Annotated in this window: 56 protein-coding genes and 1 pseudogene (1 of these 57 running past the window's edge); 40 read left to right on the plus strand and 17 right to left on the minus strand. The window is 31.4% G+C overall.

The features are described from left to right. Window positions 1-275: 275 nt before the first annotated feature. The 8 genes and pseudogenes from GGR97_RS04750 to GGR97_RS04780 all read left to right on the plus strand — a co-directional run. Window positions 276-2,315: pseudogene (locus GGR97_RS04750) on the plus strand (glycoside hydrolase family 95 protein); the annotation flags it as partial. A 12-nt stretch (window positions 2,316-2,327) separates the two neighbouring features. Next, window positions 2,328-2,567 carry a glycoside hydrolase family 95-like protein gene (locus tag GGR97_RS15445; RefSeq protein WP_394352676.1) on the plus strand — a complete coding sequence of 80 codons (240 nt, stop codon included), beginning with the start codon at window positions 2,328-2,330 and terminating at the stop codon, window positions 2,565-2,567. A gap of 214 nt (window positions 2,568-2,781) precedes the next feature. Then, entirely contained in the window at window positions 2,782-4,455 is a 1,674-nt protein-coding gene (locus GGR97_RS04755) for a DUF6377 domain-containing protein (protein ID WP_209272321.1), read from the plus strand. Window positions 4,456-4,761: 306 nt separating this feature from the next. Then, complete coding sequence (locus GGR97_RS04760; protein WP_167897378.1) at window positions 4,762-7,878, plus strand: SusC/RagA family TonB-linked outer membrane protein; 3,117 nt, start codon at window positions 4,762-4,764, stop codon at window positions 7,876-7,878. A 15-nt stretch (window positions 7,879-7,893) separates the two neighbouring features. Next, on the plus strand, window positions 7,894-9,408 hold the full coding sequence (locus GGR97_RS04765) for a RagB/SusD family nutrient uptake outer membrane protein (RefSeq protein WP_167897379.1): 1,515 nt from the start codon (window positions 7,894-7,896) through the stop codon (window positions 9,406-9,408). Window positions 9,409-9,427: 19 nt separating this feature from the next. Next, the gene (locus GGR97_RS04770; protein WP_167897380.1) at window positions 9,428-10,315 is read left to right on the plus strand and encodes a hypothetical protein; all 888 of its coding nucleotides are present in this window, start codon (window positions 9,428-9,430) and stop codon (window positions 10,313-10,315) included. A gap of 93 nt (window positions 10,316-10,408) precedes the next feature. Further along, complete coding sequence (locus GGR97_RS04775; protein ID WP_167897381.1) at window positions 10,409-11,851, plus strand: glycoside hydrolase family 30 protein; 1,443 nt, start codon at window positions 10,409-10,411, stop codon at window positions 11,849-11,851. Between the two features lie 15 nt (window positions 11,852-11,866). Continuing rightward, window positions 11,867-13,351, plus strand: a complete 1,485-nt coding sequence (locus GGR97_RS04780; RefSeq protein WP_167897382.1) for a glycoside hydrolase family 30 protein — start codon at window positions 11,867-11,869, stop codon at window positions 13,349-13,351. Window positions 13,352-13,436: 85 nt separating this feature from the next. Here the strand turns inward: GGR97_RS04780 and GGR97_RS04785 are convergent, their stop codons facing one another. Then, the gene (locus GGR97_RS04785) at window positions 13,437-15,089 is read right to left on the minus strand and encodes a SulP family inorganic anion transporter (protein ID WP_167897383.1); all 1,653 of its coding nucleotides are present in this window, start codon (window positions 15,087-15,089) and stop codon (window positions 13,437-13,439) included. 72 nt (window positions 15,090-15,161) lie between these two features. Continuing rightward, the gene (locus GGR97_RS04790) at window positions 15,162-15,806 is read right to left on the minus strand and encodes a rhomboid family intramembrane serine protease (RefSeq protein WP_167897384.1); all 645 of its coding nucleotides are present in this window, start codon (window positions 15,804-15,806) and stop codon (window positions 15,162-15,164) included. A 62-nt stretch (window positions 15,807-15,868) separates the two neighbouring features. Here GGR97_RS04790 and GGR97_RS04795 point away from each other — a divergent pair, with 62 nt between their 5' ends. The 10 genes from GGR97_RS04795 (at window position 15,869) to GGR97_RS04840 (ending at window position 24,499) form a co-directional block, all read left to right on the plus strand. Further along, window positions 15,869-16,783: a lysophospholipid acyltransferase family protein gene (locus GGR97_RS04795; protein ID WP_167897385.1), complete on the plus strand. Its 915-nt coding sequence runs from the start codon at window positions 15,869-15,871 to the stop codon at window positions 16,781-16,783. Window positions 16,784-16,788: 5 nt separating this feature from the next. Continuing rightward, window positions 16,789-17,637, plus strand: a complete 849-nt coding sequence (locus GGR97_RS04800; RefSeq protein ID WP_167897386.1) for a LytR/AlgR family response regulator transcription factor — start codon at window positions 16,789-16,791, stop codon at window positions 17,635-17,637. 149 nt (window positions 17,638-17,786) lie between these two features. Further along, a complete protein-coding gene (locus GGR97_RS04805) occupies window positions 17,787-19,247 on the plus strand; it encodes a phytoene desaturase family protein (protein WP_167897387.1) in 1,461 nt (486 codons plus the stop codon). Between the two features lie 5 nt (window positions 19,248-19,252). Next, window positions 19,253-20,089: a phytoene/squalene synthase family protein gene (locus GGR97_RS04810; RefSeq protein WP_167897388.1), complete on the plus strand. Its 837-nt coding sequence runs from the start codon at window positions 19,253-19,255 to the stop codon at window positions 20,087-20,089. A gap of 40 nt (window positions 20,090-20,129) precedes the next feature. Further along, a complete protein-coding gene (locus GGR97_RS04815; protein ID WP_167897389.1) occupies window positions 20,130-20,555 on the plus strand; it encodes a hypothetical protein in 426 nt (141 codons plus the stop codon). Next, the gene (locus tag GGR97_RS04820; protein WP_167897390.1) at window positions 20,548-21,006 is read left to right on the plus strand and encodes a sterol desaturase family protein; all 459 of its coding nucleotides are present in this window, start codon (window positions 20,548-20,550) and stop codon (window positions 21,004-21,006) included. Before GGR97_RS04815 ends, GGR97_RS04820 begins: the two co-directional genes overlap by 8 nt. Next, window positions 21,006-21,695, plus strand: a complete 690-nt coding sequence (locus tag GGR97_RS04825) for a lycopene cyclase domain-containing protein (RefSeq protein WP_167897391.1) — start codon at window positions 21,006-21,008, stop codon at window positions 21,693-21,695. Before GGR97_RS04820 ends, GGR97_RS04825 begins: the two co-directional genes overlap by 1 nt. Then, a complete protein-coding gene (locus tag GGR97_RS04830; RefSeq protein WP_167897392.1) occupies window positions 21,682-22,968 on the plus strand; it encodes a cryptochrome/photolyase family protein in 1,287 nt (428 codons plus the stop codon). The genes GGR97_RS04825 and GGR97_RS04830 overlap by 14 nt, the downstream gene beginning before the upstream one ends. Window positions 22,969-22,971: 3 nt before the next feature. Continuing rightward, window positions 22,972-23,355 (plus strand): alkyl hydroperoxide reductase, encoded by a 384-nt coding sequence (locus GGR97_RS04835; RefSeq protein WP_167897393.1) that lies wholly within the window; start codon window positions 22,972-22,974, stop codon window positions 23,353-23,355. A 205-nt stretch (window positions 23,356-23,560) separates the two neighbouring features. Beyond that, window positions 23,561-24,499 carry an SGNH/GDSL hydrolase family protein gene (locus GGR97_RS04840; protein WP_167897394.1) on the plus strand — a complete coding sequence of 313 codons (939 nt, stop codon included), beginning with the start codon at window positions 23,561-23,563 and terminating at the stop codon, window positions 24,497-24,499. Between the two features lie 11 nt (window positions 24,500-24,510). Here GGR97_RS04840 and GGR97_RS04845 read toward each other — a convergent pair whose 3' ends face one another. After that, window positions 24,511-24,933 (minus strand): secondary thiamine-phosphate synthase enzyme YjbQ, encoded by a 423-nt coding sequence (locus GGR97_RS04845; protein WP_167897395.1) that lies wholly within the window; start codon window positions 24,931-24,933, stop codon window positions 24,511-24,513. A gap of 159 nt (window positions 24,934-25,092) precedes the next feature. Between GGR97_RS04845 and GGR97_RS04850 the strand changes: the two genes are divergently transcribed. Both GGR97_RS04850 and GGR97_RS04855 read left to right on the plus strand, forming a co-directional pair. Then, window positions 25,093-25,530 carry an Hsp20/alpha crystallin family protein gene (locus GGR97_RS04850; RefSeq protein ID WP_167897396.1) on the plus strand — a complete coding sequence of 146 codons (438 nt, stop codon included), beginning with the start codon at window positions 25,093-25,095 and terminating at the stop codon, window positions 25,528-25,530. 55 nt (window positions 25,531-25,585) lie between these two features. Continuing rightward, complete coding sequence (locus GGR97_RS04855; RefSeq protein WP_167897375.1) at window positions 25,586-25,786, plus strand: hypothetical protein; 201 nt, start codon at window positions 25,586-25,588, stop codon at window positions 25,784-25,786. A 53-nt stretch (window positions 25,787-25,839) separates the two neighbouring features. Here GGR97_RS04855 and GGR97_RS04860 read toward each other — a convergent pair whose 3' ends face one another. The 8 genes from GGR97_RS04860 to GGR97_RS04895 form a co-directional block, all read right to left on the minus strand. Then, on the minus strand, window positions 25,840-26,754 hold the full coding sequence (locus GGR97_RS04860; RefSeq protein WP_167897397.1) for a hypothetical protein: 915 nt from the start codon (window positions 26,752-26,754) through the stop codon (window positions 25,840-25,842). Window positions 26,755-26,776: 22 nt separating this feature from the next. After that, window positions 26,777-27,700, minus strand: a complete 924-nt coding sequence (locus GGR97_RS04865; RefSeq protein WP_167897398.1) for a hypothetical protein — start codon at window positions 27,698-27,700, stop codon at window positions 26,777-26,779. A 16-nt stretch (window positions 27,701-27,716) separates the two neighbouring features. After that, window positions 27,717-28,610, minus strand: coding sequence for a hypothetical protein (locus tag GGR97_RS04870; RefSeq protein ID WP_167897399.1), 894 nt, complete (start codon window positions 28,608-28,610; stop codon window positions 27,717-27,719). Window positions 28,611-28,707: 97 nt separating this feature from the next. Next, on the minus strand, window positions 28,708-29,445 hold the full coding sequence (locus GGR97_RS04875) for a LytR/AlgR family response regulator transcription factor (protein WP_167897400.1): 738 nt from the start codon (window positions 29,443-29,445) through the stop codon (window positions 28,708-28,710). After that, entirely contained in the window at window positions 29,438-30,673 is a 1,236-nt protein-coding gene (locus tag GGR97_RS04880; protein WP_167897401.1) for a sensor histidine kinase, read from the minus strand. The genes GGR97_RS04875 and GGR97_RS04880 overlap by 8 nt, the downstream gene beginning before the upstream one ends. Window positions 30,674-30,678: 5 nt before the next feature. Next, window positions 30,679-31,899, minus strand: a complete 1,221-nt coding sequence (locus GGR97_RS04885) for a sensor histidine kinase (protein WP_167897402.1) — start codon at window positions 31,897-31,899, stop codon at window positions 30,679-30,681. A 187-nt stretch (window positions 31,900-32,086) separates the two neighbouring features. Beyond that, window positions 32,087-33,982, minus strand: a complete 1,896-nt coding sequence (dnaK, locus tag GGR97_RS04890) for a molecular chaperone DnaK (RefSeq protein WP_167897403.1) — start codon at window positions 33,980-33,982, stop codon at window positions 32,087-32,089. 267 nt (window positions 33,983-34,249) lie between these two features. Beyond that, window positions 34,250-35,056 (minus strand): AraC family transcriptional regulator, encoded by an 807-nt coding sequence (locus GGR97_RS04895; protein ID WP_167897404.1) that lies wholly within the window; start codon window positions 35,054-35,056, stop codon window positions 34,250-34,252. 66 nt (window positions 35,057-35,122) lie between these two features. On the opposite strand from GGR97_RS04895, the gene GGR97_RS04900 reads away from it, so the two are divergent. Then, window positions 35,123-36,340 (plus strand): MFS transporter, encoded by a 1,218-nt coding sequence (locus GGR97_RS04900; protein ID WP_167897405.1) that lies wholly within the window; start codon window positions 35,123-35,125, stop codon window positions 36,338-36,340. A gap of 20 nt (window positions 36,341-36,360) precedes the next feature. On the opposite strand, the gene GGR97_RS04905 is transcribed toward GGR97_RS04900, so the two are convergent. From GGR97_RS04905 to GGR97_RS04920, 4 genes are all read right to left on the minus strand, one after another. Further along, on the minus strand, window positions 36,361-37,356 hold the full coding sequence (locus GGR97_RS04905) for an alpha/beta fold hydrolase (RefSeq protein ID WP_167897406.1): 996 nt from the start codon (window positions 37,354-37,356) through the stop codon (window positions 36,361-36,363). A gap of 89 nt (window positions 37,357-37,445) precedes the next feature. Beyond that, window positions 37,446-38,204, minus strand: a complete 759-nt coding sequence (gene yaaA / locus GGR97_RS04910; protein WP_167897407.1) for a peroxide stress protein YaaA — start codon at window positions 38,202-38,204, stop codon at window positions 37,446-37,448. A gap of 63 nt (window positions 38,205-38,267) precedes the next feature. Continuing rightward, on the minus strand, window positions 38,268-39,287 hold the full coding sequence (locus GGR97_RS04915; protein WP_167897408.1) for an RluA family pseudouridine synthase: 1,020 nt from the start codon (window positions 39,285-39,287) through the stop codon (window positions 38,268-38,270). Window positions 39,288-39,289: 2 nt separating this feature from the next. Next, entirely contained in the window at window positions 39,290-39,841 is a 552-nt protein-coding gene (locus tag GGR97_RS04920; RefSeq protein WP_167897409.1) for a PASTA domain-containing protein, read from the minus strand. An 88-nt stretch (window positions 39,842-39,929) separates the two neighbouring features. Between GGR97_RS04920 and GGR97_RS04925 the strand changes: the two genes are divergently transcribed. Together GGR97_RS04925 and coaD are read left to right on the plus strand one after the other, a co-directional pair. Then, window positions 39,930-40,907, plus strand: a complete 978-nt coding sequence (locus GGR97_RS04925; protein ID WP_167897410.1) for a D-alanine--D-alanine ligase — start codon at window positions 39,930-39,932, stop codon at window positions 40,905-40,907. Between the two features lie 15 nt (window positions 40,908-40,922). After that, window positions 40,923-41,384, plus strand: coding sequence for a pantetheine-phosphate adenylyltransferase (coaD, locus tag GGR97_RS04930; RefSeq protein WP_167897411.1), 462 nt, complete (start codon window positions 40,923-40,925; stop codon window positions 41,382-41,384). A 30-nt stretch (window positions 41,385-41,414) separates the two neighbouring features. Here the strand turns inward: coaD and GGR97_RS04935 are convergent, their stop codons facing one another. Next, complete coding sequence (locus GGR97_RS04935) at window positions 41,415-41,666, minus strand: hypothetical protein (protein WP_167897412.1); 252 nt, start codon at window positions 41,664-41,666, stop codon at window positions 41,415-41,417. Window positions 41,667-42,024: 358 nt separating this feature from the next. Between GGR97_RS04935 and GGR97_RS04940 the strand changes: the two genes are divergently transcribed. The 17 genes from GGR97_RS04940 to rlmD all read left to right on the plus strand — a co-directional run bounded on the left by GGR97_RS04940 (window position 42,025) and on the right by rlmD (window position 57,540). Continuing rightward, window positions 42,025-42,681: a TetR/AcrR family transcriptional regulator gene (locus GGR97_RS04940; RefSeq protein ID WP_167897413.1), complete on the plus strand. Its 657-nt coding sequence runs from the start codon at window positions 42,025-42,027 to the stop codon at window positions 42,679-42,681. A gap of 1 nt (window position 42,682) precedes the next feature. After that, on the plus strand, window positions 42,683-43,993 hold the full coding sequence (locus GGR97_RS04945) for an ABC1 kinase family protein (protein ID WP_167897414.1): 1,311 nt from the start codon (window positions 42,683-42,685) through the stop codon (window positions 43,991-43,993). Further along, window positions 43,993-44,610: a flavin reductase family protein gene (locus tag GGR97_RS04950; RefSeq protein WP_167897415.1), complete on the plus strand. Its 618-nt coding sequence runs from the start codon at window positions 43,993-43,995 to the stop codon at window positions 44,608-44,610. The genes GGR97_RS04945 and GGR97_RS04950 overlap by 1 nt, the downstream gene beginning before the upstream one ends. A gap of 147 nt (window positions 44,611-44,757) precedes the next feature. Next, window positions 44,758-46,179 carry an SDR family oxidoreductase gene (locus GGR97_RS04955; RefSeq protein ID WP_167897416.1) on the plus strand — a complete coding sequence of 474 codons (1,422 nt, stop codon included), beginning with the start codon at window positions 44,758-44,760 and terminating at the stop codon, window positions 46,177-46,179. A 12-nt stretch (window positions 46,180-46,191) separates the two neighbouring features. Beyond that, window positions 46,192-47,676, plus strand: a complete 1,485-nt coding sequence (locus tag GGR97_RS04960) for a cryptochrome/deoxyribodipyrimidine photo-lyase family protein (protein ID WP_209272322.1) — start codon at window positions 46,192-46,194, stop codon at window positions 47,674-47,676. Beyond that, on the plus strand, window positions 47,676-47,954 hold the full coding sequence (locus tag GGR97_RS04965) for a TIGR03643 family protein (protein WP_167897417.1): 279 nt from the start codon (window positions 47,676-47,678) through the stop codon (window positions 47,952-47,954). Before GGR97_RS04960 ends, GGR97_RS04965 begins: the two co-directional genes overlap by 1 nt. Before the next feature lie 4 nt (window positions 47,955-47,958). Continuing rightward, window positions 47,959-48,654 (plus strand): SDR family NAD(P)-dependent oxidoreductase, encoded by a 696-nt coding sequence (locus tag GGR97_RS04970; protein ID WP_167897418.1) that lies wholly within the window; start codon window positions 47,959-47,961, stop codon window positions 48,652-48,654. A 5-nt stretch (window positions 48,655-48,659) separates the two neighbouring features. Next, window positions 48,660-48,839 (plus strand): hypothetical protein, encoded by a 180-nt coding sequence (locus tag GGR97_RS04975; RefSeq protein WP_167897419.1) that lies wholly within the window; start codon window positions 48,660-48,662, stop codon window positions 48,837-48,839. A gap of 5 nt (window positions 48,840-48,844) precedes the next feature. After that, window positions 48,845-49,012, plus strand: a complete 168-nt coding sequence (locus GGR97_RS04980; protein WP_167897420.1) for a Lacal_2735 family protein — start codon at window positions 48,845-48,847, stop codon at window positions 49,010-49,012. Between the two features lie 5 nt (window positions 49,013-49,017). Continuing rightward, window positions 49,018-49,476: an SRPBCC family protein gene (locus GGR97_RS04985; protein ID WP_167897421.1), complete on the plus strand. Its 459-nt coding sequence runs from the start codon at window positions 49,018-49,020 to the stop codon at window positions 49,474-49,476. An 83-nt stretch (window positions 49,477-49,559) separates the two neighbouring features. After that, entirely contained in the window at window positions 49,560-51,188 is a 1,629-nt protein-coding gene (locus GGR97_RS04990; RefSeq protein WP_167897422.1) for a peptidase domain-containing ABC transporter, read from the plus strand. Window positions 51,189-51,193: 5 nt separating this feature from the next. Continuing rightward, a complete protein-coding gene (locus GGR97_RS04995; protein ID WP_167897423.1) occupies window positions 51,194-52,582 on the plus strand; it encodes an HlyD family secretion protein in 1,389 nt (462 codons plus the stop codon). After that, window positions 52,582-53,970 (plus strand): TolC family protein, encoded by a 1,389-nt coding sequence (locus tag GGR97_RS05000; RefSeq protein WP_167897424.1) that lies wholly within the window; start codon window positions 52,582-52,584, stop codon window positions 53,968-53,970. Before GGR97_RS04995 ends, GGR97_RS05000 begins: the two co-directional genes overlap by 1 nt. A gap of 32 nt (window positions 53,971-54,002) precedes the next feature. Beyond that, window positions 54,003-54,575 carry a YdeI/OmpD-associated family protein gene (locus GGR97_RS05005; protein ID WP_167897425.1) on the plus strand — a complete coding sequence of 191 codons (573 nt, stop codon included), beginning with the start codon at window positions 54,003-54,005 and terminating at the stop codon, window positions 54,573-54,575. 23 nt (window positions 54,576-54,598) lie between these two features. Beyond that, window positions 54,599-55,054 (plus strand): TspO/MBR family protein, encoded by a 456-nt coding sequence (locus tag GGR97_RS05010; protein ID WP_167897426.1) that lies wholly within the window; start codon window positions 54,599-54,601, stop codon window positions 55,052-55,054. Between the two features lie 47 nt (window positions 55,055-55,101). Then, window positions 55,102-55,995, plus strand: coding sequence for a GTP-binding protein (locus GGR97_RS05015; protein ID WP_167897427.1), 894 nt, complete (start codon window positions 55,102-55,104; stop codon window positions 55,993-55,995). Window positions 55,996-56,088: 93 nt separating this feature from the next. Beyond that, complete coding sequence (gene rlmD / locus GGR97_RS05020) at window positions 56,089-57,540, plus strand: 23S rRNA (uracil(1939)-C(5))-methyltransferase RlmD (RefSeq protein ID WP_167897428.1); 1,452 nt, start codon at window positions 56,089-56,091, stop codon at window positions 57,538-57,540. A gap of 62 nt (window positions 57,541-57,602) precedes the next feature. Here the strand turns inward: rlmD and GGR97_RS05025 are convergent, their stop codons facing one another. Further along, a protein-coding gene (locus GGR97_RS05025; protein WP_167897429.1) for a hypothetical protein crosses the window boundary here: on the minus strand, window positions 57,603-57,671 show its end. It continues 1,158 nt past the right edge of the window; only the last 69 of its 1,227 coding nucleotides appear in the window; its start codon lies beyond the right edge, outside the window; its stop codon occupies window positions 57,603-57,605.

Here is a 57,671-nt window from a genome sequence, read left to right on the forward strand (position 1 = left end):
TTTTAAAAGGTCTAAAGTAAGTTCCAATACGAATAAATTTAAACCTCAAAAATAAAACTATCCTAATTCACACACAACTTTTGTGATTGATCCTAAAAACAGATACCATATCAATAGCTTTATATCAAATTCAACCTAAAAAACTACATTACAACCAACTAACTCATTAAGAAAGTATTTCATGAAACATTTGTGGTCTACAAATGAGAATTTTAAAGTCTTCAAATTAGATAACTTCAGAGAATCATAATTATGTACATCAATAAAAAAAATACATGAAGAATAGTATTCTTATTTTTATCAGCTTATGGAGCTATTTACTTGTTAGTCAATCCAAAGACAAAAACGCATTAAAAATATGGTTCAATCAACCTACTACAAAATGGAACCAAGGATTACCTATTGGAAACGGAAATTTAGGTGCCATGATATACGGAACTCCTAGTAAAGAAATTATTTGCTTAAACGAAGAAACTATTTGGACCGGTGGTAAAGATTACAATCGTGATAAAAAAGATGCTGGTAAATATATAGACACCATACAGCAAATGTTGTTTGAAGGAAAATATATGGATGCTGAAGATATGGTTCAAAAGAGAATTCTAACAGATAGGTTACCTTCTGGAAAAAACACCTATCAAATGTTGGCTAATTTATTTATATAATCTGATGCTTTTAAAAATATTGAGAACTATAAACGTGAATTAGATATTAAAAAGTCTATAGTTACCACCAAGTTTAACAATGAAGACATTCAATATACAAGAACTTACTTTTCTAGCTTTCCAGACAAAGCAATGGTTTACAAATACACTGCTAATAAAAAAGGAAACATCAATATTGCTAGTTGGATAAAACGTAATGAACAAACCAAAATAACGGTTACAAAGAATAATATTGAGTTTTCTGAACACGTAGGTAACGGTTATGGAGTTACATTTAATGCCCTTATTAATTTTGAGACCAAAGGAGGTACTTCTGAGGTTAAAGATGGAAAATTAATTATTAAAAATGCTGATGAAGTACTTATTAAAGTAGTAGCATCAAGCAACTATCGTGGCACTAATCCTAAAGAAGACACAAAAAACACATTAGACAAAATAGCTAATACGTCGTATAAAAAATTACTTAAAAGACATATTGTTGATTATCAATCTTTATTTAATAGACTTTCTTTTCAAATTTCTGACAACAAAATAGATGATATTCCTACAGATATACGTTTAAAGAATGTAAAACTGGGAGCTGAAGATCATTATCTAACACAGTTACAATATCAATTTGGAAGATATCTATTAATCAGTAGTTCTAGACCAGGTAATTTGCCCGCTAACTTACAAGGTATTTGGGCTACAGGGTTTACTCCTCCTTGGAATTCAGACTATCATGTAAACATTAACATTCAAATGAATTATTGGATGGCAGAAATGACAAATTTAGCAGAATGCCACGAACCTTTTTTAGAATACATTGGTAATTTAAGAGAAATGGGACGTATTACAGCTAAAAAAACATACAACTCTAGAGGGTTTGTAGCACACCACACAAGTGATCCTTGGCACACAACTGCTGCCTTTGGAAAAGCAAGATATGGTATGTGGCCCATGGGAGCTGCTTGGGCTTGTCAGCATTTATTTACTCATTATGAATATACCGAGAATTCTAAATATTTAAAAGAACATGCTTATCCTATTATGAAAGAAGCAGCTTTGTTTTTTGTTGATTTTATGGTAAAAGATCCTAAAACAGGACTTTTTGTTACTGGCCCTTCGGTATCTCCAGAAAACAATTTTTTAACCAAAGATGGCGAAAAAGCTACTTTAAACATGGGGCCAACCATGGATCGTGAAATTATATTTGAATTGTTTAGCAATTGCATCAAAGCAGCTGATATTTTAAATATTGACAAAGATTTTAGTAATCTTTTAAAAAGTAGAATTTCTCAAATGCCACCACTTAAAATTGGTCGTGATGGTAGATTATTAGAATGGGTAGAAGAATTAAAAGAAGCTCAACCAGGGCACAGGCATATCTCTCATTTGTATGCTTTACACCCATCTAACCAAATTTCAGAATCAAAAACTCCTGAACTTTTTGAAGCTGCTAAAAAAACAATAGCAGGAAGATTGTCTAAAGGTGGTGGACATACGGGTTGGAGTCGTGCTTGGATTATTAACTTTTATGCTCGTTTGCTAGAAGGAGAAAAAGCTTATGAAAATATTTTAGCCCTGCAAAGAAAATCAACCTTACCCAATTTATTAGATGTACACCCTCCTTTTCAGATTGATGGAAATTTTGGAGTGGTCTCCGGAATTACAGAAATGTTAATGCAAAGTCATAATGATGAAATTCACTTATTACCCGCTTTACCTACTGCATGGGCTACTGGAAGTATTAAAGGGATTGTTGCTAAAAAAGGATTTGAAATTGATATGAAATGGGAACAAGGAAAGTTAAAACACTTAGTTGTTATATCTAAGTTAGGAAATCCTTTAACCATCCGCCACAACAATGTTGTAAAAACTTTAAACACAACTAAAGGACAAGTTTTAAAATTTAATTATTAAATCATTTATAAAGTGTCAGCATAAAAAAAGGAGATATTCTATGTAGAATATCTCCTTTTTTATTAGAATATTAATAAGATTTATATTCTTAAAATATTTATTAAGAACATCCGTAAACAAACATGGTATTAAACAATTCCTAAAATAACAAGATCTTCAATAATTTTATTTGTCATAAACTTCTAAATTTGTATTTCTAACTGGATTTTTTTCTATGTATCTTTTCCCTATGGCTAAAACATCTATCTTTTTTACACTCTTTTTTTTATCTATTTTTTCTAACTCAATATATGCGAATAATGAACTAGATTCATTATTAGTAGTTTTAGAAGAGGAAATGCTAAAACAAAAAAATTATGATCAGCTAAAAGAACAAAGAATTGAAAACTTAAAAAAATTAAAGTCTGATCAAAATATTACTCTCGAAAACAAATACTTTATAAACAACAAAATTATATTGGAATACGAGTATTATAGTTTTGATAATGCTCTCTTTTTTATAGAAGAAAACATATCTATTTCCGAGCAACTAGACAATAACTATTTTATCAAAGAATCATCATTAAAACTAGCTAAGTTATTAGCTATGTCTGGTCGATTTAAAGAATCTATAGATATATTAAATGAAATTCACAGAACCAACATTCCTAAGGAGCTGTTACAAGAGTATTTTTTTAATTACCAAAGATGCTATTCTGAACTCAATTACTATTCTATTGTAAAAAGTACCAAGCAGAGATATATTAATTTATTTCATGCCTACAAAGATTCACTTAATATAGAAATTGCTAAACTCAACCCTAACTCTTTACCTGCCTTAGCGTTGGCAGAAGAAAGTTATAGAGATAAAGGAGAGTATGCAAAAGCTTTAGCATTAAACACCAAAAGACTATCACAAGTAAAATTAGGAACCCGCGAATACTCTATGATTGCTTTTGAAAGGTCTTATACAAGTTATGATTATTTAAAAGAGAAAACGGATCAAAAAAAATATTTAGCATTATCTGCAATTTCAGACATCAAAGCATCCGTAAAAGATAATGCATCACTAACAACTTTAGCTGTTATCCTTTTTGAAGAAGGCTATGTAGATAAAGCACATAAATACATCAGCTTTTCTTTTGATGATGCTAAATTTTACAATTCACAACTTCGTTTTTTAAACATATCTAACATTCTTCCTTTAATTTCTAAATCTTACGAAACACAAAGTACCATCCAAAAAACAAAACTTAAACAATCTCTTATCTTTATTAGTGTATTGTTTGTTATTCTTATAGGAGCTCTGTTTTATATATTTAAGCAATTTAAGAAGTTAGAGTTTGCTCGTAATAAATTAAAATCAGCCAATAATCAACTAAAAGATTTAAACAATCAATTAAGCTACACCAATAAAGATCTAAAAAGACTATATGAAGAGCTGTCTGCTTCTGATAGAATTAAAGAACAATATATTGGTACATTTTTAAACCTGTATTCTGAGTATATAAACAAGCTTGATGTATACCGAAAAATGGTGGTCAAAGATTTAACCACAAATAAAATAAATGCTTTACTTGAGATTACAAAATCAAAACAAGTTATTGAAAGTGAACTGAAACTATTTTACTCTAATTTTGATGAATCTTTTTTACATATCTATCCCAATTTTGTTCAAGACATAAATGCTTTATTAAAAGAAGATAAAAAAATTGTTGTTAAAAAAGGAGAACTCTTAAATACTGAGTTAAGAATTTATGCACTAATAAGATTAGGTATAACCAATAGCACTAAAATTTCTAAAATACTTAGATACTCTGTTAACACTATTTATAACTATCGTGTTAAGAACAGAAACGCTGCCATTAATAGAGATGAATTTGAGAATATGGTTAAAAAAACACCTTAAAACCAAAATATTCCTAAATAAAAAAGTTTTAATTAAAATATCTACATACTTTAAAACAAAAAAAAGAAAAAAAACTTACATTTATATTACACTTCAACTACTATTTTATTTTCACATAAAAATATAAATAACTAAAAAAACAGGTTTTTAAATATTAAAAACCTTAAACACAACTACCAATTTTCTACTTCTAGTTGTACTACGGACTTTTCTTGACTTAGTTTGTATCATGGTTATTGAATCTATCTCACTCCTAAATAAGTTAGGATAGCTTAAATAATCACTGAACTTAAAATCAAACTAAATATGAAAAAACATTTTTCAAACTTTAAGTCGTTAACTATTTTATTTATGATAATATCTTGGTCAGCTTTTGCACAAGAAATGTCTGTAAGTGGAAATGTAATAGACAACGCAGGTTTTCCTATTCCGGGAGTAAACATTATTGAAAAAAACACCAATAAAGGTGTTATGACAGATTTTGATGGTAACTTCATCATTAACAATGTAAAAAAAGGAGCTACTTTAACATTCAGTTACATGGGTTATACTACACAAAATGTAATTATTGGTAGCGATTCAAATTTAAAGATTACTTTAAAACAAGACCTCGCTCAACTAGAAGAAGTAGTGGTGGTTGGTTATGGAACTCAGAAAAAAAGTGTGGTTACTGGAGCCATTTCTGGAGTTAAAGAAAGTGAGTTAGAAGACCTTCCTATTACCAGAGTAGAACAAACTCTACAAGGTAGAGTCTCTGGGGTAACCATTGCTTCAAATTCGGGTCAACCTGGATCTTCTTCTACCGTTAGAGTAAGAGGAATTACTACATTAGGAAGTAATGAACCTCTTTGGGTCGTAGATGGTGTTGTGGTAGATGCTGGAGGAATTGGATATTTAAACCAATCAGATATTGCATCTGTTGAAGTTTTAAAAGATGCTGCCTCTCAAGCTATTTATGGAGCAAGAGCTGCAACAGGAGTAATACTTATTACTACTAAAAAAGGAAAATCAGGAAAGTTAAGCGTTAACTATAACGGATATACTGGTGTTTCTTCTGCAGCAAATAAACTAGATTTATTAAACGCAACAGAATATACCACTTTATTAAATGAAAAATCTGTTAATGGTGGTGGTTCAATTCTATTTTCTAACCCACAATCTTACGGTGAAGGAACAGATTGGCAATCAGAAATTTTTAACAATAGTGCACAAAGAACAAGTCATGAACTAAGCTTAAGTGGTGGTAATGATGTTTCTAAGTACTATGCTTCTTTTGGATATACAGATCAAGAAGGAATTGTGATGAGTGATATTTCTAAATACACTAGAAAAAACATTCGATTAAATTCTACCCACAATATTTCGGACAAACTAAGGTTTGGTCAAACAATAGGATTCTCTAACGAGAAAAACAAAGGTATTGGAAATACCAATAGCGAATTTGGAGGACCATTGGCTTCTGCCATTAACTTAGATCCTTTAACACCTACGGTAGAAACAGACCCTACAAAAGCATCACTTGCCCCTTATACCAATAATGGAGCTTTTAGAGATGCTAACGGAAATCCTTATGGTATTTCTGGTTTAGTAGCACAAGAAATATCTAATCCATTAGCCTATCAACAAACTCTTTTAGGCAACTCTAGCTGGTCTGATAATTTTGTAGGAAACGCTTATGTAGAGTACGAACCAATTAAAGGATTGACTTTTAGATCAACTTTAGGAGCTAAACTAGCTTACTGGGGTTATCAAAATTACACGCCTGTTTCTTATTTAAACGCATCATCTATTGTTACACAAAACAATATTTCTAGAGGAACTAACAAAGGTTTTGGATGGAATATTGAAAACATCGTATCCTATTCAAATAGTATCAACAAACACAACTTTAATATTTTATTAGGTCAAGGTGCATATGTTGATAATATTACAAATGGTGAAACAGTAACCTATTACAACATTCCTGTAGATAGTTACAAAGATGCTTCTTTTAATTATAGTGTGGCAACAGATCAAATTAATGCCTCTGCCTCCACAGGTGTAGAACATAGAGTAACTTCTTTATTCTCAAGGTTAACGTATAATTTTGATGAAAAATATTTATTGACAGCTATTATCAGAAGAGATGGTTCTTCTAGATTTGGAAGCAACAATAAATATGGATATTTCCCTTCTTTTTCAGCAGGTTGGGTACCATCTAAAGAAGGCTTTTGGAAAGATAACGAAGTTATCAATCAATTAAAAATAAGAGGAGGTTATGGAGTTACTGGGAATGATAACATTGGTGATTTTAGATACCTATCAACCGTTGGTGGAGGAAGAGACTACACTATTGGAACCTCAGGTTCTGTAACCATTGGTAACAGCCCTGATGCACCTTCTAACCCAGATTTAAAATGGGAAGAAACTAGTCAACTTAACATTGGTTTTGACAGTAGATTGTTTCAGAGATTTAACATCGCTTTTGATTGGTACAAAAAAGAAACCACAGGTATTTTACAAAGCGTGACTATTCCTGGTTATGTTGGAGCAGTAGGTAACCCTACAGGAAATGTTGCTGATATGAAAAACACAGGAATTGATTTAGAAGTTGGTTATAACAAACAGTTTAACGAAGTTAATTTTTCTTTAAACGGAAATGTTTCTTACTTAGAAAACGAAGTTACCTTTTTAGGAAATGGTGTTGACTTTTTATCGGGTGGAGAAAGCATACAGTCTAGCACCTACCCTATTACAAGAACTCAAGTAGGACAAGCAGTAAATTCATTTTACGGTTTTAAAACTAACGGAATTTTTCAAAACCAAACCGAAATTGATACGTATGTAAATTCATCTGGAACGGTTATTCAACCCAATGCAAGACCGGGAGATTTTAAATGGAAAGATTTAGATGATGATGGAAATATAGATGCTGATGACAGAACCTTTTTAGGAAGTTCTATTCCAAAATTCACCTTTGGTATTACACTAAACATGGATTATAAAAATTTCGATTTAATGGTCTTTGCACAAGGAGCTAGTGGCAATAAAATTTTCCAAGGTTTAAGAAGATTAGATATAGAAAATGCTAACTATCAAACAACTGCACTTAATAGATGGGTAGGTGAAGGAACTTCAAACAGTTTTCCTAGACTAACTTCTAATGACTCTAACAACAACTTCTCTAATCCTTCTGATTTTTATCTTGAAGATGGTGATTATTTAAGATTTAAAACCATACAATTAGGATACACAATCCCTTCAAAAATAGTAAGTAAGTATCATATCGATAAACTACGAATTTATTTCACTGCAGAAAACTTGTTCACTTTTACAAAGTACAGCGGTTACGATCCAGAAATTGGAGGTGGCGTTTTTGGAATTGATCGTGGATATTATCCTCAAGCAAAAACAAATCAAATTGGAATTAACTTACAATTTTAATAAAACTATTGAGATATGAAAAAACTAATAAATATTAAAAACATATACTTTGGGTTAATAGTAACTCTTTTAATTTCATCTTGTGGTAAAGATTTTTTAGAAGTAGAACCTAAAGGTACGTCACTAGAAGACAATTATTACACCAACGAATTTGAAGCTTATTCTGGTTTAGTGGCTGTTTATGATGTGATAGGAAAACAATCTAGAGGATTCGAAAACATGATTATTTTAATGAACTCTGGTTCTGATGATCACTACGCAGGTGGAGGTAGTTCAGCAGATGGTTCACAATTACAAGCATTTTCTAACTACACCATAAGCGAATCTAATATGGCTGTTAGTTATTGGAGCGATTTTTATCAAGGTATTTTTAGAGCCAATACCCTTTTAACAAAACTTCCAGAAGTAGAGATGGATGAAGATACCAAAAAGAGGTTTACGGCAGAAACCAAAGCTTTAAGAGCCATCTATTATTTTGAATTGGTTAGAATGTTTAAAAACATCCCTTTAATTACTTCTCCTTTAGCTACAGACGAAATTTATACCGTACTACAAGCAAACCCTAATGATGTATATGCACAAATAGAAACAGATTTAACAGAGGCTATTCCTGATTTACCTAGTACTTTAAATATAGAAACTGAAGGTGGACGTTTAACACAAGGAGCAGCAAAAGCCTTACTAGGAAAAGTTTATTTGTTTGAAGGAAAAAATGATGAAGCTGCCAATCAACTAGCAGAGGTTAACGGAACTCCAGGAGAAACAAGTCCTTATGGGTATAAATTACTTGACAATTTTTCTGATTTATGGTCAATAAGTAACATTTACAATACAGAATCTATTATAGAAGTAGCGCACACAGACCAGAGCAATGCTGACTGGGGAAACTGGGGCTGGGGTAATGATGAAGGAAATAGCTTAAATGTAATGGTAGGCCCTAGAGGTTTTGTAAGATCCAACGGTTCTTCTTCTCCTGATTATGCAACAGGTTGGGGATTTGGAATTATCACTCAAAGTTTATATGATGCTTTAGATGGAGATCCTAGATTTGATGATACAATAGCAAACATAGGAGCTTTTGCAACTGCTGGAGAAGTAGAATATGATGAAAGCTTCCAAAACACAGGGTATTTTCTAAAAAAATTCATGCCTCTAAATTCTGATGTATCAACAGGTGGTGGTGCAAGCGCTTTAAATTACAAACAACATACCTATATGATTCGTTTGGCCGATACCTATCTTATGGAGGCAGAAGCTTTAGGAGGTACAGGAGCAAGAGCGCAAGCTTTGTTAGATGCTGTACGAGCAAGAGTAGGATTGCCATCAACACCAGTATCTATTGATGCTATTTTAAATGAACGCCGTTTAGAATTAGCCGGAGAAGGTCACCGCTGGTATGATTTAGTAAGAACAGGTAGAGCAGCAACCGTATTAGCAAACAAAGGATTTGTGGCAGGTAAAAACGAAATACTACCTATTCCATTAGTCGAATTAGAGAATACTTTATTAGAGCAAAATCCTGAATATTAATCCCTAAAATTAAAATTTTATGAACCTACATATAAAATTAAAAAACGTAGCCAAGTTTTTCTTTCTAGCTACCATAACGTCAACAATAATTTCTTGTCAGTCAGATGATATTGGAGAAGGAAACGGATTAACAACTACTGATTTAGATGCTGAATTTACCATTACAGAAGTTAGCGATGCAACCAACACTTATTTACTTACAGCAAACCATAGCTATATAAGCTCCAATTGGGATATTGATAACGGAGCGGGCTTTACTGCAGGAGGAGTCACAAAAGAAGTTTTTTTCCCAGATGCTAGTACCTATACCATTCAACATAAAGTTTTTGGAATTGGTGGGGCTTCGGCAATAACTTCTCAAACTATTAATATTGGAACCTCTGATCCACTAGTTGGAAACATTGTTAAAGGAGGAAAATTAAAAGATACTAACGATCACAATGAGTGGACAATATTAAACATAAGTGATAACGGTGCTCAATGGATTTTTAACCAAGGAAGCGCTACAATTCTAAGCACTCAAGAATGGGCTCAACAAGGTTTGTTTCAAGCTATTGAAGTTGTTAAAGATAGAAAGTACAGTATTGATATGCTGGTGGCTGCTGAAGGTAGCTTTACAAACACATGGTTTGAAGTATACGCAGGTACAACTCCCCCTGTTCAAGGTCAAGAATATTCAGACAATAGAATTATGGGGTTAAGTACTTGGGATGGTTGCGCTACATCAGCTTTTTCAGGATGGCTATCAGAAGTAGGTTGTGTTAAAAACGCTAACACAGATACTATTGATAATACAGTAACATTTTCCGAATCTGGAACCATTTATTTAGTCATAAGAAGTGGTGGTCAAGATTTTAATGCTGCCGGAATCACCATCAAAAATATTGAAATGCGAGGTGTAAAATAATCATTTAACAAATAATTGTGTTTGCTTTTGTCAAATGTTATTTATCATTTGACAAAAGTAAACATACCTAACCTCTTTTATAAAAAATCACATATGAAAATATATTATAGTTTATTATTCTATTTATTATTACTGTTAAACTATTCTTGTTCTAGTACAAATATTAATGAACAAGACAAAGAAGAAGATAATACTCCCGAAATTAGCTACAGTAATGTAAATCTTTATCTTACCAAGGCTGACAAATCTGAGTCATTTAAATTACAGCCTAACAATCCTCCATCGTACACAGAAAACATTAATTTTTCCATAACTGTAGATCCTGAGACTACTTATCAAGAAATTGATGGTTTTGGCTTTTCTTTAACAGGTGGAAGTGCACGGTTGTTGAACAATATGTTGGCTTCAGAAAGAACCAAAATATTAAATGAATTGTTTGGACAATCTACTAACAACATTGGGGTTAGCTATTTAAGAATAAGTATTGGTGCCTCAGATTTAGATGCTGAAGTTTTTTCTTACAATGATTTAAATGAAGGAGAAACAGATGTTGACTTATCAATGTTTACAATAGAAAAAGACAAAACAAACCTTATCCCTATTCTAAAAGAAATTTTAGCCATCAACCCTAATATTAAAATTTTAAGTTCTCCTTGGTCTGCCCCTACTTGGATGAAAACAAACAATGCAGCTATTGGAGGAAGCTTAAAACCTGAATACTATTCTGTTTATGCAGACTACTTTGTAAAATACATTAAAGCTTATGAAGCAGAAGGGATTACAATTGATGCAATTACCATACAGAACGAACCTTTACATGATGGAAATAATCCAAGTATGTATATGGAAGCTGTTGATCAAGCTAATTTTATTAAAAATCATTTAGGTCCTACTTTTGAAACTGAAAACATCAATGCTAAAATTATTGTTTGGGATCACAATGCTGACAATCCTAGTTATCCTATAGAAATTTACAATGATGCTTTAGCAAACAAATATGTTGATGGAGCTGCCTTTCATTTGTATGCTGGTACAATCAACAACCTTAGTATTGTGCACAATGCCTACCCTGATAAAAACCTATACTTTACTGAACAATGGGTAGGTGCAAATGGAGAGTTTAAAGATAATTTACTGTGGCATACTAGAGAAATTATTGTGGGAGCTACTAGAAACTGGAGTAAAATTGCTTTGGAATGGAATTTAGCTGCAAATTCACAATTAGAACCACACACTCCTGGTGGATGTACAGAATGTTTAGGAGCCCTAACCATTGATGGTAACAATGTAAAACGCAACGTAGCGTATTACATTATTGCACATGCCTCTAAATTTGTAGTACCCGGATCCTATAGAATTGAATCAAACTACTCTTCTGACCTGCCTAACGTAGCTTTTAAAACTCCTACAGGTCAAATTGTAGTCATTGTAGTTAACAACACTGCTATAAACAAACTATTCAACATTAAAACACCTACAGAAAACATAACAACCTCTTTAGATGCAGGGTCTGTTGGAACTTTTGTTTGGAAATAAAAAAAAAATTATATTATGAACCGTAAACATCACTTTTTAATACTTTTTGCCATTGTAATGATGTCTTGTGGAAAGGCACGTCAAAAAGAAAATTTAGTTAACAACACACAACCCAACACAGAAAAAGCAAAAACTTTTTTAAACAAAAACCTTACAGTATACACTACTGCTAAGGACACAGATTTAAAGCTTTCTAAAACCAATAATTTGGTTTTTACACCTTCTGAACAACCCAAAGAAACTGATATTACGGTCTTTGTAAACCCTAAAAAAACATTTCAATCATTTTTAGGTATTGGAGGAGCAATTACAGATGCTTCTGCTGAAGTATTTGCTACGCTAAGCAAAGAAAAACAACGTCAATTATTAAACTCTTACTATGGAGAAAATGGTATTGGTTATAATATAATCAGAACAAATATTCATAGCTGCGACTTTAGTACAGGAAGCTATACCTACATAGAAGAAGGAGATGCCGAATTAAAAACTTTTTCTATAGAAAAGGATAAGGAATATAGAATTCCAATGATTAAACAAGCTGCTAATTTAATTAAAGATGATCTTGTTTTTTACGCAAGTCCATGGAGCCCACCTGCGTTTATGAAAACAAACAACAACATGCTACATGGTGGTAAATTACTACCTAAATACAACCAAGCTTGGGCAAATTATTTTGTAAAATTCATAAAAGCCTACGAAGCCGAAGGTTTACCTGTTTGGGGAGTTACTATTCAAAATGAACCTATGGCTGTTCAAATTTGGGAATCTTGTATTTATACAGCTGAAGAAGAACGTGATTTCTTAAAAAACTATTTAGGACCTACTTTTGAAAAAGCTGGTTTAGGAGATAAAAACATTGTGGTATGGGATCATAACAGAGATTTAGTGTCGCAAAGAGCAAACACTATTTTTGAAGATAAAGAAGCAGCTAAATATGCTTGGGGTACAGGATTTCATTGGTACGAAACTTGGGCCGGAGGAGATCCTAAGTATGATAACCTAAAAAATATTAAAGAATCTTTTCCTGATAAAAACTTACTTTTTACAGAAGGATGTAACGAAAAATTTGATCCTAAAAAATATCAGTATTGGCCAAATGCAGAACGTTACGGAAATTCTATGATTAATGATTTTAACAATGGAACTGTAGGTTGGACAGACTGGAACATTTTATTAAATGAAAAAGGAGGTCCAAATCACGTTGGGAACTTATGTTTTGCTCCTGTTCATGCAGATACTCAAACGGGGGAATTAATTTACACTCCTTCTTATTACTACATTGGTCATTTTTCAAAATTCATTAAAAAAGGAGCTGTAAGAGTGAGTACTACAACCAGTAGAAGCACTATTGAGAGTACAACTTTTAAAAATCCTGACAATACCATGGTAACTGTTGTGATGAATAAAACAGAAACTAAAATAAACTATAGTTTAATGATTAATAACAGTAAGGTTACTCTAGAAATTGAACCACATGCAATTCAGTCTTTAACTTATTAACCTTAAAAAAATAAGTTCCAATAATTTAACACAAAAAAGAGGTTAACATTTTATGTTAACCTCTTTTTTAATTTATATACAAAGCTTAAATCTCATTTAATCCTTTTTTAAAAGATTCAGGATCCTCTACCAAATGATAACGAGGATCTTCTATATCTTCTATAATCATAGCTGCAAACTTAGGATCTGCTTTCTTTAATAAGATTTTACAATCTGCACTTAAGTGTCTTAATTTTACTTCTTTTCCTAATTCATTGTATTTATTCACAATATTCTTTATCGCTTCTAAACCTGAATGATCACTTACACGAGATTCAATAAAATCAATCTCAACATATTTAGGATCGTTTTTAGGGTCAAATTTTTCGTTAAATACATTTACAGAACCAAAGAATAAAGGTCCCCAAATTTCATAAGTAGGAACTCCATCTTTTACTCTTTTTCTTGCTCTAATTCTAACTGCATTTTCCCATGCAAAAACCAAAGCAGCAATAATAACTCCTGCAAATACTGCAATTGCTAAATCAAAAACTACGGTAATGGCAGATACTGCAATTAAAATAAAAGCATCCGCTTTAGGTATTTTTCTTAAAATACGAATACTAGACCATGCAAATGTTTCTATCACCATAACAAACATTACTCCTACTAAAGCAGCAATTGGTACTTGTTCTATATACTTATCAGCAAATAAAATAAAAGATAATAAAGTTAATGCCATCATAACTCCAGACAAACGTCCTCTACCCTTTGCATTGATGTTAATAACTGTTTGACCAATCATTCCACAACCACCAGTACCACCAAGTAAACCACTTGTAATGTTTCCTACTCCTTGTGCAATACATTCACGGTTACCATCTCCTCTAGTATCTGTTAATTCATCTACTAAGTTCATGGTCATTAAAGATTCTATCAACCCAACAGAGGCTGCTAAAAACGCATAGGGTAATAAGAAAGAAAATGTATCAAAGTTGATAGGTAAATTTTGCCATAACTCCATATTTGGTGTTGGAAATTCTCCTTTTAGTCCTTCTCCTCCACCTTCTCTAATATAAGATCCAACGGTAGAAACATCCATTCCAGAAATTACTACAATTAAAGTAACTACTACAATAGCAGTTAAAGATGCTGGTATTTTTTTAGTTAGTTTAGGTAGTAAAAAGATAATTGCCATAGTAAACCCTACCAAACCAATCATGGTATACAATTCTGCTCCAGACATAAAAGTAGTCAGGTAATGCTTTACTCCATCTGTAGAAACTTGTAATGTTTTGTGACTAAACATTTTTACTTGTGCCCAAAAAATGACAATGGCCAAACCGTTTACAAACCCTAACATTACAGGGTGTGGAATTAAACGTACAAAACGACCTAATTTAAAGACTCCCGCAAAAATTTGAATAAGTCCCATTAGGATAACTGCTCCTAATAAATAGAAATACCCCATATTTTCTATAGGATTGTCAAACAACATTCCTTTTTGGTGTCCTTCTTGAATCATATGAACAAAAATAACAGCTACTGCACCTGCAGCTCCAGAAATTAATCCGGGCCTACCACCAAAAACAGCTGTAATAATTCCAATAATAAATGCTCCTGATAGCGCTACTAATGGATCTATTTGTGCCACAAAGGCAAAGGCAACAACCTCAGGTATCATGGCTAATGACACCGTCATTCCTGCTAAAATATCGTCTTTTGGATTTGTAGTGAATCCTTTTAAAAACTTACTCATGCTTCTTTATTTTTTGAGGTGCAAAAATAGGTTTTAAAAGTGACCTAAACCAATAATTGAGTTCTGAATTACCTATTGAAATAGGTTCTTTTTCTGTAAAACTAACAAAACTACAATAGGAACTGCTAATAACAATGTTTGTAATGGATGCACTTGCAATACATTAGGCATCAACAAAATAGTTAATACGTAACCTGCTACGGCTCCACCAATATGTGCAGTATGACCTACATTTCCTACCTGATTTTTCATTCCATAAATAGAATAGAACAGGTATCCTATTCCAAAAACATAACCTTTAATAGCTATAGGTAATGGAAAAATGTATAATTCCATGTCTGGAAACAACACAATACTTGCATATACAATTCCAGTAACCGCACCAGAAGCTCCCACAGCAGAGTAGTACCCTTCTGATTTATGAATTACTAAAGACAATAAGTTACCTGCCAACAAACTTAATCCGTAAATTAAAAGATATTTAAATTCGTTAAAATACATTAAAACAGTACCCGAAAACAAATACAAAGCATACATATTAAACCCTAAATGCATATAATCTGCATGCAAAAAACCAGAAGAAAATAACCTGATTTTTTCACCACGTTGAACTGCTAATACATTGAACTTATATTTGTTAAAAAACATCCTATCTTTAAAACCTTGTAGGCTACACAAAACATTGGCTGCAATTAAAGCTATTACTATGAATTTCATTTTGATTGATTTAGTTTTATCCGATATATATCCGATATTTGTGTTTCCTTATTTTTATACAAATGAATAAAGACAAAATATCTTTTTGGATTTTATATCCTCTTATTTTTCTAATATCAAAATTACCACTTTGGATTTTATACGGAGTGTCAAATGCGTTATATTATTTAATCTATTATATAATTGGTTACAGAAAAAAGGTTGTTAAAAAAAACCTAAAGCTTTGTTTCCCTAATAAGTCTGAAAAAGAAAGGTTACAAATAGAGAAAAAATCTTACCGTCATTTTGTAGACATTTTTATAGAAATGTTAAAAGGATTTGGAATTCCACAAAAAGAATTAGATCGTAGATATAAATACATGAACCCTGAAATTTTTAGGGAGCTAGAAAAACTAGATAAAAGTGTTATTTTGTTAGGAGCACATCAAGGTAATTGGGAATGGTTGTTTAATATTAACAATCATACTAGTTTAAAATGTTATGGTGCTTATACAGAAGTAGAAAATCCGTACTTTGATAAATACGTAAAAGAAAATAGAGGAAGATTTGGTTCGCACTTTATTCCTACTTATGAAACCATTCCTACCATTATTTCTAATCATAAAAAAGGAGTAAAGGCTATGTATGGCTTGTTAAGTGACCAATCTCCTAGACCTAGTAAAACTCATTATTGGGCTCCCCTATTTGGAAATGTAGTTCCTATACATACAGGTGCAGAAATGTTAGCTTCTCGTTTTAATTTTGCCGTTATTTATATGCATGTAGAAATGCCTAAGCGTGGACATTACGAAATTACTTTTGAGTTGATTTCTGAAGCTCCTGAAAGAACAGATACGTATCCATTAACAGATTTGTATTGGGAAAAGTTAGAAAGAGATATTGTTGCAAATCCTGGAATTTATTTTTGGACACACAACAGGTTTAAACACATGAGAAAAGACCTTAAAAACGAAAAAATTTACGTTAAGAAAAAATAAACATTATGTGGGAACAATTTAAAGATTGGTGTAATAAGCCTTACTTTTTAATAGACAACTTAAAGATTAAATTGTCTATGGTTTTAGGAGTGGGAATATTCACATATTTGTTCTTACTTATTTTTCAACCCTACGGAATTGACAATGTAATTGCTGCCAATCCTTTTTTAATTGTTGGTTATGCTTTTTTGGTAAGCTTTAGTTTGTTTATTAGCTATTTTATTTTGCCTAAATATTTTCCATATTACTTTAGTGTTAGAAGTTGGACCATTCAAAAAGAAGCTAGCTTTCTATTGGTATCGTTTCTAATTATAAGCACGCTTAATTACTTTTATCACATTAATTTTGTTGCTGTTTATTTACCTAAATTTTCTTTTTTCAGATTTTTAGTTTCTGTATTATCTATTGGAATTTTTCCTGTGTTCTTTATCATTTTTATGGTAGAACGTTACTTGTATAAAAAGCACAATGCTCCACCAACAGATATTATTCAAAAAATAAGAAAAGAAAAAAAAGAGGTAGTAACCATTCCATCAGACAATATAAAAGTAGAGCCCTTAACTTTAGAAATTGATGATATTCTGTTTGCGCAATCTAACAATAATTACACAACTATTGTTTTTATAGAAGACAACAAGGTAAGACAAGAATTGATTAGAATTACCCTAAAAAAGGTAAACGAAATTTTAGAAAAGTATCCACAATTTGTTCGCTGTCACAGATCCTTTTTAGTAAACAAAAATGAAATTTTAGAAGTGGAAGGAAATGCACGTTCGCTACAAGTATCTTTAAAATACGTTAAAGATGTAATTCCTGTTTCTCGTTCTTTTCCTAAAGAAAAGTTGGTTTCCTAAACGTCCCAAAACTCCCATTAGTTCTATATTTAGACCTAAACCTCCCATTAATCACAAATAATTCCAAATCACACCTTATTTTACTAGGTTAACTTTTCTATTTGTATTATTGTTCTAGTTGTTGATTAAAATAACAGCTAAAACAATTTATGAAACAAGAAAAAGTAATCATTATAGGAGCTGGTTTTTCATCATTATCTGCAAGTTGTTACTTGGCAAAAAACGGATATGATGTTACTATTTTAGAAAAAAACAGTCATGTTGGAGGAAGAGCACAGCAACTAAAAAAAGAAGATTTTGTATTTGATATGGGACCTACTTTTTATTGGATGCCCGATGTGTTTGATAAATTTTTTAACGATTTTGGAAAACAAACTTCAGACTATTATCAAATAACGCAACTAGATCCAGGATACCAAGTGTATTCTGATATTGAAAACTCTATTTGTATTGCTGCTAATTTTGATACCATTGTTGCCACTTTTGAAGCAAAAGAAAAAGGAGCAGGTAAAGCTTTGCAAAAGTTTATTGCCGATGCCGAAGAAAACTACAATCTGGCTATTAAAGATTTGGTATATCAACCTGGAGAAAATGTTTTTGAAATTATTACTCCTAAAACTGCTTTAAAAGTAGGTGCCTTTTTTAGCAATATTAAATCTCAAGTAGCCAAGCATCTTAAAAACCCTGAACTAAAACAAATATTGGAATTTCCTGTATTGTTCTTGGGGGCTAAACCTGAAACAACTCCGGGGTTTTACAATTTTATGAATTATGCCGATTTTAAATTAGGTACCTGGCATCCTAACAAAGGAATGCATCAAGTAGCTGTAGGAATGGCCAACTTAGCAAAAGAATTGGGTGTAAAAATTTTATGCAATGAAAACATTAATTACATCAATCTAAAACGTAACAAAGTAAAATCTGTAATTGCCAACAACAATATTTATGAGTGTGATATTTTATTAAGTGGTGCCGATTATCATTTTACAGAATCTTTATTACCTATAAAGTTTAGACAGTATTCAGAAAAGTATTGGGATCAAAAAACCTTTGCTCCTTCTGCCCTATTGTTTTTTGTCGCTTTTGATAAAAAAATAGAAAATGTAGCACATCACACTTTATTTTTTGATACTGATTTTACCGCCCATTCAAAATCTATTTACGATACTCCTGAGTGGCCAGAAAAACCTTTATTCTATGCTAGTTTTCCTAGTATTACGGATGCCTATTTTGCTCCGGAAGGGAAAGAAGCAGGAACCTTTTTAATTCCCATTGCTCCTGGAATAGAAGATACACCAGAAATTAGAGAACAATATTTTAAAATTATTGTAGAAAGATTAGAAAAAATAACAAACCAAAGTATTGCTCCTTTCGTACGTTTTAAAGAGAGCTATTGTGTAAACGATTTTAAAGAACAATTTAACTCTTACAAAGGAAATGCATACGGTTTGGCAAACACCTTATTACAAACACATATTTTAAGACCAAAACTAAAGAGCAAAAAAATTAGTAACTTATACTTTACTGGACAGTTAACCGTACCTGGACCTGGTGTACCACCAGCCATCATTTCAGGAGAAATTGTGAGTAAATTAATCTACAAAAATTAGGAACTATGAAAGCATTATTTGATTCTACGAGTTATGAATGTAGCCAATTGGTAACCAAAAGATATAGTACCTCTTTTTCCATGGGGATACTCCTTTTTAAACCAAGCATAAGACCTGCCATTTATGCTATTTACGGTTTTGTTCGCTATGCGGATGAAATTGTAGATACTTTTACAGACTATCAACAAAAAGAATTGTTAGATGAGTTTGAAGAAGATTATTACAAAGCATTAGATAGAAAAATTAGTTTAAACCCAATTTTAAATGCTTTTCAAGAGGTTGTACTCCGTTATGACTTACAGCCTTTTGTAAAAGACTTTTTAAAAAGTATGAGACGAGATTTATCTCAAACCACCTACCAAACTCAACAAGAATACGAAGCCTATATTTATGGTTCTGCCGATGTAGTAGGATTAATGTGTTTACGTGTTTTTGTAAATAATAATGAAGAAAAATATCAGGAATTAAAACCATATGCCATGAAATTAGGTTCTGCATTCCAAAAGGTAAATTTCTTAAGAGACTTAAAAGATGATTTAGAAGGTTTAGAAAGATCTTACTTTCCAAATCTAACATCATTACCTATGGATGCACAAACCAAACACGATATTATTCTTGATATTGAAAACGATTTTAAAGAAGCATTTATAGGTGTTAAAAAATTACCTATAGAAAGTAAAATGGGAGTTTATTTGGCCTACAAGTATTATTTAAAGCTACTTACCAAACTAAAAAAGACCCATAGTGAGCAAATAATGAACGAAAGAATAAGAGTGTCTAATTCAACAAAAATATTAATTTTAATGAGAGCTTACACAAAGTACTCTTTAAGGCTAGTTTAGTATGAGAATTGTTTTAATTGCATTTTTTTTTACATTGACTATGTCCGCTCAGAATTGTGAGAAACTAACAGAAATTAGACAAATATTCCAAGCAGGAGTTCACAACCAACAACAATTAGAGGATATGATTGCTGTTTGTAAAGCATCTAACTGCACTAAAATAACTCCGTACCATGCAGCTGCTAACATGAGAAAAGCTGAATTTGTTTGGTCTCCTTTTCAGAAGTTGAGTAACTTTAATAAAGGAAAAAAAATGTTAGAAACATTTATTAGCAACAACCCTAAAAATATTGAAGCTAGATACATTAGATGGTTAACTCAAAAAATGGCTCCAAAATTTCTAGGTTATCACAATAATATTGATAAAGATTACACATACATAGTAACTAACATTTCTAAAAGTGATATTGAAAAATCGTATCAAAAAATAATGTTAGCACACTTACAAAAAATAAAAAATGAATAGTATTATTATTTATATAGCCACCACATTAGGGATCTTTTTATTTATGGAATGCATTACTTGGTGTACCCATAAATTTGTAATGCATGGTTTTTTATGGTATTTACACGAAGATCATCACCAGCCTAAATACCAAGGAGTGTTTGAAAAAAACGATGCTTTTTTTGTAATTTTTGCCATGCCAAGCATTGCTTTGTTTTATTACGGAATTAGACCCCAACTCAACTTTTTATTCTTTATTGGTTTGGGAATTCTATTTTATGGAATGGCCTATTTTTTAGTACATGACATTATTATTCACCAACGTTTTAATTGGTTTAAAAACATTAAAAATCCTTACATAAAATCTTTGCGTAAAGCACACAAAGTACATCACAAACACTTAGGTAAAGAAGAAGGAGAATGTTTTGGAATGTTATACGTTCCTATTAAATATTTTAAACAATATTTTTAATGCAATACACCTATTTAATTATAGATTTAGGCTGTTTATTAATCCCTTTTCTATGTAGTTTTTATCCCAAACATGCTTTTTACAAAGAGTGGAAACCTTTTTTTATAAGCTGTATTAGTATTGCTATTTTCTTTTTAATTTGGGATGAAATTTTTACACAACAAGCTTTTTGGGGGTTTAATCCAGATTACTTAACAGGTATTTATGTAGGTAATTTACCCATAGAAGAAATTTTGTTTTTTATATGTATTCCCTACGCTTGTTCGTTTACGTTTTTTGCTTTTCAATATTTACTTCCCCATAAAAAGAACAATCAAAAACTAATTAGAGTCAACAATGTTTTAGCCTTGTTTTTACTTGGCTTAAGTATTTTAAACTATCACAAGTGGTACACGTTTGTAACCTTTTTACTTTTAGGTGTTTTCTTACTGTATTTACAAAAAGTAAAAATCAATTTGTTCTACTATTACCTAACGTTTGTAACCATTCTTCCGTTTTTCTTTGTGAGTAACGGAATTTTAACGGGTAGTTTTTTAGAAGCTCCTATTGTATGGTATAACAATGCAGAAAATCTTGGTATTAGAATGTTTACCATTCCTGTAGAAGATATCTTTTATGGAATGTTATTAATTTTTAGCAACCTTTATGTACATCAAAAAATTAAACAAAAATTACATGCAAAAAGTTAACGTTTTTTGGTTTAGAAGAGATTTACGTTTAATGGACAATACTGCGTTAAACAAAGCTTTAGCTGATAATCTTCCGGTACTTCCTATTTTTATTTTTGATACTTCAATTTTAGAGTTTTTAGATAAAAATGATGCTCGTGTAAACTTTATCTACAATTGTTTAACTAAAATAGATGAACAATTAAAAAAGCAACATAGTAGTTTATGCATTTTAAAAGGAAAACCTATGGAGGTTTGGGAACAACTGTTTAAAGACTATCAAATTCATGCTATTTATACCAATAAGGATTACGAGCCTTATGCTTTGGAAAGAGATAGAAATGTTTACAAATTAGCCCAAGAACACAAAGCTGAATTTTATCGTTTTAAAGATCAGGTGATTTTTGAAGAAAATGAAATTGTTAAAGCTGATGGTAAACCTTACACCGTTTACACTCCCTACAAAAACAAATGGATGGCTGCTTTTAAAGAAATTAATTTAGAAACAGAAAATGGTTCTTTTGATCATTTTATCAAACAAGAAAAAGAAATTCCATCGCTTGCCCAAATAGGTTTTGAAACCTCAACTATACAAGTTGCTGAATTCAACCCAAAAAAAATTAAAGATTATGGAGATCATCGAGATTATCCTGCCATAGATCATACCACACATATTGGTCCACATTTACGATTTGGAACTTTAAGCATTCGACAAGTTATTTTAGACCTACCCGAGCAAAGCGATGTATATTTAAGTGAATTGGTGTGGAGAGAATTTTTTATGCAAATTCTGTTTCATTTTCCACAGGTTAAAAACAGAAACTTTAAACCTAAATATGATGCCATTCCTTGGCGAAATAACGAAGAAGAGTTTGCCAAATGGTGCAACGGACAAACCGGATATCCAATGGTAGATGCAGGAATGCGAGAATTGAATGCTACTGGACATATGCACAACAGAGTGCGTATGATTACGGCTGGTTTTTTATGCAAACATTTACTGATAGATTGGCAATGGGGAGAAGCCTATTTTGCCGAAAAATTATTGGATTACGAATTGGCTGCCAACAACGGAAATTGGCAATGGGCTGCTGGAACCGGTTGCGATGCGGCTCCGTACTTTAGAGTTTTTAATCCTACCACACAAATTCAACGGTTTGACAAAGATTTGGTATACATTAAAAAATGGATTCCAGAACTAGAAGAGTTAAGCTATCCTAAACCTATGGTAGATCATAAATTTGCTAGAGAACGTGCTATTGATACTTATAAACAAGCTTTACAAAACACCTAACTTATGAAAACAATTTTAAAATTAGCAGCCGTTTACAATATTTTGTGGGGAGCTTGGGTGGTTTTATTTCCCAATCATTTTTTTGATTTGGTAGGCATGCAACGTTTAAACCTACCTATGATTTGGCAAGGTGTGGGAATGATTGTAGGAGTTTACGGAATTGGTTATTGGCTAGCTTCTTACAACCCTATGAGACATTGGCCTATTGTAGCCGTTGGATTTTTAGGTAAAATTTTTGGTCCTATTGGTTTTGTTGGGAATTATATAGAGGGAATTGTTCCTTTTGAATTCTTTTACACCCTTATTTTTAATGATCTTATGTGGTGGATTCCTTTTGGTTATATTATGTATCATGTACACTATAGCTACCGTTGGAAATTAACATAAATATGTAAGTTTTTAGCTATTTACAGACTTTATTACAAAAAGATGAGTCGAAAACAGAAAGCTATAGTTATTTTAATATCAATCTTAAATCTATATATGATGATCCATCAATAATCAATATTTATTTCTATAAAAAACTCATAACACCCCATAGAACAATTTATAATTTCTCATTTTTGTTTTGATTAAAAATCATAATATATCTATGTCACTTATTACTTTTTTACAAAAGAGTTTTCTATTATTTACTGTTGTTTTCACCTCTAATAGTTTTGCTCAAACTACTTATAAAATCCCTAGCAATGTTAAGAAAATTGTTTTTCTAGGCAATAGTATCACCTACCAAGGACACTATATTAGTTATCTAGAAACTATTTTAACTCTCGAAAATCCAGCTCAAAAAAGAGAATATATTAATGTAGGATTACCTAGTGAAACTGTCTCTAAATTGTCTGAACCAAATCATGCTAATGGACAATTTCCTAGACCCAATTTACAGGAGAGATTGAAAAGAATTTTAGAAAAAACACAACCCGATTTTATTTTTGCCTCTTATGGTATAAACGATGGAATTTATTTACCTTTTAGCCCAAAACGTTTTCATAAATATAAAAAAGGAATGTTTTGGTTAAACAAACAAATCAGTAAACATAATATCCCTGTAATCTATGTTACTCCTCCAACTTATGATAAAACTGACGGAGAAGCATATAGCAATGTTATGGATTTATATGCTGATTGGTTAATGAGTTTAAAATACACACAAAATTGGAATGTAATTGACATTCATGAATCCTTAAAAAACGAATTATTAAACCATCAAAAAATCAATCCTGATTTTAGATTTACTCGCGATGGAATTCATCCTAAAGAAGAGGGACATTGGATTATTGCTAAAGAATTATTACAATCATTAGGAGTTACCAAAATACAAAACGCAACAAATATAAATGAAGCTATTGCTATGTACTCTAATGGAGATAAAATCTACAAACTTATTGATGAACGTCAAAAAATAATGAAAGATACTTGGTTAAATTATACTGGTCACAAAAGACCTAACATGGAAAAGGGTATTCCTTTACCCAAAGCCAAAGAAGCCTACAAAACTATCCAGTTAAAAATTGATGCTATTATCAAATAATCACTATAATTTTAAGCACCAAAAGCAGTAATTACTACTTTCCTAGCACCTCCGTAATTCCTATGTTCTCCCAAATAAATTCCTTGCCAAATTCCTAAATTCAACTTTCCATTAGTAATAGGATTGGTTATAGAGCTTCCTAACATAGATGCTTTTATATGTGCAGGCATATCATCACTTCCTTCATAATCGTGCTTATAATAAGGCATATCTTCCGGAACCATTTTATTAATATGTGTTTCAAAATCTAACCTTACAGTAGGATCTGCATTTTCGTTAATCGTCAAACTTGCAGAAGTATGTTTTATAAATACCTGCAACTGTCCTATTTTTATTTTTGCAATTTCGGGTATGGTTTGTAACACTTCGTCTGTAATTAAATGATATCCTCTTTTACGAGCTGGTAGCTGTATTTCTTTCTGAAAAAAATTCATAATAACCTTTCTTATTTCTAGAACGATAATACATTTTAAACTTCTATAATGCAACTTATTGATTCTTAAAAACTGTCAAAATTTCAGTTTTTTACAGATGGCATATCCTTTGATTTTTATTCAATAAAAAATTAATTGTTTAACTAAAATTTTAATAATATGTCATTAGTAAAGTTTTCAAATTCGCAACCCAACTTGTTTGATTATTTTTTTAATCAAGAGGCATTAAATGGATTAAACAAGAATTATTCAAGAACAAACACCACTATTCCTTTAGTAAACGTATCAGAAAACACAGATGGTTTTTCTATAGAAATGGCGGTTCCTGGTTTTAAAAAAGAAGATTTTAAAATAGAATTAGACAATGGAATTCTAACTATTTTATCTGAAAAAGAAATAAAAAACCAAGATGAGAACGCAGATAATTATACAATTAAAGAATATAGTTATCAATCTTTTAAAAGATCTTTTACCTTGTCTGACAGTATAGAGCAAGAAAAAATTAACGCTAGTTATACTGATGGTATTCTAAAAGTATTTGTACCTAAAAAAGAAGAAGCTAAACCAAAACCTGTTAAGGTAATTGAAGTAAGCTAAAAACAAACCTAGAGGGTTGTTTTAATTTAATATGTCTTTTAAAAATTTTAGCCTTATGATAGAATTGCAAAAACATGTATTAAACCAAGTATACCAAAATCAAGACTTATTTAGTAAAGAGTTGTTAAAAGCAAAAAGATGGTTAAACAGTTCTGAATTGGAACAGTTAAAAAGCTGGCTACAACAAGACAAGTTTAAAAAACACCATCAACTTATAAAAGCTATGCTTACAGATAGCTACCAGTTAGCCTCTTAATTAAAAAGCTCCCATTTAATTAAAAATGGGAGCTTTTTTTATGGCTTAATCTTTTATTCTAAAAGAGCAACATTGGAACTTGCTGTTATTGATAAAGGTACTAATGGAGATTGTGATACCGTTTCATTTGTACTAGTAATCATTTCTAAACGAACCCAATAATCACCTACTGCAATTCCTGTAGATTTAGCAGTATCCATTACATCGTAATTGTAATAATAGGTATTGGTACTATTATCGTTAATTGTATTAGCGTAAAACACTTCTGTTTTCTTTACTAAAGATTTATCGCTTTTGTTTAAGAAAACTAAATACGGAGTTTCTGTACTTTTTACATATAATCTTTTTTGATTTCTACCCACAAAATTTAAATGGTAAGTCTGATTCTCTGTAATACTGGTTACATAGCCAATGTTATTTGGAATTTGTATGGCTATAGAAGTTGCTAATTTTAAACTATTGATATCTAAAATTCTGTACGGTTGTGTACTATCTCTATAGTTTCCTACCGCAATTTCATTCTTACTTTCTACTTCTATTAAAGTTACGTCGTAAAAATCTACATCCATTTTTAAATCCTCCACATCAAACTTAACAAGAGTACCATTACTTGTTGTAGGTTCCGATACTGCTGTAAAAGCTATTCTTTTAGATTGTTGTTCTTCGGAACCATTATTTACTTCTTCTACCTGATTGGCTTCGTACACCTTACCATATTGTTGTCCCGTAAATTTTAATTTATAAGTATAGGCAGCATTGTAATTTTCTATAGTTATTTGTGCTGTAGCTGTAATATCGTACGTTTCTGTACTATTGGTATCATCAGAAACTCTAGGATATCCATGACCCGATTTTTCTTCTAAAACAGCTTTGGTAGCACTTACCTCTTGTGGTGTTTCTATATTATCTGATTTACAAGCCGTTAAAAAGGCTAGACTTAGTATTAGTATATTTATTTTATGTAACATTATTTTTTTCTTTAGTCTTTAATTATATTGCTTCGTTATCTTTAACAACCACTAATCCTCCACTTGTTTTGTTTACTTGTATTTTTTGAAAAAATGCGTTTTTATACACCTTGCTAGCAGCATCGCTAGCACTTTTACTTTCTTGTAGTCTAAATAAATATTCTCCATTTTCTGTAATAATATCATTTACCTTAGAACTTGTAAATATGTATGAATACGTTCCTGCACTAGCCCCATTGCTCCCACTGTTATTAATTACTCCTAGTAAATTCAAGTTTAAATCATACACTCCTAACTGAACTCCAATTCCATTAATATAATTTGTAATAGTAGGTCTTACTCTAAAAGTTGTTACACTTAAATTTAATTCCGTTAAGACAGCCCAATTATCAGACTCTAACTGTGTACCACTTAAAAAGCTAGTGGCATTAGTATCTACAACCACATAAGATGCATTGTTTATACCTGCTACACTTAATTCTGTATTGCTTTCTTTTTCTATAATAACAACGGTATAAGTATCTGTTTCCATGTCTAAAGCATCAATATTTGCTACTAATGTAGGATTTGTTGCTATAGGTTCTGAAGGGGAAACCTTTGAGGCTAAAATTTCTCCTAATTCTTTTCCCGAATCTACTTTAGGTGTAGGCTCTGTTAAACTTAGGATATACTCATTATTAAAGCTTTCTCCAGTTAATTTTAACTCGTAACTATAGTTTTCATTATACCCTTCTACTTCTATTACTGGAGTGTATTTAAAGTCATATTTACCATCAGACCTAGCTCCATCAAAAGTTAAGAAACTTGCCTCTGTAATACTTTGATCTTTATACACAATTTGTGGATCTTCTTCTATTTTATCTTCTGTAGAACAACTAATGGTTAGTACCGAAATACAAAAAATACTTGCTAATACTGTTTTTGCTAAATAGTCTATTTTTTTCATGATAATTTATTTTAGTTTATTGCACTTTAAATTTTTGAAAAGGAGAGGTTTTAATAATTCCACTTCCGTTTTTAAACACTTCCATTCTAACCAAATAATCCCCAGATAAAAGTCCTATATTACTAGGACTAATAAATCTAAAAGAGGTGTAATAGCCTGTACCTCCGTTTACAGAACTAGAATTAGAGGTAGTTATAGTTGCTGTTTTCTTAACCAAAGTTTGATCATTAACTGTATAAAAAGCCAATTGATGAGTTTCTCCTGAATAGATATAAGCTTTTGCTTTGGTTAACACATATGTATCTAATTTTATGGAATAGCCAATAGGATGACCTGTACTAGTGATAGCTCCATTGGTTTGAGAAGCTCTAATAGTGGTGTAAAATTCTGAATTCCCTTGATCTATAAATCTAAAACCACGGGTATCTGTAGCAGAATTGTTTAGGAGAGACAGTTCATTACCACTATCTACCTCTACTAAAACTGCGGTGTAAAAATCTGTCTTCATGTCTAAAGAAGACAAATCAAAATATAAGGTTTGGGTAGGTGTGGATGGAACTACAGAACTTAACCTTACATCTTTCTTAGCCAAGGTTTTAAGTACAACAGCTACGTTATAAACATTTTCTGTATATACTCCTGTTAATTTTAATTGATAAGAATAATTGGCATTGTAATTTTCTACTTTTACATAGGTACTTTCTTCATTATCTACATCTAAATCAAATGTTAAATAATTAAAAGAGTCATCGGTAGTAACTGTTTTTCCCGTAAAAATGGCTTTGGTAGCTGCTATTTCCTTAGTTCCTATTTGCGCATCTCCTTCTATATTTTCGTCAGAGTTACTAGTACATGCCACAAAACTAAGTACCATTAGTATTTGCAAAACACTAGCTAATGTTTTTTTCATTTCTTGATTATTTAAATTTTTAATCAAAAATGGAACAAAGGAGTGTTTAAGCTTTGGTATTGTTTCCCAACGGTATTATTTTGTTTCTAAAAGAAAATTATTTCCCTAAAAACAAATCAACTTCTTCTTTATAAGTTTTACTTACTGGAATTTCTATAGTATCTAAATATATTTTTTTGAGAGATAAGGAGTAAGACTCTACTTTAGATAAGTTGGCTATCCATGATCTGTGAACCCTTTTAAGATTTGAGATTTCAAAAAACAACTCTTCGTAGTGATTTAACTTTTTAGAAGCTGTATATTTTTTACCATCAACAGTATAAATGTGACTATACATTCTGTCCGCTTCAATACATAAAATATCTTCTATATTTAGAATTACATAATCACTTTTGTAGGGAATAGATATTTTAGAAAGCTTTTTTTTATTTTCGGTAAAAGCCTCTATTCTGTCTTTAAAACTAGTAATTACTTGCTGATGTTTAATTTTAGCAACCGTTTCTACTAACCTATCAATATCTATAGGTTTTAACAAATAATCTAGGGCTGAAACATCAAAAGCTTTAATGGCATACTGATCGTAAGCGGTAATAAAAACAATTTTAAAATTGATATTTGTGCATTCCTTTAACAATTGAAATCCATTTTTCTGAGGCATTTCAATATCTAAAAATACAACATCGGGTTTGTTACGCTCAATACTTTTTACAGCCTCATCTACATTACAACACGTAGCTATCACTGTAATTTCTGAACAAAAATTTTCTATTAAATACAATAAGTTTTCCCTAGCACTTAATTCATCATCTACTATAATTGCTTTAATTTTACTCATTGCCTATGGTATAAGGTATCTTAATAATTACCTGGGTTTGTTGCTCTACTAATTCATAATCAAAACTAATATTTATTTTATAGTAGTCTTTTAACAAAACCAATCGTTCTTTAATAGCTTTTGTAGAAAAAGATGATTGTATAGTTTTAGCTTCTTTATTCATATTTTCTGCATCTGCTATCGAAATTCCATTATCTTTAATGGTACAAATAGTCTCTTTTGTATTCTGATAAAAATGAATGTGTATCTTTTTAACTGTATTGGTTTTATGAAATAATCTTTGCAAAGAGTTTTCTAAAAACGGTTGAATAATCATAGATGGAATTTTAATGGTTTCATCTACATTTTCTTTATCTAAAACATAGATTAATGAGTCTTTAAACCTAAGTTTTTCTAACTCTAAATACTTTTTTAACATAGAGAATTCCTCTTCAAAAAGGATGTATGTTTTTTCGCTCATTTTTAGATTATCTCTTATGATGGCAGAAAATTTTGAGAGGTAATTATAGGTATCCATCGTATTTCCCTTAATCACTAAATTCTGAACGGAATTCATGGCATTAAACATAAAATGAGGATTCATGCTCCCTCTTAAAGCTTTTAATTGCAAGTTTGCCAATTCGTTCTTTTTGGTTTCTTGTAGCTTTTTGTAGGTCTCGTGCAACCTTTGCTCATTCTCAATATTTATTTTTTTAAAATAATTGACCAATAAATACACACAAGTAAACAATCCAAACACCGCAAAAGGATCTAATTTACTTACAATCGATTCTGGATAGACAACAATTACATAATAAGGAATAAAAAAAAGAAACAAGCTAAACAGTGTAATTAAGGCTGGAATTCTATTTTTATTAAAAAGTGTTAAGGCAATTCCAGGTACAAACACGTAATAATACTCACTATAAGACTCTGGTAGTAATGTTGTGGAAAACATAAAAACAGCAAACATTACAATACCTAACCATAAAAAAGTAGCCCAATAATATTTTTGCTTTTTGTTTAACATAAGAATCACCATCATAAACAATAAAAGCATACCATAGCACATCATTATTTTAGAGGTAATAATTCCTGTTATAGTATCTCCAATAGGCATTATTACCACAAAATGAAGGGTAATAAGTACATAAATATTTAACAGTTTTATTTTCTTATTTTTTTTTGATGAAAAACTAGGCTGTTGTCCTATGTCTAAAATCTTATCATATAAAGTAAATTTAATCATACTCCTTAATCTTGTTTTACATAAGGAATTTTAACCTCCACCTTGGTTCCAACCTCTGTGGGTAAATAAGTAAAACCAATATCTGTTTTGTAAAAATCTGTTAAAAAAATTAGTCTTTGCTTTATGGCTGTGGTAGAAAAGGACTCCTGCTTGTTATTATTTTGTTTGTTTATTTTTTTAGAAGCTTTTACTCCCACTCCATTGTCTGTAATTACACAAACCAACACTTCTTTTTCTAACTCAAAAGCAACCTCTAAGTTTTTAGTTCCTTCTATTTTATGTAACAATCCATGTTTAATAGAATTTTCTATAAAAGGCTGAATAATCATGGCAGGAATTTTAATATGCTCTAAATCTTCTGTTCCTAGTAACTGATACTCAAAGTTTTCCTTGAACCTTAATTTTTCTAATTCTAAATATTTTTTTAATAAAGACAGCTCTTCACTAAACAATACAAAACTTTTTTCGCTCATGCTTAAGTTCTCTCTTATCATTAAAGAAAACTTAGTTAAGTAGTTATAAGCTTCGGTTCTATCTCCTTTTAACACTAAGTTCTGAATAGAATTCATGGCGTTAAACATAAAGTGAGGATTCATTTGCGCTTTTAACGATTTTAATTGCAAATGAGCAACTTCACTTTTTTTGGATTCATCTAAAAATTGATAAGCCAAGGATAACTTTTCTTCATTGGCCATGTTTAGCTTTTTAAAATAGCTAACTAAAAAATAGATAGCTAAAAACAATCCTAACATGGCAGGTATTTCTATTCTATCTACATATTCTTGCGGATATACTTTTATAAAAAAATAAGGAGTTAAATAGCCTATAAAACTTAAAGCAGTACACAGGATCGGTATTGTCTTTTTATCGTACAAAGACAAACTAATTCCCGATAGAATTATAAAATAATACTCCATATACATACCCGGAAGTACATATAAAGAAAAGGCACTAAAGTTTACAAAAGCAATGAGTAACCAAAGAGGTCTTGCGTAGCTAAAACAATGAAACTTATTTAGTACAATAACCAAGACAAGTCCTAAAAAAGTATAAAGATGTGCTAGTGTTGTTTTTAACACAAAAATCCCACATATATAGTCCGCAATAGGGAACAGTATTGTAAAATAAATCCAAATTAAAGCGTAGGTATTTAAAAGTTCTATTCTTTTATTTTGTGTATCCGAGTAGGTAGCACAAACACCTTGTTTTATTACCTTCTTATACATTGATTTTATCATAGCAAATCATTAATTACACAAATTATAAAAAACCAATATAACACTCTTAAGTTGTTTCCCAACAATAGATTTTAATTTCCGAAAACTATTGTTGTTTACATTACAGCACTAAAAAACCCGCTTTAGTTTCCTAAAGCGGGTTTAAAATATTAAATCTTTGTGTAATTAAACAGTCTTATTTAACTTCTTCAAAGTCTACATCTTCTACATCGTCTCCTCCGTTAGAAGCAGCAGCAGGCTCTTCTTGTTGAGCACCAGCAGCACCACCTTGAGCAGCAGCTTGGAACTCAGCAGCAGCAGCTTGTAATGCAGCGTTTAACTTTTCAATAGCAGGATCAATTCCTTCTATGTTTTGAGAAGCGTGAGCAGCTTTTAATTCTACTAAAGCAGCATCAATAGGAGCTTTTTTATCTTCTGGTAATTTACCTTCTACTTCTTTTAATTGATTTTCTGTTTGGAAAATCATTTGATCAGCAGCGTTTAATTTCTCAGCAGTTTCTTTTGCTTTTGCATCCGCTTCTGCGTTTGCTTCAGCATCTGCTTTCATTGCAGCAATTTCTTCTTCTGATAATCCTGAAGAAGCTTCAATCTTAATTTCTTGAGATTTGTTAGTTGCTTTATCAATAGCAGAAACTTTAATAATTCCGTTTGCATCAATATCAAAAACTACTTCAATTTGAGGAACACCTCTTTGTGCTGGTGGAATATCCGTTAATTGGAAACGTCCAATAGTTTTGTTATCTGCAGCCATTGCTCTTTCTCCTTGTAATACATGGATATCAACAGATGGTTGGTTATCTACAGCAGTAGAGAATACTTGAGATTTTTTAGTTGGAATTGTTGTATTTGACTCAATTAATTTAGTAAATACATTCCCCATAGTCTCAATACCTAAAGATAAAGGTGTAACGTCTAATAACAATACATCTTTAACATCTCCAGATAAAACTCCACCTTGAATAGCAGCACCAATGGCAACAACCTCATCAGGATTCACTCCTTTATTAGGCTCTTTTCCAAAAAATGCTTTTACTCTTTCTTGAATTACAGGAATACGAGTAGATCCACCTACTAAAATTACCTCATCAATATCAGAAATATCTAAATCTGCATCTTGTAAAGCTTTTTTAACTGGCTCCATAGAACGGTTTACTAAATCAGCAGCTAATTGCTCAAACTTAGCACGAGTTAATGTTTTTACTAAGTGCTTAGGTCCTGCAGCAGTTGCAGTAACATATGGTAAGTTAACCTCTGTTTGTGCAGAAGAAGATAATTCAACTTTTGCTTTTTCAGCAGCTTCTTTTAAACGTTGTAAAGCCATTGGGTCTAAACGTAAGTCAATATCTTCAGCAGCTTTAAATTCGTCAGCTAACCAGTCAATAATTACCTCATCAAAGTTATCTCCACCTAAGTGAGTATCTCCATTTGTAGATAATACTTCAAAAACTCCGTCTCCAATTTCTAAGATAGAAATATCAAATGTACCTCCTCCTAAATCGTAAACAGCAATCTTTTGATCTTGTCCTTTTTTATCAATACCGTAAGCTAATGCAGCAGCAGTTGGCTCGTTAATGATACGTTGAACTTTTAATCCAGCAATTTCACCAGCTTCTTTAGTTGCTTGACGTTGTGCATCGTTAAAGTATGCAGGAACTGTAATTACAGCTTCTGTTACTGCTTGTCCTAAATAGTCTTCAGCAGTTTTTTTCATTTTTTGCAAAGTCATTGCAGAAATTTCTTGTGGCGTATATAAACGACCATCAATATCGATACGTGGAGTATCGTTATCTCCTTTTACAACTTTGTAAGGTACTCTTCCTACTTCATCAGCACACTCAGAAAACTTGTTTCCCATAAAACGCTTTACAGAAGCAATTGTTTTAGTTGGGTTAGTTACCGCTTGTCTTTTTGCAGGATCACCTACTTTACGCTCTCCTCCTTCTACAAAGGCAACGATAGATGGTGTAGTTCTTTTTCCTTCAGCATTAGGAATTACAACCGGGTCGTTTCCTTCCATTACAGAAACACATGAATTTGTTGTTCCTAAGTCAATTCCAATAATCTTACTCATAATTATATTATTTAATAACGTTGTTGATTCAATTTTACAATTTCTATTAGTCAATATGTATGCCATGACTTGGCATGCCACAAATTGTCACAAAGTTGTGACAGCATGGCAGAATTATTCTTTTTAAAAGATTCTAATTTGACAAAAACCTCTGTATATCAGTTACATCACTAAACACAGTAATACTTATATACTGTTCTTAAAAACACTTTTAAAATATATAGCTCTTAGCTTAGGGGGTTATACTGTCAATAACAGCAGTTAATTTTAAACAACTTCTATATTTTGATGATCCGAAATGTAATTAGAGGGAGTTTTACCTAAATTCTTTTTAAACATATAAATAAAGGCACTTGTGTTTTCGTAACCTAAATCCAAGGCAATTTCTTTTACAGATTGTTTTTCTCCCAATCGTTTAATGGCTTCTATTAATTTTAGTCGAATGCACCAGTCACTATAATTCATTCCTAATTCTTTAACAAACAACCTAGACAAGGTTCTACTACTTACAGATGAAGAGGCTGCATAATAGTCTAAAGTATATTTATTGGTTAAATCGGTCATTAAAAGAGCCAACACCTTTCTTAATTTTGGATGATTGCTAGTAGGTAAAAAAACAGAACTTGCTGTAATTAAAGACAGTTCATCTAAAAACACTTGTATTACTCTTTTTTGTGGAGCATGCAAATTAGCAATATCTTTAAAAGCAATAATTTTAAAAAGTAGTTGTTTTAAAAAAGTAGATATATCAAATGCAAAACTAGTTGTAGGTAAATTACTTGTTACTGATGGATCTATAAAAACACTGTACATTTTTACATTTTTCTGAAAAAACACTTGATGCTCTACTCCGCCAGGCAACCAAAGTCCTTGCAACGGATTCACTACCCATATTTGATGTTCGGCAACAACCTTCATCACCCCATTGGTAGCATATATTAATTGAGCTCTAGGATGCGAATGTGACAAACACACGGCATCTGTAACTTCTTCCATATAGCCCACAACAGGAATAGAAGCATCTATTAAAAAACCAAAACTCACAATTGGATATGTCTGATAATCCTTATTCATTGTCCAAATATAGCAATTTAGACACGGTTATTTATACACACCTTTGCACTATACGAATACTCTATAATGAATACACAAAAACTATCAACATCAGCATCCCCTGTTTCGGCACAAAAAACAGTTTATGCCATTCTGTTTACCATTAGCTTTTCTCATTTTATCAACGATTTGTTACAAGCTGTAATTCCTGCAGTGTACCCAATGCTTAAAGGTCAATTTCAGTTAAATTTTACTCAAATAGGATTGATTACACTTACCTACCAATTAATAGCTTCTGTGTTACAGCCTTTTGTAGGTATGTATACCGATAAAAAATCCAAACCTTTTTCTTTATTAATAGGAATGAGTTTTACATTGGTTGGATTGCTATTAGTTTCTATGGCATCTAGTTTTACATACCTATTGTTATCTGTTAGTTTAATAGGAATTGGTTCTTCTATTTTTCATCCAGAATCTTCTAGAGTAGCCCATTTGGCATCTGGAGGTAGAAAAGGATTGGCACAATCTATTTTTCAGTTAGGAGGAAATGCTGGTACAGCTGTTGGACCTTTATTAGCTGCTTTAATTGTAATTCCTAATGGACAAGCTCACATTGTTTGGTTTTGTTTTATTGCTCTTATAGGAATTGGAGTTTTATACAGAGTAGGAATTTGGTATGGAAATCATTTAGAATTAAAACGTAAAAACAAAGACCTCGCAACGGAACCTGTACTGCATCATCTTTCTAAAAAAAGGGTCACCATTTCTTTAGTTATTTTATTAACCTTAATTTTTTCTAAATATATTTATCTAACAAGTATTACCAGTTATTATACTTTTTTCTTAATTGATAAATTTAACGTGTCCATTCAAGAATCTCAAATTTATTTATTTGCCTTTTTAGGAGCCGTTGCAGCGGGAACCTTTTTAGGAGGTCCTTTAGGTGATAAGTTTGGAAGAAAATATGTCATCTGGATTTCTATTTTAGGAGTTACTCCTTTTACCTTATTATTACCTTATGCCTCTCTGTATTGGGTGGGGATTTTATCTGTAATTATAGGTGTTATTTTAGCTTCTGCCTTTTCTGCTATTTTAGTATATGCTACAGAATTATTACCCGGAAAAGTGGGATTGGTTGCTGGTCTGTTCTTTGGATTTGCCTTTGGAATTGCAGGAATAGGTTCTGCCGTATTAGGTAAACTGGCAGATTTAACTAGTATTGATTATGTATTTTCTATCTGTTCCTTTTTACCCATAATAGGAATTATTACAGCCTTTTTACCCAACATAGCACATAAAAAATAAATCTATGTTCCCATTAGTATCTATTCTTCTAAGAAAGATACTAATGGGTTTATAAATTTATCAAAAACTTCTATATGAGGTAAATGCCCCACTTTTTCAATTTCTACTAATTTAGAATTTGGAATTCTTTTTTGAGTCTTTTTTCCTAACTCTTTATACAAGCCCATAGTACTTTTCACCTCTTCTGACACTAAGTTTTTTCCCAAGGCTGTTCTATCTCTAGTACCAATAATTAATAAAGTAGGTGCTGTTACGTTTTTAAATTCGTAAACCACTGGTTGTGCAAAAATCATATCATAAGTAAGAGCTGCATTCCATGCAATGGTTTTGTAGTCTGAATTTAGAGTCCAACCTGCTAGTAAATTTACCCATTCGTCATAGGCAGGTTTCCATTGATGATCGTAATAACTTACTAATTGATATTTTTTAATTCCCTCGTAACTTTTCTTTAACTCATTTTGATACCACCACTCTACAGGCTTATAAGGTACTTTTAATTTCCAATCTTCTAAACCAATTGGATTTTCTAAAATTAGTTTTTCTGTAGTTTCAGGATACATTAAGGCAAAACGAGTAGCCAACATTCCTCCCATGGAATGTCCTAAGACAGCTGTTTTGTTAATTTGTAAAGTATCTAAAAGCTCTTTGGTATTTTGAGCCAATTGTTGAAATGTATAGTGAAAATGTTGTGGTTTTGATGATTTTCCAAAACCAATTTGATCTGGAACAATTACTCTAAATCCTTTTTGGGTTAATGCCTTAATAGTTGTTTCCCAATAAGCTCCATTAAAGTTTTTACCATGTAGTAAAACTATGTTTTTTCCATTGTAATTTTCAGGAGTTACATCCATGTAAGCCATGGTTAATTCTTGCTCTTGAATGTGTAATGGCAATGTTTTAACTTCATATGGATAAGTATAGTTAGACAATTCTATATCTAACCATTGTAACTTATGGTCTTGTGCATTTGTTTGATTGGCCAATAAAATCAATAACAGAAGTAGTATTTTTTTCATGATGTTTTTATTCTAATTGTGAATTCCTTTTTATCTGATTTCTACCTATTCAAAAAACAAGCCACTCTAACTCCTGTTAAACTTTTATTTTATCGGGTAAAGACCAAATCTGTTTCGGTAGACAAATTACCATCAAAAGCATAACCTTCGTAATTAAATCCTTTTAGATCTTCTTTAGATTCTACGTTTTTATCTAAAATATAGCGAACCATTAAACCTCTTGCCTTTTTTGCATGGAAAGAAATTATTTTTAGTTTTCCGTCTTTGTAATCTTTAAAATGAGGAGTAATTACAGGAACTTTTAACAATTTAGGTTTTACTACTTTAAAGTATTCATTACTGGCTAGGTTGATGAAAATTTCATCATCAGACATTTCCTCATTCAATTGTTCCGTAACGGTATCTCCCCAAAACTGATACAAATTTGCATGATTTTCTACCTTTAATTTAGTTGCCATTTCTAAACGATATGGTTGCATTAAATCTAAAGGTTTTAAAATTCCATATTGACCAGATAGAATTCTTAATTTGTCTTGTAATACTTCTATTTGCTCTTCTTTTAAGGTATAAGCATCTAGTCCGTTATAAACATCTCCATTAAAAGCAAAAACCGCTTGCTTGGCATTGCTAGTTGTAAGAGGCAAACTCCAATTTTGATTACGTTGCCAATTTAAATCTCCCAATTTTTCAGAAATCTTCATCAAAGCAGATAAGTCCGCAGGAGATTGATTTTTTAATACCTTACTTAATTTTTCGGCTTGTTCTAAAAAAATTCCTTGTGTGTATTTACTGGTTGGAACTTTAGATTCAAAGTCTAGCGATTTTGCTGGGGAAACTACAATTTTCATTTTTTAATCTTATCTATATTTAACAACAAAGGGTTTCCTATTGTAATGGAAACCCTATCGTTTTTAGTCTTTATTTGTTAAGGTATATCCTCTCCATTTTTCTAACACTTGTGCTAAATCTTCTGGAATGTCTGAGTTAAAACGCATCATCTCTCCTGTAGTTGGATGTTCAAACCCTAAGGTTTTAGCATGCAAAGCTTGTCGAGGAATCATTTTAAAACAGTTTTCTACAAACTGCTTGTATTTAGTATAAGTTGTACCTTTTAACACAGCATTACCACCATAACGCTCATCGTTAAATAAAGTGTGCCCTATATGCTTAAAATGTGCTCTTATTTGGTGTGTTCTTCCTGTTTCTAACTTACATTCTACCAAAGTTACATAAGTAAAACGCTCTAATACTTTATAATGTGTAATTGCTGGTTTTCCTTGGTCTCCCTCTGGAAAAACATCTTGTTGCAAACGGTTTTTTAAATTTCTACCAATGTTTCCTTCAATAGTTCCTTCATCATCTTTTACATTTCCCCAAACCAAAGCATGGTACAAACGTTCCGATGTTTTGTCGTGAAATTGTTTTGATAAGTGAGCCAAAGCATGTTCTGTTTTAGCAACCACTAATAAACCACTAGTGTCTTTATCTATTCTGTGAACCAAACCGGGTCTACCATCGGCATTTTCTGGTAAATTTTCAAAATGATGCATTAAAGCATTTACCATCGTTCCATCGTAATTTCCGTGTCCAGGATGTACTACCAAACCTGCGGGTTTGTTTAATACAATTACATCATCATCTTCAAAGACTATATCTAAAGGAATGTCCTCTGCTAAAATTTCAGTTTCTCTAGGAGCAAATTCAAAAACTACTTTTACCTCATCTCCTGGTTTTACTTTATGATTGGCTTTTACAGCCTCTCCATTTACCAAAACACTTCCTTCTTTTACTGCTTGTTGTACTTTATTACGAGTTACATTCATAATAAAATTCATCAAAAACTTATCTACTCTTAAGGGTTGTTGTCCGGGTTCTGCAACAAATTTATAATGCTCAAAATTTCCTTCTACCTCTGGTCCTAATTCTTCCATATCTATCTTAATTGTCCGTTACCAATTACTACATCTATTGTAGATGTTTTTGGCAACATATCGCCAGATTCTAATGCCTGACCTTTAAATTTTAATCCTCTTACTACTGTTCCAATATCATCTACTTCCTCATACGTACCAATGGTAAATCCACTATTAATAATTAATTGTACAATCTCTTTTTTTGTTTTACCATAAAAAGGAGGAATAGGTGCTTGGGCATATCCATCAGGATTGATGGTTACATATATTTTACGTTTTTCTTTTACAATAGCTCCTACTTGTGGCTCTTGTTCTAACACGGCTTCTTTAGGAATTTCTGGATTGTAACTTCCTGTTTCTAAAACTTTGTAATCCAATCCTAAGTCATCTAAAACTATTTTAACCTCATCTAAAGTTAAGGCCGTTAAATCTGGAACTTCAATTTTTTGATCTTGATTGGTAATGGCATGTAATGATTTTACCACTCCTACTATTAGCAAAGCAACAATAGTTAATGCGATAACTAAGTTGATTAAGAAGGTTTTACTTTTTAAGAACTTTAACAATTTCATTGAAAACTATTTTTGGCAAAGATATAAAACCTATATGCATGGTTTTGAATTAATATTTAATATTTTTAGCACCCAAATTAGCTTGGTTATGAAACAAAATATTGCAGTTATAATGGGTGGATACTCTAGCGAGTATAAAATTTCTATGATTAGTGGAAATGTGGTTTTTAACCATATAAATACTGATATATACAACCCTTATAAAGTTATAATTACCAAAGAAAAATGGGTAGTATTGACCAATGACAATACAGAAATTGCCATTGATAAAAACGATTTTTCTGCCGTTATTAATAAAACTAAAATTACTTTTGATTGCGTTTTTAACGTCATACACGGGACTCCTGGAGAAGATGGAAAAATATTAGCTTATTTTGAAATGTTAGACATTCCTCATACTTCTGCCCCATCTTACCAAATGGCACTTACCTTTAACAAAAGAGATTGTTTAAGTGTGTTGCGTAAACACGGAATTAACACCGCTAAATCTTTGTATTACGACAAAGGACAAAACATTGATGTTGATACCATTGTTGCTGAACTAGGATTGCCTTGTTTTGTAAAACCCAACAATGCGGGTTCTAGCTTTGGAATTTCTAAAGTAAATACAGCCGATCAGTTTAAAGCTGCTTTTGAAAAAGCCTTTGCAGAAGACACCGAAATATTAATTGAATCTTTTTTAGATGGAACCGAAGTTTCTATAGGAGTTATTAACTACCAAGGAAACATTATTCCTTTGCCTGCTACAGAAATTGTTTCTGAGAATGACTTTTTTGATTACGAAGCTAAATACGAAGGGAAATCTCAAGAAATTACTCCTGCTAGAATTACAGAAAAGCAACTAGAAAATTTACATACAGAAGCTTTAAAAGCATACAAAGCCCTAAATATGAGTGGATTTTCTCGTTCAGAATTTATTTTTATTGGAGATATTCCTTATTTTTTAGAAATGAATACCGTACCCGGAATGACGACCGAAAGTTTGTTGCCACAACAAGCCCAAGCTGCCGGAATTCCGTTAACAGACTTATTATCTAACGCTATAGAAATGGCTATAAAAAACTAACTAACTTTAAGTATTATGAAAAAAGCAGTTTTTCCCGGTTCGTTTGACCCTATTACTTTAGGTCATGTTGATGTTATTACCCGTGCCATTCCTTTGTTTGATGAATTGGTGATTGCTATTGGAATTAACGATTCTAAAAAATACAGATTCTCTTTAGAGCAAAGACTAGAGTTCATAAGGCAAACCTTTAAAGATGTTCCTAACTTAACCGTAGAAACCTATACAGGTTTAACTACAGAATTTTGTAAAGAAATTAATGCTGATTTTATTCTTAGAGGATTAAGAAACCCTGCCGATTTTGAATTTGAAAAAGCCATTGCTATTACCAATAGAAAATTAACAGGTATAGATACTGTGTTTTTATTAACAAGTGCAGATACCGCTTTTATAAGCTCCAGTATTGTAAGAGATATTATTAAACACAATGGTGATTTATCTAAATTTGCTCCAAAGGCAGTTATAGAAGGAAGTAAATAATAAGACAAAAAAATAGCTTAATTTTTTAAATTAAGCTATTGTATATTTTACTTTAGAAAGTTTCTTTTTAGGAGTTAAGATTCTTTCTACTCTTTTAATTTTTAAAAACACATCTTCTACCTCTCTAGCATCTACTTTAAAAATTGCTTTAATAGTAGCTTCTGTTTCTGGCAACACTTCTTTTGAATTATCTAAATTATCCAAACCAGGATTATTAGCACTTACTGACATTGTAAATGACATTGCTAAACCTAAAATGATATTTTTAATAATCTTGTTCATTGTGTTCTAAATAACGTGGTGCAAATATATAGCCCATACATTTCTTGAATAGACCTCTAGCAGTTAACTAATTGTTAACAAATTGTTACCTGGTTTTAAGACATATTTTACACCTACGCTCCTCCCATCTGAAACATATACAACCCAATTAGCCCAAACTCTTAAAAAACTTTAAAAAACAGCTTTTTAAGCACCTTCCTATTCGTCACAATTCCATACAAACATTAGCAAAAACAGTAGCTACACAAAATTATTTAGTTCCATTTACCACTAATTTATCTTCTTTAAAAGACTGTGTTAAAAGTTGATTAGAAAACAAATCTCCCCTAATTTTAAGTACATCTTAAGACTTTTAATTATGGCAACAACAGAAATCAACAAAAAAGAAATCATTGCTAAATACATGGACTATGTTTTAGAACATGGTAAAGCCCCCGCATCTATTTACAAATTTTCTAAAGACCTAAATATTGAAGAAAAACACTTCTACAATTATTACAATTCCTTTGAAGATGTTGCTACGGACATTTATGCTGTATTTTTTGATGAGACATATAGATTAATAACTGAAGATGAAAATTTTCAAGAATTAGATGCCAAAAATCAACTCTTAATCTTTTACTACACCTTTTTTGAATTGCTAACCGCTAATAGAAGCTATGTGTTACTTACGCTAAAATCTAACAAAAATATTTTAGAAAAATTTAAAACACTTCAAAAGCTAAAAACCAAATTCAAAGATTTCTTAAAACAATTAGATATAGAAACCTTAGATTTTCAAAAAGAAGAAATCAATAAAATTAGTCAAGCAGGTCTAGAAGAATTGATTTACAAACAACTCTTATTTACCCTTAAATTTTGGATAGAAGATAATTCTCCTGCTTTTGAAAAGACCGATATTTTTATAGAAAAATCGGTAAACGCAAGTTTCTTTTTGCTAGACACTGCCCCCATAAAAAGTCTTATTGATTTAGGTAAATTCTATTTTAAAGAAAAATTAAAAACCACCCACTAATATGAAAACACTAGACAGTATACCTACAGGAAAAATACAACGTGCTTCTAAGCTAATTAGCACAGGTGCCAAGGTGGGAATAAATTACCTAAAATACAATGTAGAAAAAACGGTAGGTAACGCTACCAAGGCTAAAGAAAACTTAGATATTGCCAATGCAGCTGATATTTATGACAGTCTTAAAGATTTAAAAGGAAGCGCACTTAAAGTTGCACAAATGTTAAGCATGGAAAAAAGCATGTTGCCTAAGGCTTATGTAGAAAAATTTTCTTTGTCTCAGTTTTCTGTTCCTCCACTATCTTCTGCTTTAGTTTTAAAAACCTTTAGAAAATACTTTGGGAAAAGTCCTAGTCAAATTTACGATGATTTTGATTTAAACTCTGTAAACGCAGCAAGTATTGGTCAAGTACACAAGGCTTGTTTAAACGGAAAAACCTTAGCGGTAAAAATTCAATACCCCGGAGTAGCACAAAGTATTAGTTCCGATTTGGCTTTGGTAAAACCCATTGCTATTAAAATGTTTAACATTAAAGGAGAAGGATCTGACAAATATTTTAAAGAAGTAGAAAACAAGCTAATAGAAGAAACCAATTATATTTTAGAAGTATCGCAAAGTATAGCTGTTGCAACTGCTTGTAAAAACATTCCTAATTTAAAATTCCCTGCCTACTATCCAGAATTGTCTACAGACAGAATTATTACCATGGATTGGATGACAGGTGTGCATTTATCGGAATACGATATTCAAAATGCTTCTGAAGCTATTAGAACACAAATAGGACAAGCCTTGTGGGATTTTTACATGTATCAAATACACGTTTTAAAGAAAGTACATGCAGATCCACATCCAGGAAACTTTTTAATATCTCCCAACAATCAACTAATTGCGTTAGATTTTGGTTGCATGAAAGAAATTCCTAACAGTTTTTACGTTCCTTATTTTGAATTGGCTGAGCCTAGAGTAATTGGCAATCCAGATCTTTTTAAAGAAAAATTATACGAATTAGAAATTTTAATTCCGCAAGATGGACCTAAAGAAATAGCCTTTTTCACTCAATTATTTCACGAATTGCTAAGCTTGTTTACGCAGCCTTTCCACTGTGATTCTTTTGATTTTTCTGACGATGTATTTTTTGGAAAAATTGCAGAACTAGGAGAACGTTTTAACAACGATACGCAATTAAAAGAAATGAATGGAAATAGAGGGTCTAAGCATTTTATCTACATCAACAGAACCTTTTTTGGCTTGTATAATTTAATGCACGATTTAAAATCTAAAAACATACAAATAAACAACTATCAACACATCTAATGAAAACATTTACAAAACAAGAAATTGCCCATTTAGAACACTTGTATAAAATTAATTTAATCAATAGTGTTACCGGATTAAAATCTGCCAATTTGGTAGGTTCTATATCTAATAGTGGTATTCCAAATGTTTCAGTTTTTAGTTCTGTAGTTCATTTTGGTTCAGAGCCACCTTTGTTAGGAATGGTATTTAGACCCACAACCGTTGCTAGAAACACCTATGATAATATTAAAGAAAACGAATATTATTCTATCAATCACATTCAGCAATCTATAATTAAAGATGCTCACCATACCAGTGCTAAATATCCTTTTGAAGTAAACGAATTTGAACAAACCAATTTAGAAGAAGAATATAAAGATAATATGTACGTGCCTTTTGTAAAAAATGCTCCCGTACAATTGTTGATGAAATATGTTAACGAATATACCATTCAGGAAAACGGAACCATTTTACTGTTAGGAGAAATTCAAAAACTATATGTAGAGGATGATTTAATTCACACCGATGGTTTTGTTGATTTGGCCAAAGGAAATGTAGTTGCTATTAACGGATTAGATGGTTACGTAAAAACAGAACTGATAGAAAGATTGCCATACCAGAGACCGAAGAAGTAGTCGTGAGTCGTGAGTCGTGAGTCGTGAGTCGTGAGTCGTGAGTCGTGAGTCGTGAGTCGTGAGTCGTGAGTCGTGAGTCGTGAGTCGTGAGTAAAGAAACAAATTCTCTGTTCAACAAATAATTATATCAAAAAAAAACGAAAAAAAATGAAAATCTTAATCACAGGAACTACAGGTTACATTGGTCTACGACTAATTCCCGTTTTGTTGCAAAACAATTACGAGCTAGTTTGTTGTGTAAGAGATTTAAATAGAATTCCCGAAGATTACAAAGGCCATCCAAACATTCAGTTTATAGAGGTTGATTTTTTAAAGCCCGAAACGTTTACAAACATTCCAAACAACATAAATGCTGCCTATTACTTAATTCATTCCATGTCTAGCACTTCTACTAGTTTTGAAACATTAGAATCTAGTTGTGCCATCAATTTTAGAGATTATATACAAAAAACTAAATGCAAACAAGTTATTTATTTAAGTGGAATTGTAAACGATGAACATTTATCTAAACACCTACGATCTAGAAAAAAAGTAGAATATATTTTATCGCAAGGAACCTATAATTTAACCACGTTTAGAGCAGGAATTATAGTAGGTAGCGGAAGTGCCTCTTTTGAAATTATTAGAGATTTGGTAGAAAAACTACCCGTAATGATTACTCCTAAATGGCTAAACACAAAAACACAACCTATTGCCGTTTCTGATGTAATTTCATTTTTATCTAAAGCACTTTTAAAACAAGAATTATTTAACAATTCTTATGATATTACAGGTCCCGAAACACTTACCTACAAACAAATGCTATTGCAATTTGCCAACGTAAGAGGTTTTAACAGATACATTTTAACCATTCCTATTATGACCCCAAAATTGTCATCGTACTGGTTATATTTTGTGACAACAACCAGCTATGCTTTAGCGGTTAACTTGGTAGATAGTATGAAGGTAGAAATTATAGGAAAACCATCAAACATCAATCAATTGTTAGGTATAGAACCAATTCCTTATCAACAAGCGGTAGACAATGCCTTTAAAATTATAGAACAAAATGCCATTGTATCTAGTTGGAAAGATGCTATTAACTCTACCAAATTAAATGATTCTTTTGGAAAACACATCAATCCTCCACAATACGGATGTTTTAAAGATATAAGATCTGCAACTATTATAAACGAAGAAGCAACACTTGCTAAAATTTGGGCTATTGGTGGAGAAACAGGATGGTATTACGGTAATTTCTTATGGAAACTAAGAGGCTATATAGATTTATTATTTGGAGGAGTTGGTTTAAGAAGAGGAAGAACTCATCAACATAAAATACAAACAGGAGATGTTATAGATTTTTGGAGAGTTATTTATGCTGACAAAAAAGAAAAGAAACTATTACTACATGCAGAAATGAAACTGCCTGGAGAAGCTTGGCTAGAATTTAAAATTGCAAATAACAAATTGTACCAAAAAGCTGTATTTAGACCCAAAGGTTTGTATGGCAGATTGTATTGGTATAGTGTATTGCCTTTTCATGGCTTTATTTTTAAAGGAATGCTCAAAAATATTATCAACCCATAAAACCATATCATTATGTACAACAAAGAATCATTAGCTGTGGTTTGGTTAAAGCGCGATTTAAGATTGCAGGATAACGAAGCTATACAAAACGCAATTAACACCGGTAAGCGTGTGTTGTTACTATTTGTTTTTGAAGAGTTTTTATTAAAAGATCCACATTACGATAAAAGACATTGGGATTTTATAAAAGAATCTATTAGAGATCTTAACAAATTGTTACTACCCTATAATTCAAAAGTTTTAGCCGTAAATTCTGAGGTAGCTGCTACTTTAAACCAATTACATCAACACTATACCATTCGTGATTTGTTTTCTCATCAGGAAACAGGTTTGCTATGTACTTACCATAGAGATTTAAAAATAAAACGTTATTGCCATAACAACCTTATCAGTTGGAAAGAAAATATTTGGAATGGAGTCTTAAGAGGAATTCAGAACCGAAAAGGATGGATTGGTCAATGGAAAGAATATATGGAAAGTCCTCAATTTTCTTTTCATCCTAAAAATCAATTATTAACCCTTCATGAAATTGAAGAATTAGAAAAACAATTTTCTAGTACAGACTTGGCTACTCCAGAAAACAGTCCCATTCAAAAAGGAGGAGTTACAGAAGGATTAAGGTATCAGAATTCTTTTTTTAAAGAACGTTATTTAAGTTATACCAAAGGAATTTCTAAATCTGAATTGTCTAGAGAAAGCTGTAGTAGATTGTCTCCTTATTTGGCATGGGGAAATTTATCTACCCGACAAGTTTGGCAAGCAGCCAAAGCCATTAGACCGCTTAGTAAAAACAAAAAAGATTTAGATGCTTTTACTGCTAAATTAAAATGGCAAGCTCACTTTATACAAAAGTTTGAAATGGAACACACCATGGAAGACTCTAGCATGAATAAAGGTTACCAAATGCTAAAGAAAAACATTTCTATAAAATATCAGAAAGCATGGGAACAAGGACAAACAGGGGTTCCTATGATTGATGCTTGTATGAGATGCATGAACGAAACCGGTTATTTAAACTTTAGAATGCGTGCCATGATAGTGTCTTTCTTTACCCATTTACTATGGCAACCTTGGCAAGATTGTGCTGTGTATTTGTCTAAAATGTTTATAGATTTTGAACCCGGTATTCACTTTGCACAAGTACAAATGCAGGCTGGAGAAACAGGTGTAAATACACTACGCATTTACAACCCTATTAAAAACGGATACGAATTAGACACCAATGCAGATTTTATTAGAAAATGGGTGCCAGAATTGGCTCATTTACAAACCAAACACATTCACGAACCGTATTCTATGACTCCTTTGGAACAAGGCTTATACAATTTAAAACTAGGGATTGATTATCCACACCCAATTATAGATTTAAAAGCGAACAGACAAAGAGCTAGTAAAATACTTTGGGAAATGAAAAACGACCCTATAGTGATGCAAGAAAATAACAGAATTTTAGAAAAGCACACCCTTAACAACACTTCTTTAAACATTGCTGGCTAATGAAAAATCATTTATCAGACGTACAAATAGATAGAATTATAGAAATGGCTTGGGAAGACAGAACTCCTTTTGAAGCGATAGAATATCAATTTGGATTGACAGAACAAAATGTAATTGAACTAATGCGATCAGAACTAAAACGTTCTAGTTTTAAAATGTGGAGAAAAAGAGTCCAAGGAAGAACTACCAAGCATTTGAAAAAAAGAGCCTTTAGAAAAGGAACTTTTAAAAGCAGTTTACAAAGAATTATTACCCACAACAAAATATCAAAAAAATAAAATTATGGCTACATATTTAATCATAGGAGCTTCATCAGGAATAGGAAAAGCAACCGCAACTCTTTTAGCACACCAAGGTCACAAAGTTATTGGTACTTATAACACCACTGCTCCACCCCAAATAAGCAATGTTGATTTTCATCAACTTAATATTCTAGACAATAACTTAAATTTGCACTTTATTCCTGAAACCCTTGATGGCATTGTATATTGCCCTGGTAGTATTAATTTACTTCCTTTTGCACTTATCAAACCACAAGACTTTTTAGAAGATTACAATTTACAAGTTATTGGAGCTATTAAAGTAATTCAAGCTTGTTTACCAAATCTTAAAAAAGGAGAGCAACCTAGTATTGTTTTATTTTCTACCGTGGCTGTACAACATGGTTTTAAATTTCATACACAAGTCTCATCATCAAAAGGAGCTATAGAAGGCTTAACCAAAAGTTTAGCTGCAGAATTATCGCCCACTATACGGGTAAATTGTATTGCCCCTTCTATTACCAACACTCCACTAGCAAGTAAATTACTAGCAAACGATGTTAAGATTAAAGCAAATGCAATGAGACATCCTTTAAAAAAGATTGGAACTCCAGAAGATCTTGCGCACATGGTTCAATTTCTTACTTCTGAAAAATCTAGTTGGATTACCGGACAAATTATGGGGGTTGACGGAGGGATGTCAACTTTAAAAATTTAACACATATGATTACCATTTTAAAAAACTATTCAATTAAAAAATTACAAGCAAAACACCAAAAGTTAATTAAAGAAGCGCTTAGATACCTAAAAACTAACAAAGATGCTTCTTATGCTAGAATAGAAGAGGCTGAAAAAATAGCCACCAAAATACAACACATTCGTAACTTTACTATTATAAATTAATTCCTATGTTCTCATTCTTTAAGAAAAAAAATCCCATTGATCAATTAGAATCTAAGTACAGAATCTTACTTAAAGAAGCACATCAACTCTCTACCATAAATAGAAGTAAAAGCGATGCTAAAATTGCAGAAGCTGAATTAATTGCTGAAGAAATAGAGAAACTTAAACACTAAGGATTATGGCATTTTATCAATTAAAGAAAGAGCAGTTTATCAATGCTACTTTAGAGCAGGTTTGGGACTTTATGTCTTCTCCTAAAAATCTAAAAGACATTACTCCCAAACATATGGGATTCGACATTACATCAGACAATAAAGATGATAAAATGTACGAGGGTATGATTATTAGTTATATTGTAAAACCTGTACTAGGAATACCAACCAATTGGGTTACAGAAATAACACATGTAGTAAACAAACACTATTTTGTAGATGAGCAACGTATAGGTCCTTATCGTTTGTGGCACCATCAACATATTTTAGAAGAAAGAGATGGTGGAGTGTACATGAAAGATATTGTTACCTACCAACCACCCTTTGGTTTTTTAGGAGCAATTGCCAATACACTGTTTATAAAAAGGCAATTAGAAACTATTTTTAAATATAGATTTAAAGCTGTAGACCATAAATTTAATTAATACAAAAAAACACAAGTATTAATACTTCTTTAGCACAATTTTTGCATGGTATTTGCTATTTTTGAGCAAACAACTATATCTATATGACAATATCTCCTTTAGTTCGGTTTTGGAAACTAATTAACCCGTACAAAAAGCAAATTAGGCTTATTTACTATTACGCTATTATTAGTGGTATTGTAAACCTATCGCTACCTTTAGGAATTCAAGCAATTATCAACTATTTACAAACAGGAGAACTTACTACCTCATGGATTGTATTGGTTATTTTTGTATTAATAGGTATTGCCGTTTCTGGTGCCATACAAATTAATCAGCTAAGAATTGTAGAAGACATTCAACAAGATATTTTTGCCAAATCGGCATTTGAATTTGCCTTTAGAATTCCTAAAATAAAGCAAATTAGTCTAGATAAGGTACACGCTCCAGAATTGGTCAATCGTTTTTTTGATGTATTAACCATACAAAAGGGACTTCCTAAAATATTGATAGATTTTTCTTTAGCAGTTTTTCAAATTGTTTTTGGATTAATTATGTTAACTTTTTATAGCTCTTATTTTATTCTATTAGGAATTACGCTGTTTTTAATTATTTACTTAATCTTTAAAATAACAGGACCTAAAGGACTAGAAACAAGTATAAAAGAGAGTAAATTTAAATACAAGTTAGCACATTGGATAGAAGAAATTGCTAGTAATACAAAATCCTTTAAAATACATAATAAAGGAAATCTACATTTAGAAAAAACGGATGCTATTAACATTCAGTATTTAGAAAGTAGAGAAAAGCACTTTAAAATATTAATCAAACAGTTTATTCTATTTATTGGTTTTAAAGTATGGGTAGCTGCAGGGCTGCTAGTTTTAGGTGGATACTTGGTATTCCAGCAAGAAATGAACATTGGTCAGTTTGTGGCTTCTGAAATTATTATCATTTTAATTATCAACTCTGTTGAAAAGGTTATTAGAATTATAGAAACTATTTATGATGTATTAACAGCCTTAGACAAAATTGGACATGTTACCGATTTAGAAATTGATAGAGATACAGGTAGTGGTGAATTAAGTACTGATACAGGATTAGTTGTAGAAGTAAATAATTTGTCTTTTAAATATCCTAACGAAGATCGTTTCTTGTTTGATAATTTTTCTTTTAAAATTAACTCTGGAGAAAAAGTTTGGCTAAAAGGAAAAACAGGGAAAGGAAAATCTACCTTGTTAAATATTTTAGCTAGAATACACGGAGTAGAAAAGGGTGAGGTGTTAATTAACAATAGACCTTCTAACTATTATTCTCATAATTCTTACAACACACATATTGGATTTATTACTCCAAACACAGGTTTGTTTGAAGGAACTATTGAGGAAAACATTTTAATGAATAGAACTGTAGACTCTAACAACTTAAATGAAATATTTGATATTTTAGGCTTGTCTGACTACATCTACAAACAGAAAAAAGGAATACTAACAGAAGTAGATTCTCAAGGTAGACGTATGCCTAGAAGTATTATTCAAAAAATAATATTGGCCAGAGCATTGGTAGCTAACCCTAAAATGTTATTACTAGAAGATCCTTTACAATTTATTGACCAAGAAGAGAAAAAATCTATTATTGATTATATTATGAATCCATCAAAAACATGGACAGTACTTGTAGTAGCAGATTATCAATATTGGGCAGAAAAGTCTAATCAAATTATAAAACTATAAGCCCCATGTTAAATATATCTGAAAACAGCATCAGGAATATGATTAAGCTAGATGGTTTTAAATCATATCACTTTTTAAAAGGAAAAAATCACGCTCAAAAAAGTTTTTACTATAGCATTGGAATTATTCTAATTTTTACGGTAATTATTTTTGTGCCTTGGACTCAGAACATTAAAGGAAAAGGATACGTAACCACCTTGTTGCCAGAGCAAAGACCACAACCTGTACAATCTATTATTTCGGGTAGGTTGGAAAAATGGTACGTAAGAGAGGGAAATTATGTTAAAAAAGGAGATACCTTAATTTATATCACAGAAGTTAAAAACGATTATTTTGATCCTGATTTAATTTCGAGAACACAAGAACAAGTAGATGCAAAGTCTGAAAGTATTACTTCTTATGACGATAAAGTAATTGCTTTAAAATCGCAATTAGCATCTATTAAAGAAAGTAGATTGTTAAAACTAGAACAGGTTAGAAATAAGATTATTCAGACCAAAAACAAAATTAGTATAGATAGTATTGATTTGACTTCTTATAAAATTAAGTCAGATATTGCTATTAATCAATACAATCGAACAAAAGAATTACACGCACAAGGTTTAAAATCACTTTCCGATTTACAGGAAAAAGAATTAAAGCAACAAGAAGCATATGCTAAATTTCTATCTCAACAAAACAAGTTAGAGAATCAGAAAAACATGTATATCAACTACAAACTAGAATTAGCTTCTACAGAACAAGATTACAATCAAAAAATATCTAAAGTCAATTCAGATATTCAAAGTGCTTTGTCTGCAAAATTAGAAGCTACCTCTAATACTTCTAAGTTAAAAAATCAATTAAGTAATTATCAGCAAAGAAGAAATCTATATTACGTAACCTCTCCTACCAATGGATACATTACCAAAACCATTAAAAAAGGTACAGGGCAGTTAATTAAAGAAGGAACAGACATTTTAACTATTATGCCTGCTGCTTATGATTTAGCAGTAGAAGTATATGTAAAACCTCAAGATTTGCCTTTGTTAAAAATTGGAGATCATTCTAGATTGCGTTTTGATGGATGGCCTGCATTGGTTATTAGCGGTTGGCCAGAAAAATCTACGGGTATTTTCTCTGGAAAAATATTTGCCATAGATCAACACATTAGTGAAAACGGAAAATACAGAGTTTTAATTGCTCCTGATACCAACTCTAAGCAATGGCCAGAAAATTTAAGAGTAGGAACAGGAACTTACACATTTATTTTGTTGAACGATGTACCAGTTTGGTATGAATTGTGGCGAAACTTAAACGGATTCCCTCCTGACTTTTACAGATCTGGAGAAGAAAAACAAGATGGAAAATCTGACGAAGTAAAAATAAAAGCACCTATCAAATCAGTAAAATAATGACCAAAGTAATTTCTCTACTTATTCTATTGATCTCCGTAAGTGGTTTTACGCAAACTACGGAACGGCCTACGCTAACGTATAAAGAATATCTTGTTAATATAATTAACGAGCATCCTATTGCAAAAAGCGCTTTGTTAAAAGAAAAAATTGCCAAAGCTCAATTGTTAACTGCCAAAGGAGGATTTGATCCTAGCTTGGTATCTAGCATAGACCAAAAACAATTTAAAGACAAAGAATATTACAATATTTTTAAAAACAAAATAACCATTCCCACTCCTATTGGAGTAAATATTACAGGAGGTTTTGACAACAATTCTGGAACCTATTTAAACCCAGAAAACAAAACTACCGGAAGTGGTTTGTGGAGTGCTGGTTTAGAAGTAGATGTGTTACAGGGCTTATTAACCAATACCCGTAGAACGGCTCTAAAACAAGCAAAAGTATATCAAGAAATTGCCAAAAACCAACAACTTCAACTATTAAATGAATTAATTTATTCGGCATCTATAGCTTATGCAGAATGGCAACAATATGCTGCCATTTACAGAACCATGCAGCAAAACTTGCGTTTGAGTCAACTTTATTTAGACAATACAAAAAGTGCCTTGGTTAGTGGAGAAAAAACAGCCATGGATACTTTAGAAGCCAATGTGTATTTACAAAACAGTCAAATAGATTTAATTAAATACCAGCAACTACTAACCGAAAAAAGACTTAAGGTTGAAAACAACTTATGGTTAGATAACATGCCTATTGGTTTAAAAAGTGAGATTCAACCAGAATTCCAAACCATTGCTACAGAAGATGATGAAATTAAATTATTAAACAATTTAGACAGCATTCCTGTAATTGCAGAAAAAATTGGAAAGAAAGAGGTTTTAATTTTAAAGCAAAAATTAACTAGAGAAAAATTAAAACCTAAGTTAAAGCTAAAATACAATCAGCTGTTAAGTACTACTGATGAAACTATTAATCCTAATTTTGATGTAGACAATTACAAATGGTACGCTAGTCTTACCATTCCTTTGTTGTTTAGGTCGGAAAGAGGAAAGTACAGAGAAAGCAAATACAAGGTAGAAGAAATTAACTACGAAATTGCTTACAAAAAAACAGAAGTACAAAATAAGATTATTGCCAATCAAAAGAATCAACTAGCGTTAGCCAATCAAATTCATTTGTTAGAACAAAACATTAAAGGCTACAAAAAACTATTAGATGCAGAAACCTTAAAATTTGATTATGGTGAAAGCTCTATGTTTTTAATTAACAAGAGGCAGGAAAAATTAATAGAATCGGAATTAAAATTATTAAGCACTCAGAATAAATTAATCACCAATTATTTAGATTATTTATTACTAACAAACAATATTATTCCAAACGAATAAAACAGTTACCTTTCTGACAAATATTTTAAGTCATGACTAAAAAAATAATCAATAGTTTTTGTCCTTCTAGCAAACAAGAATGGAGACTATGGCTTGAAAAAAATCATGTTACAGAAAATGCCGTTTGGCTTATTATTTATAAAAAACATACTCATAAACCTACACTTACTTGGAGTGAAGCTGTAGATGAAGCTCTTTGTTTTGGTTGGATTGATAGTGTTAAAAAACCAATTGATACAGAAAAATACATGCAGTATTTTGGAAAAAGAAAAGCAAAAAGCAATTGGTCTAAAATTAACAAAGATAAAATTGAAGTGCTTACCCAACAAGGGTTGATGACACCTGCTGGAATAGAAAGTGTTAAAACAGCAAAACAGAACGGTTCTTGGACTATTTTAGATAGCGTAGAAGCTCTTATTGTACCAGAAGATTTAGAAATAGCCCTTAGCAAACACAAAAATGCTACAGAGTTTTTCTTAAGCCTAAGCAAATCATTACGAAAAATACTATTGTACAAAGTCGTATCAGCTAAAAAGCCAGAAACCAGACAAAAACGTATTGATGAAATTGCTATACAAATGGAACATCATCAAAAACCAAGATAGTTAGCATCCAAAAAAATAGAATTATGTTTAAAAGAATCCTCTTATTTTTAGTTTTAAATTTTACAGCTTTAGCTATTGGTGGTTTGTTTACCAATGCAGGAGTAAGCTCTAACTGGTATGCTAATCTTAACAAAGCTCCGTGGACTCCACCTGGTTATATGTTTGGAATTGCATGGTCTTTTATTATGATTTGTTTTGCTGTATATATGGCCTACCTATATCCTTTGGTAACTTCTAAAAAAATTATAAGCTTGTATGCCATTCAATGGATTTTAAATGTATTGTGGAATCCTATATTTTTCTACTATCATTTAGATGTGTTAGGCTTCATTAACATTGTATTGCTTACGCTAATGGTGAGTTTCTTTTTATATAACTACTACAAACAACTGCAACTAACATCTCTTTTTATAGCCCCTTATTTTGTTTGGTTGCTAATTGCTACCTCTCTAAATGCTTATATTGTGTTTATGAACTAGGTTAAATCCTAATAGTATAAACACCCTTGATTATATTTATTTAAAACATGGAAGCTATTATTACAATTGTTGGTTTTTTAGGTGCAGGAAAAACAACACTATTAAAACACTTAATCAATACTTATGTAAGTCTAGGCTGGAATCCTTTTGTTATTCTTAACGATTACGAAAATGCAGCATTAGATGCAAACCAATTAATTGATAAAATACCTCCTAAATCTATTAGAGCATTAACTGGTAGTTGTATTTGTTGCTCTGGAATTAATGAGTTGAGAGATTCTGTAAATCGTATTCCAGTACGCACACAAGGAGTAACTTTAATTGAAGCGAATGGTACATCAGATGCTTGTTCTTTAATGGAGTTTTTAGGTGTAGGCCTAAATGATCAATTTTTACCCCCTATACAAATCTCTGTAGTTGATTTAAAAAACTGGCAAAAAAGAGAGGACCATAATGAATTAGAAGCCAATCAAATTCAAGTTTCATCGTTAATAGTACTTACTCATATAGAAAAAACATCAGAAGACAGGCATAAACAGGTTATTAGTGAACTAAAAAAATTAAATCCTTATGCAAATATCATCACTATGGCCGATATTGATGTCTCTCTTCTTTCAGAACTTTCTCCTTCTAAAAACACAGCTCAAAAACTAGAACACTTAAAAACACATTGGGCTTCTTGTTCTTGTGATTTACCTAATTTATCTAACTTAAATGATATTCACAACATCTGTAAGGCAATACCTAAAAGTATCTTAAGAGTAAAAGGTTGTACTAAAATTGGAAACGAAGAAAACTTTACCTTTTTTGAAAGAAAACCTGATGGGGAAATATTCATTAGACCTTTTAATGGAACGCCTATAACGGGTCCCAAATTGTTAACCATTGGTCCAGGAAGTGATATTGAAGTACTTAAAAAAATAATTAAAACTATTTTATAAGCCTCCTTTTTAATTGTCCAAAACAAATAATAAAATTCACTTTTTAAACAGAAACTATCTAAGTATATAAACTAGTATTAGTACATTTGCCCCATGCCAAGAAGAGAACGAAATAATTTTGTAAAAAGAGGTGAAATTATCTCTATTACTATAGAAGACTATGCCTTTGGAGGAAAAGGGATTGGAAGGATAAGAAACGAAGAAGGAGAGTTTGTGGTTTTTGTACCCAATACTTTACCTGGACAAACGGTTCGATGTCAAATAAAAAAAACAAGCAAACGATATGCAGAAGCTAAATTGTTTGAAGTTTTATCGCCATCAGACCAAGAGGTAGAAGTACCTTTTCAAGCCATTCCTGGAGCTCCATATATAAAATTACCTATAGACCTTCAACATCAATACAAAAAACAAAGTACACTAGAACTTTTTAAACGTATTGGTAAAGTTGAAAATATAGAAGACTTATTTGATGAATTTATTGCATCGCCAGAAGTATTCCATTACAGAAACAAAATGGAGTATGGTTTTTCTGCCATTCGTTATGATTTTGAACAAAAAACAGATGTTGATGAATTTGCTTTAGGATTTAAAAAACGTGGTACTTGGTGGTGTGCAGAAAACTTAGACAAAGATTCTGGTTTGTTTGATGCTGAGGTAGAAAACAATTTAAAAAACATCCGTCAATTCTGTATAGATTCAGGTTTAGAACCTTGGCACGCTCCACAAAAAAAAGGTTTTTTCCGTTATTTTGTGATTCGTAAATCTTACAAAACCAATCAAATTCTATGTAATTTGGTAACTACTTCTCCACAAATATCTCATTTTGATATGGATGGATTTGTAGCCTTGTTAAAAGAATTGTTTGGAGACAGAATAGCAGGATTAATTCACACAACTAACGATGAAATTGGTGACAGAACTTTAGCGGTTACTGGTAACGAGCGTTTGGTTTTTGGAGAAGATAGAATTGTAGAAAACTTATTAGGATTGAATTTTGAAATTTCAATGAAAAGTTTTTTTCAAACCAATCCAAAATCTGCCGAAAAACTATACAGTAAAGTCATAGATTATGCTTTAGAAAAAGCAGAAACTGTTAACGGAAAAATAGTAATGGACTTGTTTTGTGGAACAGGAACTATTGGACAAATTTTAGCTTCTAAAACTACCGATGCTAAAATTATTGGTGTAGATATTGTTGAAGATGCTATTAAAGATGCAAAGCAAAATGCCAAAAGAAACGGTATAGAAGGTGTAGACTTTTTTGCTGCTGATGTAGGTAAATTCTTAAATCAATATCCGGAATACAACGGAAAAATAGAAACTATTGTTTTAGATCCTCCTCGTGCAGGTATTGCTCCAAAAACATTGTTAAAAGTAATTAAATTAGGAGCTAGTAGAATGGTATATGTATCTTGTAATCCTGCCACACAGGCAAGAGATACGGAAACCTTAATGCAAGCCGGATATAAAATTACAAAAATGAGTATGGTAGATCAATTTCCACACACTGCTCACATAGAAAGTATTGTGCTTTTTGAAAAATAAAAGTACATAGAACCTCCCAGTTCGGAAAGCCTCATTTAAATATGAGGCTTTTTTTATAAAACTTATTTAATTTTTCTTTTCTGAAACCAGTTCCCCATAAAGCTTAAATTCAAGGTTAGTTTATGAAAATT

Source organism: Wenyingzhuangia aestuarii, from assembly GCF_011927765.1.
GTDB classification, from domain to species: domain Bacteria; phylum Bacteroidota; class Bacteroidia; order Flavobacteriales; family Flavobacteriaceae; genus Wenyingzhuangia; species Wenyingzhuangia aestuarii.

Coding starts and splice junctions, on each gene's coding strand:
- GGR97_RS04785 (WP_167897383.1), bottom strand. CDS start 15,089: ATGAGTAAGTTTTTAAAAGGATTCACTACAAATCCAAAAGACGATATT.
- GGR97_RS04800 (WP_167897386.1), top strand. CDS start 16,789: ATGTGGGAACAATTTAAAGATTGGTGTAATAAGCCTTACTTTTTAATA.
- GGR97_RS04895 (WP_167897404.1), bottom strand. CDS start 35,056: ATGAATAAGGATTATCAGACATATCCAATTGTGAGTTTTGGTTTTTTA.
- GGR97_RS04870 (WP_167897399.1), bottom strand. CDS start 28,610: ATGAAAAAAACATTAGCTAGTGTTTTGCAAATACTAATGGTACTTAGT.
- GGR97_RS04975 (WP_167897419.1), top strand. CDS start 48,660: ATGATTACCATTTTAAAAAACTATTCAATTAAAAAATTACAAGCAAAA.
- GGR97_RS04970 (WP_167897418.1), top strand. CDS start 47,959: ATGGCTACATATTTAATCATAGGAGCTTCATCAGGAATAGGAAAAGCA.
- GGR97_RS04855 (WP_167897375.1), top strand. CDS start 25,586: ATGATAGAATTGCAAAAACATGTATTAAACCAAGTATACCAAAATCAA.
- GGR97_RS04875 (WP_167897400.1), bottom strand. CDS start 29,445: ATGAGTAAAATTAAAGCAATTATAGTAGATGATGAATTAAGTGCTAGG.
- GGR97_RS04780 (WP_167897382.1), top strand. CDS start 11,867: ATGAACCGTAAACATCACTTTTTAATACTTTTTGCCATTGTAATGATG.
- GGR97_RS04860 (WP_167897397.1), bottom strand. CDS start 26,754: ATGTTACATAAAATAAATATACTAATACTAAGTCTAGCCTTTTTAACG.
- GGR97_RS04765 (WP_167897379.1), top strand. CDS start 7,894: ATGAAAAAACTAATAAATATTAAAAACATATACTTTGGGTTAATAGTA.
- GGR97_RS04960 (WP_209272322.1), top strand. CDS start 46,192: ATGTACAACAAAGAATCATTAGCTGTGGTTTGGTTAAAGCGCGATTTA.
- GGR97_RS04845 (WP_167897395.1), bottom strand. CDS start 24,933: ATGAATTTTTTTCAGAAAGAAATACAGCTACCAGCTCGTAAAAGAGGA.
- GGR97_RS04950 (WP_167897415.1), top strand. CDS start 43,993: ATGAAAACATTTACAAAACAAGAAATTGCCCATTTAGAACACTTGTAT.
- GGR97_RS04805 (WP_167897387.1), top strand. CDS start 17,787: ATGAAACAAGAAAAAGTAATCATTATAGGAGCTGGTTTTTCATCATTA.
- GGR97_RS04770 (WP_167897380.1), top strand. CDS start 9,428: ATGAACCTACATATAAAATTAAAAAACGTAGCCAAGTTTTTCTTTCTA.
- GGR97_RS04820 (WP_167897390.1), top strand. CDS start 20,548: ATGAATAGTATTATTATTTATATAGCCACCACATTAGGGATCTTTTTA.
- coaD (WP_167897411.1), top strand. CDS start 40,923: ATGAAAAAAGCAGTTTTTCCCGGTTCGTTTGACCCTATTACTTTAGGT.
- GGR97_RS15445 (WP_394352676.1), top strand. CDS start 2,328: ATGCAAAGTCATAATGATGAAATTCACTTATTACCCGCTTTACCTACT.
- GGR97_RS04965 (WP_167897417.1), top strand. CDS start 47,676: ATGAAAAATCATTTATCAGACGTACAAATAGATAGAATTATAGAAATG.
- rlmD (WP_167897428.1), top strand. CDS start 56,089: ATGCCAAGAAGAGAACGAAATAATTTTGTAAAAAGAGGTGAAATTATC.
- GGR97_RS04920 (WP_167897409.1), bottom strand. CDS start 39,841: ATGAAATTGTTAAAGTTCTTAAAAAGTAAAACCTTCTTAATCAACTTA.
- yaaA (WP_167897407.1), bottom strand. CDS start 38,204: ATGAAAATTGTAGTTTCCCCAGCAAAATCGCTAGACTTTGAATCTAAA.
- GGR97_RS04935 (WP_167897412.1), bottom strand. CDS start 41,666: ATGAACAAGATTATTAAAAATATCATTTTAGGTTTAGCAATGTCATTT.
- GGR97_RS04790 (WP_167897384.1), bottom strand. CDS start 15,806: ATGAAATTCATAGTAATAGCTTTAATTGCAGCCAATGTTTTGTGTAGC.
- GGR97_RS04915 (WP_167897408.1), bottom strand. CDS start 39,287: ATGGAAGAATTAGGACCAGAGGTAGAAGGAAATTTTGAGCATTATAAA.
- GGR97_RS04980 (WP_167897420.1), top strand. CDS start 48,845: ATGTTCTCATTCTTTAAGAAAAAAAATCCCATTGATCAATTAGAATCT.
- GGR97_RS04955 (WP_167897416.1), top strand. CDS start 44,758: ATGAAAATCTTAATCACAGGAACTACAGGTTACATTGGTCTACGACTA.
- GGR97_RS04880 (WP_167897401.1), bottom strand. CDS start 30,673: ATGATTAAATTTACTTTATATGATAAGATTTTAGACATAGGACAACAG.
- GGR97_RS05005 (WP_167897425.1), top strand. CDS start 54,003: ATGACTAAAAAAATAATCAATAGTTTTTGTCCTTCTAGCAAACAAGAA.
- GGR97_RS04990 (WP_167897422.1), top strand. CDS start 49,560: ATGACAATATCTCCTTTAGTTCGGTTTTGGAAACTAATTAACCCGTAC.
- GGR97_RS04815 (WP_167897389.1), top strand. CDS start 20,130: ATGTCCGCTCAGAATTGTGAGAAACTAACAGAAATTAGACAAATATTC.
- GGR97_RS04775 (WP_167897381.1), top strand. CDS start 10,409: ATGAAAATATATTATAGTTTATTATTCTATTTATTATTACTGTTAAAC.
- GGR97_RS04760 (WP_167897378.1), top strand. CDS start 4,762: ATGAAAAAACATTTTTCAAACTTTAAGTCGTTAACTATTTTATTTATG.
- GGR97_RS04830 (WP_167897392.1), top strand. CDS start 21,682: ATGCAAAAAGTTAACGTTTTTTGGTTTAGAAGAGATTTACGTTTAATG.
- GGR97_RS05015 (WP_167897427.1), top strand. CDS start 55,102: ATGGAAGCTATTATTACAATTGTTGGTTTTTTAGGTGCAGGAAAAACA.
- GGR97_RS05010 (WP_167897426.1), top strand. CDS start 54,599: ATGTTTAAAAGAATCCTCTTATTTTTAGTTTTAAATTTTACAGCTTTA.
- GGR97_RS04925 (WP_167897410.1), top strand. CDS start 39,930: ATGAAACAAAATATTGCAGTTATAATGGGTGGATACTCTAGCGAGTAT.
- GGR97_RS04985 (WP_167897421.1), top strand. CDS start 49,018: ATGGCATTTTATCAATTAAAGAAAGAGCAGTTTATCAATGCTACTTTA.
- GGR97_RS04865 (WP_167897398.1), bottom strand. CDS start 27,700: ATGAAAAAAATAGACTATTTAGCAAAAACAGTATTAGCAAGTATTTTT.
- GGR97_RS04825 (WP_167897391.1), top strand. CDS start 21,006: ATGCAATACACCTATTTAATTATAGATTTAGGCTGTTTATTAATCCCT.
- GGR97_RS04850 (WP_167897396.1), top strand. CDS start 25,093: ATGTCATTAGTAAAGTTTTCAAATTCGCAACCCAACTTGTTTGATTAT.
- GGR97_RS04905 (WP_167897406.1), bottom strand. CDS start 37,356: ATGAAAAAAATACTACTTCTGTTATTGATTTTATTGGCCAATCAAACA.
- GGR97_RS04810 (WP_167897388.1), top strand. CDS start 19,253: ATGAAAGCATTATTTGATTCTACGAGTTATGAATGTAGCCAATTGGTA.
- GGR97_RS04755 (WP_209272321.1), top strand. CDS start 2,782: ATGTATCTTTTCCCTATGGCTAAAACATCTATCTTTTTTACACTCTTT.
- GGR97_RS05000 (WP_167897424.1), top strand. CDS start 52,582: ATGACCAAAGTAATTTCTCTACTTATTCTATTGATCTCCGTAAGTGGT.
- GGR97_RS04900 (WP_167897405.1), top strand. CDS start 35,123: ATGAATACACAAAAACTATCAACATCAGCATCCCCTGTTTCGGCACAA.
- GGR97_RS04885 (WP_167897402.1), bottom strand. CDS start 31,899: ATGTATAAGAAGGTAATAAAACAAGGTGTTTGTGCTACCTACTCGGAT.
- GGR97_RS04835 (WP_167897393.1), top strand. CDS start 22,972: ATGAAAACAATTTTAAAATTAGCAGCCGTTTACAATATTTTGTGGGGA.
- GGR97_RS04945 (WP_167897414.1), top strand. CDS start 42,683: ATGAAAACACTAGACAGTATACCTACAGGAAAAATACAACGTGCTTCT.
- GGR97_RS04995 (WP_167897423.1), top strand. CDS start 51,194: ATGTTAAATATATCTGAAAACAGCATCAGGAATATGATTAAGCTAGAT.
- GGR97_RS04940 (WP_167897413.1), top strand. CDS start 42,025: ATGGCAACAACAGAAATCAACAAAAAAGAAATCATTGCTAAATACATG.
- GGR97_RS04795 (WP_167897385.1), top strand. CDS start 15,869: ATGAATAAAGACAAAATATCTTTTTGGATTTTATATCCTCTTATTTTT.
- GGR97_RS04840 (WP_167897394.1), top strand. CDS start 23,561: ATGTCACTTATTACTTTTTTACAAAAGAGTTTTCTATTATTTACTGTT.
- dnaK (WP_167897403.1), bottom strand. CDS start 33,982: ATGAGTAAGATTATTGGAATTGACTTAGGAACAACAAATTCATGTGTT.